Below are 57671 nucleotides of genomic sequence, written 5' to 3'. Positions count from 1 at the left end.
CCAGAAAGGTTCGCTCTACGTGACCCGTCCTTCTCTACAGGGTTACATCACCAATCACCGAGAATTAACCGAAGCCAGCAATGAGCTTTTCTCGCTGATTGCCAGCGGAGTGATCAAAGTGGATGTCGCGCCTGGTCAAACGTTCGCACTGCACGATGCACAGCGTGCTCATGAAGTACTGGAAAGCCGCGCCACGCAGGGATCGAGTTTGCTAATTCCTTAAGATGACGGGGAAAGAAAGAATTAGGGCTTCCCGCAGGAAGCCCTTTCTTTTTTTAGTTCGGCTGTATGTAGGGTACAGCTCGATGAATTCGTTAACCTGGCAATAGTGACAGATTTGATAATCAATTCCTATTTGGTTCTAAAGGCAATGTTGCAGGTTGTGACGTACCGCTCAATACCTTAGTAAAACCGGCGGTTATTGCGCTGATACTGTGGGACTTTTGGCGCTTTTATCGCCTTGATCACCCACACCACGGCAACAGCCAGTAGCAGCCAGGGCAACAGTTTAATCATCAAGGCAAATAGTCCGCCCAGAAACATCACGGCGGTGGCTACGACCAATGCAGCCAGAACGCCCAGCAAAGATACGCCGGTGACCATCAGCATGATAAAAAATCCAATCACAAAAAGTAGTTCCAGCATGGCTCTCTCCCGAAATGAAATTCTCTCCATTGCTTTACAAGAAACATGCCAAAAATAATGCGTTGATTTATAAAGAAAACGCCCCGCGACAAAGCGCAGGGCGTGGTGAAATTAACTAACTTTTGGTGAAAACTTAACGCTTGTCTGCCACCAGCTTCAGCGCATGCTCCAGAACGTTAATATCTGCCCCGGCTTTATGTGCATTCTCGCTCAGATAGCGACGCCACTGACGGGCACCAGGGATGCCCTGAAACAGCCCCAACATATGGCGTGTCACATGTCCCAAATAGGTTCCCTTACTCAGTTCACGCTCAATATACGGGTACATGGCACGCACCACGGCGACTGGATCGGTATCTTCGGTGGTAGCTGCAAAAATCTCGCGGTCAACGGACGCCAGAATGCCTGGGTTTTGATACGCCTCACGCCCCACCATCACGCCATCCATATGTTGCAGATGAATTTTCGCTTCTTCCAACGATTTAATGCCGCCGTTGATCGACATCGTCAGATGCGGAAAATCACGCTTTAACTGATAAACACGGTCATAATCCAGCGGTGGAATTTCGCGGTTTTCTTTCGGGCTTAACCCGGACAGCCAGGCCTTGCGGGCGTGAATGATAAACATCTCACATTCGCCTTTGCCAGATACCGTGTTGATGAAATCGCAGAGGAATTCGTAGCTGTCCTGGTCATCAATGCCGATACGAGTTTTCACCGTTACCGGAATTGACACCACGTCGCGCATTGCTTTGATGCAATCGGCGACCAGTTGCGCATTCCCCATCAGGCAGGCGCCAAACATGCCATTCTGTACGCGGTCGGAAGGACAACCCACGTTGAGGTTAATTTCGTCATAGCCCCGCTGTTCAGCGAGCTTAGCACACTGCGCCAGCGCAGCCGGATCGCTCCCGCCCAGTTGCAATGCGACCGGATGTTCTTCTTCGCTATACGCCAGATAATCGCCTTTACCATGAATGATTGCCCCAGTGGTTACCATCTCCGTATAGAGCAGCGTCTGGCTGGACAGTAAGCGCAAAAAGTAGCGGCAGTGTCTGTCCGTCCAGTCGAGCATCGGCGCGATAGAAAAACGATGAGCGGGAAAAGCGGTAGACTGAGATTCAGGCAGCATGGCGAATATTCAAGCATCCGGTTAAAAAAGGGGCGCTACTATAGCATAGACCGTTACGATAGTGAGCCACATCCTCGCGGCTCACTCCCCCTGACCCTAAACAAAAGCTATTTACGCCCCGGTTTTCCGTCGTGAGATCCAAAAAACTGCGGCGGATGGTCGACCCAGCGATCCTCACGTGTAGCGGCATAGACCGGGTTAAGCGGATAATAAATGCGGTTGTATTTTTTGTTCGCCTCACCCACGACTAACAGGCGCACCTCTTCACTGGTGTTATTGATAAAGGTATGGCACACGCCTGTACCTGCCGGGAAACCGACGCTGTCGCCCGGTTCCAGCTTCCATAAATACCCGTTAATCCAGGCCTCAGGATAACCTTCCAGCACGTAGATAAATTCTTCCTCATCGCTTTCGGCGTGCGGGTACGAGGTACGCCGACCCGGCGGCAGGCGTTCATGATGAATGCCGAGTCGTCCTAACCCCAACTTGCGGGCAAGCGGCGCGCCAATAGCAAATAGCTCATCGCTGTCAGGATAAGTGGAGTCATCAGCCCCCTCAACCTCACGCCAGTGGCGAATACAATCGGGTCTTTTCATGGTTATTTTCCAGTATTGCGATGCGTCAGGTATAGCACACCGCGGTGGATCTCGGTGTTTTAAGCAGAACATGTTAAAGTAAGGGATTAACCTTCCATGCAAATCGAGGCGCCAAATGGACAAAACCACTACGCAAGAGTTATTGGCTCAAGCTGAAAAACTCTGCGCGCAACGCAACGTGCGGCTTACGCCACAACGCCTCGAAGTACTGCGCCTGATGAGCCTGCAGGAAGGTGCGATCAGCGCCTATGACCTGCTCGACCTGTTGCGGGAAACTGAGCCGCAGGCTAAGCCACCTACCGTATATCGTGCGCTCGATTTTCTGCTGGAACAAGGTTTCGTGCACAAGGTGGAATCCACCAACAGCTATGTGCTTTGTCATCTGTTCGATCAGCCAACCCACAGTTCAGCAATGTTCATTTGCGACCGCTGTGGCGTGGTAAAAGAAGAGTGTGCGGAAGGCGTGGAAGACATCATGCATACACTAGCAGCAAAAATGGGCTTTGCACTGCGGCATAACGTTATTGAAGCCCACGGGCTGTGTCCGGCCTGTGTGGAAGTTGAATCTTGCCGCCATCCTGGCGAGTGCCAGCATGACCATACGATTCAGGTGAAGAAGAAAGTTGGGCGCTAGGTAAGCGGGAGAGCGTACATCCTTGTACTCTCAGGAGGGAAGGGTTAATTACCAGCGGTAATCATTACGTTTTTCCCAATCGTTAACTTCTTTCTCCGCCTGATCTTTCGCGTAACCGTAACGCTCCTGGACTTTACCGACCAGTTGGTCACGTTTACCTTCAATGACCGTCATATCATCATCGGTCAGTTTGCCCCATTGCTCTTTCACTTTACCTTTAAACTGCTTCCAGTTGCCTCCGACTTCGTCTTTATTCATCATCAAGTCCTCATCGTTAGGTTGTGAATAGCGAGAGTGCCATGTCCAGACACATGCTGTTTTTGCTGGACGTGAGAATAAGTGTAGTCAGTGATTCTGGGTTTTATTTACTATTCGGAATTTTTAACCATCCCGCTCAGGCAAACCAGGTTCCATTACGCCAGTGACGTCGCCAGATAAAGGCCAGTGAAAGCCCGCGCAACGCCAGGAAAACGGTTAACGCCAACCACAAGCCATGGTTTCCCAGCCACGGCAAAGTCAGCAGCGTTAATGCGAATCCTGTGGCAGCAACGGCCATACTGTTGCGCATTTCTGCCGCGCGCGTCGCGCCAATAAACATTCCGTCGAGCAGATAACACCAGACACCCACCAGCGGTAACACCACCTGCCAGAAAAGATAGCGATCGGCCAGCTGTTGGATCTGCGGCAGCGAGGTCAGCAGCGCAACAATCTGCTCGCCAAACAGGGCATAAACCAGCGAAAACAAAATAGCCACAATACCGGACTGTCGGCAGGCCGCCCGCCAGACGTCCAGCAACTGGCTACCGTCTCGCGCCCCATAGGCCTGGCCCGAATGCGCTTCCACGGCATAGGCAAATCCATCCAGCGCGTAGGCGGTAAAGGTTAACAGGGTCATCAGAACGGCATTAACCGCAATGATATCGCCTCCCAGACGCGCACCCAGCACCGTGATTGCGCCAAAACAGAGCTGCAGCAGTAGCGAGCGCAACATGATGTCACGGTTAAGCGCCAGCAAACGGCGGAAGTTGCCACGCCACGCCTGCTTCAGCATTGCCAGCGAAATTCCGCGCATATGCAGGACTTTGCGCACCATCATCAGGCCGATCAGCAAGGTGGCATATTCAGCAATCACCGTTGCCAGTGCCGCACCTTGCACGTTCATATGCAGGCCCATCACCAGCCATATATCGAGCACAATGTTGAGAATATTACCGACAATCAACAAAATAACCGGCGCACGCGCATACTGAACGCCAAGCAGCCAGCCGAGCAGCACCAGATTCGCCAGCGAGGCGGGTGCGCTTAACCAGCGAATTTCGAGGAAACGTCGGGCCTGCTCCAGTACCGCTTCACTTCCGCCAACAATGTGCAGAGCCAGATCGATAATCGGCGTACGAAAAAGTGCGATAAGCAACCCTGCTCCCAGCGCCAGCATGAGCGGCTGCACCAGTGCGCGCGCCAGCGCCTGCGGATTTTTCGCACCAAATGCCTGGGCGGTAAGACCGGTGGTGCTCATGCGCAAAAAAAGCAGCAGCATAAAAAGAAAACTGGTTGCCGTAGCACCAACCGCAACACCGCCAAGATAGACCGGACTATCCAGATGACCAATCACCGCGGTATCCACCAGTCCCAGCAGGGGAACGGTGATATTGGAAAAGATCATGGGTAAGGCGAGGTGCCAGAGTGCTTTATCAGAAGAGGTAAAGAAAGGCATACAGGAGGGCCTGAGAAGAAGTTAGACGTACTGGATAATGTGATGCAGGCCCGGCAAGCGCAGCGCTACCGGGCACGTTGCCGGATGGCGACGTCATCGTCTTATCCGGCCTACAGGGATTCAACAGAAAATTACAGCCATTCACCGTTACGGATGACGCCTACTGCCAGCCCTTCAATAGTGAAGTTTTGTTCGCGCAGGTCGACAACGATAGGTTTGAATTCGCTGTTTTCTGGCAGGAGTTCAACCTTGTTTCCCTGCTTTTTCAGACGCTTAACCGTAACTTCATCATCAATACGGGCAACAACAACCTGGCCGTTACGCACGTCCTGGGTTTTATGCACAGCGAGTAAGTCACCGTCCATAATCCCGATATCTTTCATCGACATACCGCTAACGCGCAGCAGAAAATCGGCGTTCGGTTTGAACAGTGAAGGATCGACCTGATAGTGGCCTTCAATGTGCTGCTGCGCCAGAAGTGGCTCACCGGCTGCCACGCGACCAACAAGCGGTAACCCTTCTTCTTCTTCCTGCAACAGTCGAATACCGCGCGATGCACCGGATACAATTTCCAGCACACCTTTACGCGCCAGCGCTTTCAGGTGTTCTTCAGCTGCGTTTGGGGAACGGAACCCCAAACGCTGCGCGATCTCCGCACGCGTCGGTGGCATACCTGTCTGGCTGATGTGATCTCTAATGAGATCAAACACCTCTTGTTGCCTGGCCGTTAACGCTTTCATTCCGCCCCCTGGGTGTATATACAGTTATGCTGTGAGTATATACAGCTAAAGGCGAATTTGGAACCGCAAACTGCACAAAAAACAGGAGATTTATGCAGTTGTGGAAGCCTTATCGCAAATGCGACCACAACAGGATGCCCCAGGTGATTAGAGCGACAAAAATAGACAGCAATACCGCCGCCGACCCCATATCTTTCGCCCGACCGGAAAGTTCGTGGTACTCAGAACCAATACGATCAACCACCGCTTCAATCGCACTGTTGAGGATTTCAACGATCATCACCAGCATCACAGAACCAATCAACAACACGCGGGTAATTGCATCAACATCCAGCCAGCAGGCGATGGCGACGCCCAGCAGGACGGCAACACTTTCCTGACGGAATGCCGCCTCATTAATCCATGCGGCGCGAAAACCTTTCCAGGAATAACCTGCAGCTTTGATAATTCGGGTGAATCCAGTGGTATTATTGGCCATCAAAAAGAACCTTTTTACATTATTAGCGTCAATGTCATTGTAACGTTACCCCGTTTGTTCAGGGTGTGGCAAAGCAGCGCGAAGTATGACCGGATACCACAGAAATTCACTAAACTTTCTGATATCCTTGCAGCGCATTTGCATTATTAACCAGAGGCTTTACATCGTTTATGTCCGGCTGGCCACGAATTTACTACAAATTACTGAATTTACCATTAAGCGTCCTGGTAAAAAGCAAGTCTATTCCAGCAGAACCTGCTCCGGAATTGGGACTCGATACTTCGCGTCCCATTATGTACGTCCTACCGTACAATTCGAAAGCAGACTTGCTGACGCTGCGTGCCCAATGTCTGGTGCACGACCTCCCCGATCCCCTGGAACCACTAGAGATAGACGGAACGCTGTTACCGCGCTACGTGTTTATTCACGGCGGTCCGCGTGTATTCACCTATTACACGCCGAAAGAAGAGTCCATCAAGCTGTTCCACAACTATCTCGACTTGCATCGCAGCAATCCGGATCTGGATGTGCAGATGGTGCCAGTTTCGGTGATGTTTGGCCGTGCGCCAGGGCGTGAAAAAGGCGAGGTCAATCCGCCGTTACGTATGCTAAACGGCGTACAGAAATTCTTTGCGGTGTCCTGGTTGGGTCGCGACAGTTTTGTCCGCTTCTCCCCGTCGGTCTCTCTGCGCCGTATGGCGGATGAACACGGTACGGATAAGATCATCGCTCAGAAGCTGGCACGCGTGGCGCGTATGCACTTTGCTCGCCAGCGCCTGGCCGCTGTCGGCCCGCGCCTCCCTGCCCGCCAGGATCTGTTTAATAAGCTGTTAGCTTCAAAAGCGATCGCTCGTGCGGTAGAAGATGAAGCGCGCAGTAAAAAAATCTCCCACGAAAAAGCGCAGCAAAATGCCATTGCGCTGATGGAAGAGATTGCCGCCAACTTCTCCTACGAAATGATTCGTCTGACGGACCGTATTCTGGGCTTTACCTGGAACCGTCTGTATCAGGGGATTAACGTTCATAATGCTGAACGTGTACGCCAGTTGGCGCACGATGGGCATGAAATCGTGTACGTTCCGTGCCACCGCAGCCATATGGACTATATGCTGCTGTCGTACGTTCTGTACCATCAGGGTCTGGTGCCGCCGCACATCGCAGCCGGTATCAACCTGAACTTCTGGCCCGCGGGTCCGATTTTCCGCCGTCTGGGCGCGTTCTTTATTCGTCGTACCTTCAAGGGCAACAAGCTCTATTCCACCGTATTCCGTGAATACCTGGGCGAGCTGTTCAGCCGCGGTTACTCGGTTGAGTACTTTGTCGAAGGGGGCCGTTCACGTACCGGTCGTCTGCTCGACCCGAAAACCGGCACGCTGTCGATGACTATTCAGGCGATGCTGCGCGGCGGTACACGTCCGATTACTCTCGTTCCTATTTACATCGGCTATGAGCACGTAATGGAAGTGGGCACCTACGCAAAAGAGCTGCGTGGCGCGACGAAAGAGAAAGAAAGTCTGCCGCAAATGCTGCGTGGCTTAAGCAAGCTGCGTAACCTGGGTCAGGGCTACGTCAACTTTGGTGAACCAATGCCATTGATGACTTACCTCAACCAGCATGTGCCGGAGTGGCGTGAATCTATTGACCCTATCGAGTCTATCCGCCCGGCCTGGCTGACGCCGACGGTGAATAACATTGCCGCCGATTTGATGGTGCGCATTAACAACGCAGGCGCGGCCAACGCCATGAACCTGTGCTGTACTGCTTTACTGGCCTCCCGCCAGCGCTCTCTGACCCGTGAACAGCTGACCGAACAACTCGACTGCTACCTGAGCCTGCTGCGCAACGTGCCGTATGCTGCGGATTCGACGGTGCCGGCACAGAGTGCCAGTGAACTGATCGACCACGCCTTGCAGATGAACAAGTTTGAGGTCGAGAAAGACACCATCGGTGACATCATTATTCTGCCGCGCGAGCAGGCGGTCTTGATGACTTACTACCGCAATAACATTGCGCATATGCTGGTTCTGCCTTCGTTGATGGCAGCCATTGTGACTCAGCATCGTCGTATTTCACGCGCCGCGTTGCAGCAGCATATTGATGCGCTGTACCCGATGTTAAAAGCGGAGCTGTTCTTACGCTGGGAGCGTGATGAGCTTGCCGGGGTGATTGACGAACTGGCCAGCGAAATGCAGCGCCAGGGACTCATCACCCTGACCGATGACGAACTGCATATCAATCCAGCCCGCTCCCGCACGCTACAGCTGCTGGCGGCAGGTGCTCGCGAGACGTTGCAGCGCTACGCCATTACCTTCTGGCTGCTGAGCGCGAACCCGTCCATCAACCGTGGCACGCTGGAGAAAGAAAGCCGCACCGTGGCGCAACGCCTCTCAGTGCTGCACGGCATTAACGCGCCGGAATTCTTCGATAAAGCCGTGTTCAGCTCTCTGGTGCTGACGCTGCGTGACGAGGGATTCATCAGCGATACCGGAGATGCCGAACCGGAAGAAACGATGAAGATCTATCAGATGCTGGCCGAACTGGTCACGTCAGATGTGCGTCTGACCATCGAGAGCGCCACTCAGGGCGAGTAAGCATAAAAAAACCGGTCGGAATGACCGGTTTTTTATTTTGCAGGCTAAGCCAAAATCAAAAATGCCAGTAGCTCATTGCCAGACCTAAGAACAGCACCAGACCAACGTAGTTATTGTTCATAAACGCTTTAAAGCAGGCATCACGTTCACGGTTGACGATCAGTTTCTGCTGATAGACAAACAGTGCGCCCGCCACCAGCAGAGACCAGTAATAGCCCAGTCCCAACCCGTTTAGCCAGCCCACCAGCGCCATCAGCACCAGCACGCCTACCTGCAAAATACCAATAATCAGCTTGTCGTTCTGACCGAACAGGATCGCGGTCGATTTAATGCCGATCTTCAGGTCATCATCCCGGTCAACCATGGCATACTGCGTATCATAAGCCACCGCCCAGAGAATATTCGCAAGGAACATCAGCCAGCAGCTCAGCGGTACGGATTCACTCACGGCGGCGAACGCCATCGGGATCGACCAGCCAAACGCAGCCCCCAGCACCACCTGCGGCAGATGCGTATAGCGCTTCATAAACGGGTAAACCCACGCTAATGCTAATGCCGCAACGGACAACAAAATGGTCATCGTGTTGAGGGTCAAAACCAGCAGGAAGGCCAGCAGCACCAGTACCACAAACAGCGTTCGGGCTTCTTTCTCGGTGACAGCCCCGCTCGGCAGCGGTCGATTCGCGGTGCGTTTGACGTGCCCGTCAAATTTCCTGTCGGCATAATCATTCACCACGCATCCGGCGGCGCGCATTAACCAAACGCCAGCGACAAAAACCGCCAGGATCCACAGTTGCGGCATGCCTGGGGTCGCCACCCACAGAGCCCACAGCGTAGGCCAGAGCAGCAGTAAGGCGCCGATTGGCTTATCCGTACGCATCAAGCGGTGAAACGCCAGCAGCTTATTCTGCGTCAGACTCCACTCCATCTTTATCTTCCTCTCAGTACAACGGCGACGCAGGCAGAAAAAGCTCGGTAAGCATCAGTGGCTTACCGCTCAGCCGCAGGCGGGAACGACGCCCCCACAGCGCTGCATCGCGGCCAATCTCAATAAAATCTCGGGTCAATGTCGATGACGTAAACAGGTAGCGTCCGAGCGGGGTTTTCCCCAGGTTCTGTAAGGCCAGTTCAGGGCCGCACAAGGTTGATTCAGGCACCACAGTCCGTCCGGCAAGCCAGGGGTCACCATCCGCGCATAACAGGATTTCACGTAACCAATAACGAGACTCTTTAGGCAGCAGCGTAAGTTCTTCAGCCACCTCATTTTGCCCAACGAATTCTTCGCGAATCAACGTTACGGTGACCTTTTTCCCCTGCTGCTCAAAACGTTTGGTCATGGAATCTTCCAATAACAACCAGTCGAGCAGTTGGGCGTCCAGCGCCGGGATCGCATCAAAATAACGCAGCGCACGCAGTTGCGTTAACGCAGGGTGTGGCATGCCTTACTCTCCGATTTATAACCTGAAGGCATTGTATCGCAGAAAAGGCATTACGGGGTGAGCAAACACGATTAAGTGATCGGCAGGGCAACATAAGTGTAACAATTAGCACCGAAGGATAAAAAAAGGTGCGCCAGGAGACGCACCAGTTGTTGCAAAATCAACAATGTGGGGAGATGTTTACCCCTTGCCTTTTACACTGCTGATAAAGGTGGATCGGGCAGATTTGGATCCCAGACGTTCCGCTTCATCAAGCAGCTTCAGCGCTTTATCAACATCGCCTTTTGCAACTGCATCCTTAATCGCCTGATTAAAATAGCTTTCCGTGTCGTTCAGCATTGGCTCGCTTTTCTTCACGGGTTGTGGTGCCGGAGCAGCAACGGCTGCCGCCGGAGCAGCAACGGCCACTGCAGGCGCTGCGGTATTACCAACCGTAACAGGGCCAGGACCGGAAGAACCAAACAGCGGCCCGACCAGCACGCTGGAGGAGGAGCTGGTTTTAACTTTCAGATGCAGCAGACCGTCGGTGGTGTGGCGGGCAATCGGGTCCGGAATATCCGGAACAGCGTTACCTACACCCTTGGCGTAGGCTTTTGCCGGGTCAAGCAGGGTCGTGGTCTGCTGGAGATCTTTATCTGTGGTAAAGACCAGAACATACAGTTTTTGCTGGCCCAGCGCTGGCGTCAGACGCATTACGCCTTCCAGACGATCGGCACTCATCACGCCGGGCTCCTGGTAGGTGAAATAGCTGCTGGGGAAGAACGCAGATGGCGTCATATTCTGATCGAGAATTAAGACGTTTGGCGCAAATACGCTGGTTTGTTTGTTGACTTCACTGGACAGCGTCAGGGTCAGTTCGCCAATATTCGCCGGTACGCTATAGGCCGCTACAGGGCCAGTAATACCAGCAACATCTAAACGCTGACCTGCATTGGCAAGCTGTGTGGACTGAGTTTTAGATTGATCAACCGGCGTCCAGGTTAACTGTTGCAGCGCAGCAGTGGGGATTGTTGGGGCCGCGGTGGTGTTCTGCGGAACAATATTTACATCGGCCAGGCTGATGCCAGGCGCGCTGGCAAATAACCCTGCAGATAAACAAAGGGCAACGAGACTTTTCTTCATTTTCATTGTTATCACCTCAGATAGCATGGGTTCAGCGGTGGCCAGGCAATAGCGCGCTAAACCGTAATCAAGAGGGGCTTGCGCCCCTCTTTCGGTCTTTACGTCAGGTTAGTGCTGAATTACCACCAGATTTCCATCTGAGCACCGAAGGACCACTCATCGCTGTCGCCACGGCTGGTTGTGCTGATACCAGAGTTCGTTGCAGCTGCGTATTTAGATACGTTGTTACCATTTTTAACGTAGCCCCATTCTTCATCCCATTTGGCATAGGTTGCAAAGACGCGGATTGCCGGACGAGACCAGATGCTGTCGCCTGCCTGCCACTGTTGCGCCAGGGTGATTTTGTATTGGCTGTTGCGATCGCCAGTCTGTTGAGATTTGACGTTGTCGTAGCCGACTTCCATCAGGGTGCTCATGATTGGTGTCCATTTGTACATCGGACGAATACCCACGGTGTACCATTCAGTACCCAGGTCGTTATCCATGTCGATATTCTGATACATACCGACGTACATCAGGTCCCACTTGTCGCCCAGAGAGATAGCACCGTGGTCAAGTACGCGCACCAGGCTACCGTTGTTATTGATGTTGTTGTTTACATGATGGATAACGGGATCATTTGGTGTTGCCTGGGTATCGAAGGTTGAACCGTAAGTACCCTGCGAGCCACCTTTACCCTGCGTGGTCATCGCATCAGTTGCATACTGAACCACGAACTTGTTATAGCCCTTCAGCATGCTCTGAGTATGTTCTGCAGTGAACATCCAGCCATCTTTAGAAGCGCTATCCGCGTAGCTATAACCGTCAGTTTTATTCGCACGACCGTAGTCAACACCCAGTTCCAGCATGCCGTCCGGGTTAATGGCCATCTGCGCTAAACGCATGTCGAATACGTCGTTCGCGGTATCTTTGGATGTGTCGTAGATATTCTGGCTACTGAAGGTGTAAGAACCACCCGCTTCCTGAGAACGGGTTGCGGCCAGAGACAGTTTACCGAAGCCCAGATCGATGTTTTCAATACCGGCACCAGGACCTGAAATATCCCAGTAGTAGAAGTCGATCATGTGGACGTCATGACGCTGATAGAAACGTTTACCGGCCCAGATGGTGGAACCCGGCAGCCATTCAATCAGGTTTTTACCCTGCACGTTGGCTTCGCGGAAAGCAGGATCGGTCGCTTCCCAGTCATTTTGCTGTGCAACGGAGTAGGCAACGTTAGTGTCGAAGTAGAAGCTCTTATCGCCCTCTTTCCACACTTCCTGACCTAATTTAATTTCCGCATAGGTTTCACATTCGTTACCAAGACGGTATTTACTTTGTGCACCTGTTGCCTGGAAACATTGTTGTTCACCGCCGCTACCTGTCCAGCCAATGCCGGAACGAGCATAACCATGGAAATCCACAGCCATTGCCTGAACAGACATAATGCCTGCTGCTACAGCAACCGCCAGAGGGAGTTTGCGCAGAGTAATCATCGTTCTATCTCCTGAGATCATTGCTTTTCTTTGAACGCTTCACCTTGACGGATTTGCGTTTTTTTAATGGGACACCTTAAACGCCCGGCTCTTGGTGCAACCGACGACATGCAGTGCCATCCTCACGGAACAGATGGCAACGCTCTGGCGGCAGGCCGATAGCGAATGTGGCACCCTCTTCTACCAACACCACGTCGTTCTGGCGGTAAACCAGGTTTTGACGGATGGCGGGGATCTGGATATGAATTTGTGTTTCGTGACCAAGCTGTTCGACCACCTGCACTTCACCTTCAAGGGTGACATCGGCGATATCGCTGGGCAGCAGATGTTCCGGGCGGATACCTAAAGACATGTTGGCGCCAACCTGTACCGCATGGCTGTCTACCGGGAGCCATATTTGCTGGCGGTTGGGCAGTTCAACCTGCACCTGATCGATAGCCGTTGCCGTGACTTTCACCGGCAGGAAGTTCATTTTTGGCGAACCGATAAAGCCCGCGACAAAGCGGTCAGCCGGGTAGTGATACAGTTCCAGAGGCTTACCAACCTGCGCGACGCGACCGGCATCCAGCACCACAATTTTGTCGGCCAGCGTCATCGCTTCGACCTGATCGTGGGTGACGTAAATCATCGTGCGGCCGAGACGTTTATGCAGGCGGGAGATTTCAATACGCATCTGCACGCGCAGAGCAGCGTCGAGGTTCGACAGTGGTTCGTCCAGCAGGAATACGCGCGGTTCGGCGACCAGCGTACGGCCAATCGCCACACGCTGACGTTGTCCGCCGGAAAGCGCTTTCGGTTTACGCTCCAGCAGGTGCGCCAATTGCAGAACTTCCGCAACCTGATTCACACGCTGGTTCATCACCTCTTTTTTCGCCCCGGCCAGTTTGAGGCCGAACGACATGTTCTCCGCGACAGACAAATGGGGATACAACGCGTAGGACTGAAAGACCATGCCCACACCGCGTTCGGCGGGCGGAATGTCGTTCATCCGGGTCTCCCCGATAAACAGGTCACCACTGGTGATGGTTTCAAGTCCGGCGATCATACGCAGCAAGGTCGACTTACCGCAGCCTGACGGTCCGACAAACACCACGAATTCCCCTTCGTGAATGTCGAGATTGATATCTTTCGATACCACCACGTCACCCCAGGCTTTCGTTACATTTCGTAGCTGTACGCTCGCCATGCCCTTCTCCCTTCGTTACAACCTGTCATCGACAGCAACATTCATGATGGGCTGACTATGCGCGATCCCTTGACTGCGTGAATCCTCCACCCCCCGGCTTTTTTATGGGGGAGGAGGCGGGAGGATGAGAGAGCAGCGTCTGAGACCCGGGCCACCAGCCTCAGAGGAATTTCGTGATGCAGCCTGCAAAAATCGGTGGGTTTTTATGTGCGCCAGTACGCAATACTCACATTTATGTAACACAGATCACATAAAGAGCGGGTGGGGCGTAGGGGTAAGGAGGATGGAAAGAGGTTGTCGTATAAAGAAACTAGTAACCGTTAAGCCACCTCTGCAAAATCACCAAACAGGATGGGAACTATGAAAATCAAAACTGGCGCACGCATCCTCGCATTGTCTGCATTAACGACGATGATGTTTTCCGCCTCGGCTCTCGCCAAGATTGAAGAAGGTAAGCTGGTTATCTGGATTAACGGCGACAAAGGCTATAACGGCCTCGCTGAAGTGGGCAAAAAATTCGAGAAAGACACCGGGATCAAAGTCACTATTGAGCACCCTGACAAACTGGAAGAGAAATTCCCGCAGGTTGCCGCGACTGGCGACGGTCCGGACATCATCTTCTGGGCACATGACCGTTTTGGCGGCTACGCTCAGTCTGGCCTGCTGGCTGAAATCACGCCTGACAAAGCGTTCCAGGACAAGCTTTATCCGTTCACCTGGGATGCCGTACGCTATAACGGCAAACTGATTGCCTACCCGATCGCGGTTGAAGCGCTGTCGCTGATTTACAACAAAGACCTCGTTCCAAATCCACCGAAAACCTGGGAAGAAATTCCTGCACTGGATAAAGAGCTGAAGGCGAAAGGTAAATCCGCGCTGATGTTCAACCTGCAAGAACCGTACTTCACCTGGCCGCTGATTGCCGCCGACGGTGGTTACGCGTTCAAGTTTGAAAACGGCAAGTACGACGTGAAAGATGTTGGCGTGGATAGCGCTGGCGCGAAAGCGGGTCTGACCTTCCTGGTTGATCTGATCAAGAACAAACACATGAACGCGGATACCGATTACTCCATCGCCGAAGCGGCCTTTAACAAAGGCGATACCGCGATGACCATCAACGGTCCGTGGGCGTGGTCCAACATCGATAAGAGCAAAATCAACTACGGCGTCACGCTACTGCCAACCTTCAAAGGCAAAGCGTCTAAACCGTTTGTTGGCGTTCTGAGCGCCGGTATCAACGCCGCCAGCCCGAACAAAGAACTGGCGAAAGAGTTCCTCGAAAACTACCTGCTGACCGATCAGGGTCTGGATGAAGTGAACAAGGACAAACCGCTGGGTGCCGTTGCGCTGAAATCCTTCCAGGATCAGTTAGCGAAAGACCCACGTATCGCCGCCACCATGGATAACGCCCAGAAAGGCGAAATCATGCCGAACATCCCACAGATGTCCGCATTCTGGTATGCCGTTCGTACCGCAGTGATCAACGCAGCCAGCGGCCGTCAGACCGTCGATGCCGCACTGAAGGACGCGCAGGGTCGTATCACCAAGTAATGCAGTTGTGAACGTGCCGGATGGCGGCATAAATGCCTTATCCGGCCTACAGGGTATGTAGGCCTGATAAGCGCAGCGCCATCAGGCACGCTGACCAACAGGTTTTCATTGTTGTTGAGGATTGAACCCCATGGATGTCATTAAAAAGAAACACTGGTGGCAAAGCGACACGCTGAAATGGTCAGTGATGGGTCTGCTTGGGCTGCTGGTCGGTTACCTTGTTGTTTTGATGTACGCTCAGGGGGAGTACCTGTTTGCCATCATGACGCTGATTTTAAGCTCTGCTGGCCTGTATATTTTCGCTAACCGTAAAGCCTATGCCTGGCGCTATGTTTACCCGGGCGTTGCTGGTATGGGGCTGTTTGTCCTGTTTCCGCTGGTTTGTACGATCGCCATTGCTTTTACCAACTACAGCAGTACCAACCAGCTGACATTTGAACGTGCTCAGGAAGTCCTGATGGATCGTTCGTACCAGGCTGGGAAAACCTACAACTTTGGTCTGTATCCGGCGGGTGATGAGTGGCAACTGGCCCTCACCGACGGTGAAACCGGCAAGAATTACCTTTCTGACGCCTTTAAATTTGGCGGCGAGCAGAAACTGCAACTGAAAGAAGCCGAGGCGCTACCGGCAGGCGAACGTGCAACGCTGCGTATCATCACGCAGAATCGCCAGGCGCTTACCCAATTGACCGCCATCCTGCCGGATGAAAGCAAAGTTACCATGAGTTCGCTGCGCCAGTTTTCCGGCACGCAGCCACTTTATACGCTCACTGAAGACGGCACACTCACCAACAGCCAGAGCGGCGTAAAATACCGCGCCAACAACGATATTGGTTATTATCAGGCGATTAACGCTGACAGTAGCTGGGGTAGCGAAAAACTCAGCCCGGGCTACACCGTTGCCATCGGCTGGGATAACTTCACCCGCGTGTTTACCGACGAAGGCATCCAGAAACCGTTCTTCGCCATCTTCGTCTGGACGGTGGTCTTCTCGGTACTGACCGTTATTTTGACCGTTGCCGTGGGCATGGTGCTGGCCTGTCTCGTACAGTGGGAGTCTCTCAAAGGCAAAGCGATTTACCGCGTCCTGCTGATTCTTCCGTATGCCGTACCGTCGTTTATCTCGATTCTGATTTTCAAGGGCTTATTCAACCAGAGCTTTGGTGAAATCAACATGATGCTGAGCGCGCTGTTTGGCATCAAACCGGCCTGGTTCAGCGACCCAACCACCGCGCGTTCGATGATTATTATCGTCAACACCTGGCTCGGTTATCCATACATGATGATCCTGTGCATGGGTCTGCTGAAAGCGATTCCTGACGACCTGTATGAAGCCTCGGCGATGGATGGCGCAGGTCCGTTCCAGAACTTCTTTAAGATAACGCTACCGCTGTTGATTAAGCCGCTGACGCCGCTGATGATCGCCAGCTTCGCCTTTAACTTTAACAACTTCGTGCTGATTCAGCTGTTGACCAACGGTGGCCCGGACCGTCTTGGTACCACCACACCAGCCGGTTATACCGACCTGCTCGTAAGCTACACCTACCGTATCGCCTTTGAAGGCGGCGGTGGTCAGGACTTCGGTCTGGCGGCGGCGATTGCCACGCTGATCTTCCTGCTGGTTGGTGCGCTGGCGATTGTGAACCTGAAAGCCACACGTATGAAGTTTGATTAAGGGAGATAACGACAATGGCTATGGTCCAACCGAAATCACAAAAGTTACGTTTATTCGCAACGCACTTAGGGCTGCTGATTTTTATCGCGGCGATCATGTTCCCGCTGCTGATGGTTATCGCTATCTCGCTGCGCGAAGGTAACTTTGCCACCGGCAGCCTGATCCCGGAAAACATCTCCTGGGAACACTGGAAACTGGCGCTGGGCTTTAGCGTTGAACACGCGGATGGCCGCGTGACGCCACCGCCGTTCCCGGTACTGTTATGGCTGTGGAACTCGGTGAAAGTGGCCAGCATTACCGCGATCGGTATCGTGACGCTTTCCACTACCTGTGCTTACGCCTTTGCTCGTATGCGTTTCCCGGGCAAAGCAACCCTGCTGAAAGGGATGCTGATTTTCCAGATGTTCCCGGCGGTGCTGTCTCTGGTCGCGTTGTATGCTTTGTTTGATCGCCTGGGCCAGTACATTCCGTTTATCGGCCTGAACACGCACGGCGGCGTGATCTTCGCCTATCTTGGCGGTATCGCGCTGCACGTGTGGACGATTAAGGGCTATTTCGAAACTATCGACGGCTCACTGGAAGAAGCGGCCGCGCTGGATGGCGCTACGCCGTGGCAGGCATTCCGCCTGGTGCTACTGCCGCTTTCCGTTCCGATTCTGGCGGTCGTGTTTATTCTGTCTTTCATTGCCGCTATTACCGAAGTACCGGTCGCGTCACTGCTGCTGCGTGATGTGAACAGCTATACCCTTGCGGTAGGTATGCAGCAGTACCTCAACCCACAGAACTATTTGTGGGGCGACTTTGCCGCCGCGGCTGTACTTTCAGCCATTCCGATCACTCTGGTGTTCTTGCTGGCACAGCGCTGGCTAGTCAACGGTCTGACCGCGGGTGGTGTGAAAGGTTAAGTTTTACCGAAGTACCTGCCCGGCAACGGGCAATGCCACTGCAACCCTCAACTTATGTTATCCCAACCTGTGACTGTTATTCGGCGCTCTACGGAGCGCCCTTTTTTTATGTTATTTTGCATCACTGTTACGATTATTTCCTTTCGTGCTCCCCATCACTGCAATTCTATTTTCCGTCTGAATATAGATAAATTAAACAGAATTAAGATCACAGAAAAGACAAAACGTAATTGCAATGTAAAAAATGATAATTGTCTTCCCTGCCTGTTAAATTCAACATCATGGCACTGATCAAAAGAGCTGTATCCTCTAAGGCAGGTCTGAATGAACTCTCAATATAATTCCAGTTATATTTTTTCGATTACATTAGTGGCAACGTTAGGAGGGCTATTATTCGGCTACGACACTGCGGTCATATCCGGAACGGTAGAATCCCTGAATACCGTGTTTGTCGCACCACAACATTTAAGTGAATCCGCCGCCAACTCGCTGTTGGGCTTTTGCGTCGCCAGTGCGTTGATAGGCTGCATCATCGGCGGTGCACTGGGCGGCTATTGCAGTAACCGGTTTGGCCGCCGGGACTCGCTGAAAATCGCGGCTCTGCTGTTCTTTATTTCCGGTATTGGTTCTGCCTGGCCGGAATTAGGCTTTACGACGATTAATCCTGATAATTCCGTACCTGTTTATTTGGCCGGATACGTTCCCGAATTTGTTATTTATCGTATCATTGGTGGTATTGGCGTAGGTTTAGCCTCAATGCTCTCACCAATGTATATTGCTGAACTGGCACCCGCACATATTCGTGGAAAACTGGTGTCATTTAACCAATTCGCCATTATTTTTGGTCAATTGTTGGTGTATTGCGTTAACTATTTTATCGCCCGTTCTGGCGACGCTAACTGGTTGAATACCGATGGCTGGCGCTATATGTTTGCGTCCGAAAGTATTCCCGCCCTACTGTTTTTACTGCTGCTGTACACCGTACCAGAAAGCCCGCGCTGGCTGATGGCGCGTGGCAGACACGAGCAGGCGGAAAGTATTCTGCGCAAAATTATGGGCAGCACCCTCGCCACCCAGGCCATGCAGGAGATCAATCAGTCTCTGGACCATGGTCGTAAAACTGGTGGTCGCCTGCTGATGTTTGGCGCAGGCGTTATCGTCATCGGCGTAATGCTGTCTATCTTCCAGCAATTCGTCGGTATTAACGTCGTGCTCTACTACGCCCCAGAGGTGTTTAAAACGCTGGGAGCCAGCACCGATGTGGCGCTGTTACAGACCATCATTGTTGGCGTGATCAACCTGAGCTTTACCGTGCTGGCGATCATGACGGTGGATAAATTTGGTCGCAAACCGCTGCAGATTATTGGCGCTCTGGGCATGGCCATTGGTATGTTCAGCCTCGGTACCGCGTTTTATACCCAGGCTTCCGGGCTGGTTGCTCTGCTGTCGATGCTATTTTACGTCGCCGCATTCGCCATGTCCTGGGGACCGGTTTGCTGGGTGCTGCTGGCAGAAATCTTCCCCAATGCGATTCGCGGCAAAGCGCTCGCCATTGCGGTGGCCGCACAATGGCTGGCGAACTATTTCGTCTCCTGGACCTTCCCGATGATGGACAAAAATTCGTGGCTGGTTTCCCATTTCCACAACGGTTTCTCCTACTGGATTTACGGTTGTATGGGTATTCTGGCGGCGCTGTTTATGTGGAAGTTTGTACCGGAAACCAAAGGCAAAACGCTGGAAGAACTTGAAGAACTGTGGGAACCCGCCGCAGAGAAAACCCAGCCAGCCTCTGCGCAGTAACCCTGACCTGCAACACGCCGCAGCCCGATTGCGGCGTGTTGTCTGTTACTCTCGCTTCAGCCGTTTTGAATTACACAGCCACAAGGTGATCACCAGCAGCAGGATCGCCGCGGAATAGATCAGCACATCCATCGGTGCTTTATGATCGACAATGATCAACCGCACAATCGCGGTGATCCCGATATAGACAAAATAGCGCAACGGAAAGTGAAAGCCCGACTGAAAGTACTTAACAATCAGCGCGATAAATTCAAAATAGAGGAAGTAAACCACCAGCCCTTCCACCAGCTCATACTTGCTGGTTTGTTCCGGCGCGAACAGCACATCCGCCAGATGCAGCGTTTCTTTCCCGAGGAATACAACCAGGATCAGGCCCAGACTCAGCAGTCCCAGATTCAACACAGTCTGTAAGATGGTGGAGATAAACTCCACGCGCGGACGAGATAGCGACGTCATAACAGCACCTCTTACTCAGTGGCGAGGTTCCTGTATAACGCAAAAATGTGACAGAGATCTACATTTTTTGTTTATGTTTTGTGCAAGAAAGGTCAGCGGGGAATGATGAATGTCACGACACATTTCACAGGATGAAGTATGCAGCTAAGACAATCCGCTGTCCGCAACGTTACCTGCGGTGAGAACGTGGTGATTTATGAACCCGCAAATCTCTACAACTGCACATTGGGTGACAACGTTTTTGTCGGGCCATTTGTTGAAATCCAGGGTAATACGCAAATTGGCGCAGACAGCAAAATTCAGTCGCACACTTTCATCTGCGAATATGTCACCCTGGGCGCCCGCTGTTTTATCGGTCATGGCGTGATGTTCGCCAACGATATGTTTCGCGAAGGAAAACCCAACGCCGACCGCAACAGTTGGGGAAGAATTTCGATTGGCAACGATGTCTCAATCGGCAGTGGAGCGACCATTCTGGCGGTCACCATCTGCGATGGCGCGGTCATCGGTGCGGGGAGCGTGGTGACCAAATCGATCACCGAGAAAGGCGTGTATGCAGGAAACCCGGCAAAATTATTGCGTCGCCTGTAACTTGCCTGCTGACGGCGCAAATGCCTTATCCGGCCTGCAGTACAGGCAGTTTGTAGGCCGGATAAGCGTAGCGCCATCCGGCTGGCAAACGGCTCGATTACCGGAAGTTCTCACTTCTGTCGCTGGTCATGTCGTACAGACCAAACTTACGTCCAAGCTGCTGGCCGCCATCACGCGTTAACGGCGTCCAGCCAATCGCCGCACGGCTGCGGGTCGGGCCTGACGAGAACAGATCCAGCGGCACGGATACGTACACCCCTTTGGTAAAATCACCCTCTCCGTACTCATCCGGCGAGGCGTCGGTGATGGTCGCATAGCCGCCTACCACAACGCCACTGTCAAAGCGCTTCGCCACTTCCAGCGTTCCGCCCTTATCTCCCGCCAGATACTGGCCCACGCTGGCTTTCACCAGTACATCCTGAGCGAATGACGGATTCCAGTACGCCGTCAAATGCCCGGTCTTCACGCTGTAGTCGGTGAATTTCATCATGTCCTGCGCGCTACGCCAGTCACGCTGTTTCACGTAGTTGGCATCAACACCAAACGCCCAGTTGCTGTCCAGCGGACGATACAGCACTTCTGCCCCCGCTCCGCCGTACATGGTTTCCAGATAGCCACCGTAAACCTGTCCGTAGAACCCGTTTCCGAGTGACTGGAAGTAGTTGGCCTGTAGGTTATTCACGTAGACATCGTTTTGCACATACTCGCGCACATGGGTACGCACTCGTGGCAAATGCGAATCCTGCGGCGGGTTGGTGTAGTTAAATTTGTCATAGTTATTGGCGAGGTTGGCGAACAAACTCCCGGTGGTCAGCAGGTGATCGGTAACCCACCAATCCGCCGTTCCCATCACGCCCAATTGATACATATAGAAGTTTTCCGGGCCGCCCACCGACTGGTTAAGCACCGGATCGATGTGGAAATCGAAGCGTGACTTATCGATATACCAGCCCTGCTCGGTCGTTTTCGGCACCACGGGCTCAACGCGTTTTTGCGCCAGCTGGGTTTCATGGCCCAACGGTTCGCCTTCCAGATGACGCTTGAGGCTGGAAACCTCCGTTTCGGTCGTCACCTGCGGCAAGTTAAGACGATTTTCCGTAATACGGATCGTGCGGATCCCATCGGGAAGATCGTTCATCACGATCCGGTTGGCACGTTCGATCCCTTCGCGCGAATCACGGTATTTCACCTGTTCACCGGTCACATACAGCGTATCGCCCTGCACCTGAATTTTAGGCTCGGCCAGTCCGGCGTTATATTTCAGCAGCGTTAGCTGATTCGCCACCACCGAGTGTTGCAGGATGGCATCCTGCGGCTGTGGCTGATATTTCGGGCGGGCATTGTCGTTATAGTTTGGCCGCAGATCGTTGAAGTTTGTCCGCAGCGTGACCCCAAACATAAAGGTGTTCCCGCGCTCATAGCTGAGGTTAACGTCGGCCCAATCGGTGACGCGATAAATAGCGCCGACGTTAAACTTGCTCTTCTGATCCAGCTTGCCCGCAAAATCCTGCTGGTAATTGTTTCCCTCATACTCCAGTTTCAGACGCAACGGCTGCCAGGGCGTCTGATACTCGACGCCGCCAAACAGCGATGCCGGGCCGTGGAACATCTGGCTGCCGTCAATAGAACCGGCCTGCTTGTAGCTGTTATCGCGATAGCAGAATTTATCGCTGTATGAGCAAAACGGATTGCTGACGTTACCGCTGGTCCCGAGATATCCCCAGCCCAGGCCAAGCGAGAAATCAAACGGCCCCCAGGCTTTATTCGCCACAATATACTCCGCATCGAACAGGCCAGTTCCGCCAATATCTCGCGCGCCAACCGCCACCTGCGGCATCCAGTAGCTCTCTTCCCACAGCCGTAGTTTGAGATCAAAAGCTTTATCCTTGTAAGTCTGATCGCCAGAAAACGACTCCACGCTACTGTATTTTTTGGTACGCACATCGGTATAACGCAGCGTGGTTTCCAGCCACGGGAAGAGCTGCACCGACGCAGAGTAGTAGCGGTACTGATCGTTATCGCGGTAATTGAGGCTCATTTCGCCCTCACGTGCCATGCGTGCGGTTGGGGTTTGCAGCAGTCCCACGCCGCCAAAATCGGACTGCGAAGGTCCAATGGGCGCGGGCCAGGTTTCACCGTGGCAGGCAACGCTTACGCCCAGCGCCAGTAAGCTGAGCAGGTAAGTTTTTCTCATTATTCGGGTATCCGCTGGGTCAGGGTGCGAAGAATGTCGGCATTAATTTCATCCGGGGTGCTGCTCCAGACAGCATCAGAGAGTCCGACATAAATGATGCTGCCGGGCATCGGCTCAACGTGACGTTTGTTCCAGTAAGCGACCGGTACTTTTTGCGTGCGCCCGTCAGGATAGATAACCCAGGCGAAGCTACGATCCGCGCCGCTGAGCCGACTTTGCCCATCGAGATAACTGGCAACATCGCGCCCGGGCATAAACGGTTGTTTACCCGGATGGCTTAGCAGGCCAAACAGCGTGATATGCGTTGGCTGCGCTCCGACCCACAGCGTGTAATTGCCCTGCAACGGCGGGTTGCCTCGCTCGCTGACGCGCACAACATCCGGGTCAAGATTAATCATCTGCCTGCCAGTCACCTTCAACGCCTGAATCTGCTGGCGTAATGTGTTGATAGCGGCAGCATCGTCACCGCTTTCTTCAGCGCCCAGCGTCGCCAGGCGAGCCAGTAATGCCTGCTGCTGACGTTCCGCCTCCGTCGTTGCCCGCTCTTCGCTGATAACCGCGCCTGGCCACCAGCTATTGCTCAACCGCGGCTGTCCAACCAGGTCGAGCAGATGTTCGGCCCCGGTCAGCGTTTTTGGCTCTTCGCTGGCGGAGGTAAAGACCTTAACGCTGCCCGCAGCAAAAACAGACGCTGCGCTCAGGTTCAACAGCAGCGCCATAACGACTCGTTTGATCATGATTTTGCCGCCTTAATCAGCGTGGTTTTCACCGGGAAGTAATGCGCGCCTAGATACTGTTCCGACTGGCGAATCTGCCCTTCACTGTCTATCCAGTAGCGGTTATGCCAGCGCGTTTGATCGGTCGTTATCTCTTCATCGAGGATCCGTACCGGCGTGTCATCGCTGCCGACCTTGATGGTGTCTGCGCCATCCCATTTGAAAACCGATCGCGCGGTGGCATAGCGTACCTGCTGATGTTCAGTCCAGCCCATTGTGCGGGTCCACGTTGCGCCATCGACTATCTGATTGGGTTTGATGAGTGGGTCTGCCGCCAGATTATTCACCTCAATTAGGTTGTCCCCGCCGAGATGCGTTTTCACAATGCGCCCATGCTGCGTGACGAGAATAGCCCGATCCTGAGTCACCCATTTCTGCTGTCCGTTTTCCGCAAACGCGAGTACCACAAACAGTTGGGGACCGCCGTTTAGCTGCATATACTGGCTGGCGTAGGGCATATTTTGGATTTCATCGTCCGTCATCTGTACGCCGGGAGTACCAAACACGCTATCCCACAGCGAATGCCCCAACCCTTCGGTGGTGGCTGAGCACGCCTGCAGTAACAGGCAAACCATTATGAGCGCTGGTCGCTTCACGACGTTTCTCCGCATTATTGCCGGGTGGCGCGACGCTTATCCGGCCTACAAATCCCACATACTTTTGGCAATTCAAAATAACCACACCGAAGTGTGGTTAGAATTAAACGTACCTCTATTACTGGGTACTGGTGGTTGTGGTGGTTGTAGTTCCGGTATTAGAACCATCGCCGCCACCGGTCGCCGCCAGGGCGACCCCCACTGCAGAACTTACGGTGCTCACGCTGGTTGCGGAGGAACTTCCTGCCGAAACCGACGCGGCAGCCGACCCTGCTGCCTCACCCACCTGAACGGGGGCGGCATAGACAGAAGTCGCCGCAAGCGCAGATATAGCCCACAGGCCATACAGAACTTTTTTCATCACAAATTCCCTTCATTGTATGAATGGAGATTTACCCAAAAGAATTTCGGGCGAGATCGAGTATACACAAGCCAAAGTGTGCAAATTACGCCACGCGGGAATTTAGGATAATTAGATAACGAAAGGAAAAATGATTAAAAAAATACAACAAAAACAATTAAATCAATAAATTAAAATATAAAAATTAAAATGCAATATCCGGTAAATCCGAAAACATCAGAAATTGAATAACATTAAGAAAATTATTTTAGGATTAAGCTCAATTAAGGTATGAAGTTAGAACGTAGATATCCTGGAGCATTCTTATAAAAAAGCCGATATTAATATCGGCTTTTTATTTCATTAATGCCGGATGCGGCTAAACGCCTTATCCGGCCTACAAGTGTGTGCTATCAGGCACGCCAGGACTTATAACGGTTAATCAAACCGTTGGTAGAACTGTCGTGGCTGCTCACTTCGGAACCATCTTTCAGCTCTGGCAGAATGCGGTTCGCCAGCTGTTTGCCCAGCTCAACGCCCCACTGGTCAAAGGTGAAGATGTTCAGGATAGCGCCCTGAGTGAAGATTTTGTGTTCGTACAGTGCAATCAGCGCACCCAGGCTGAACGGCGTGATTTCGCGCAGCAGGATGGAGTTCGTTGGGCGGTTACCTTCGAACACTTTGAACGGTACAACGTGGTCCAACGTTGCCGGATCTTTACCCTGGTCGCGGTATTCCTGCTCAACCACTTCACGAGATTTACCGAATGCCAGCGCTTCGGTTTGCGCGAAGAAGTTAGACAGCAGTTTCGGATGGTGATCCGACAGCGGGTTGTGGGTGATGGCCGGCGCGATGAAATCGCATGGAACCATTTTGGTGCCCTGGTGGATCAGCTGGTAGAACGCATGCTGGCCGTTAGTACCCGGCTCACCCCAGATGATTGGGCCAGTCTGGTAATCCACCGCATTGCCGTTACGGTCAACGTATTTACCGTTGGATTCCATGTTGCCCTGCTGGAAGTAAGCCGCGAAACGGTGCATATACTGGTCATACGGCAGAATCGCTTCGGTTTCGGCACCGAAGAAGTTGTTGTACCAGATACCGATCAGCGCCAGCAGCACCGGCAGGTTTTTCTCAGCCGGAGTGGTGGAGAAGTGTTTGTCCATCGCATGCGCGCCGGAGAGCAGCTCAACAAAGTTGTCGAAGCCTACGGACAGGATGATGGACAGACCGATTGCAGACCACAGGGAGTAACGACCGCCAACCCAGTCCCAGAACTCGAACATATTGGCAGTATCAATACCAAACTCGCCAACCGCTTTACCGTTAGTGGAGAGCGCTGCGAAGTGTTTGGCAACGTGCTTGTTGTCGCCTGCGGTCGCCAGGAACCAGTCGCGCGCGCTGTGGGCATTGGTCATGGTTTCCTGGGTGGTGAAGGTTTTGGAAGCGACCAGGAACAGCGTGGTTTCCGGGTTCACTTTCTTCAGCACTTCGGCAATGTGCGTACCATCGACGTTAGACACAAAGTGCATGTTCAGGTGATTTTTGTACGGACGCAGCGCTTCGGTCACCATGAACGGGCCGAGGTCAGAACCGCCGATACCGATGTTTACTACATCAGTGATGGCTTTACCGGTATAGCCTTTCCAGCTTCCGGAGATGATCGCTTCAGAGAAGGATTTCATCTTCTCCAGCACAGCATTCACTTCCGGCATGACATCTTTGCCGTCAACGATGATAGGCGTATTGCTACGGTTGCGTAGCGCCACGTGCAGCACGGCACGGTCTTCAGTGCGGTTGATTTTCTCACCGGAGAACATGGACTTGATGGCACCCGCCAAATCGGTTTCTTTCGCCAGATCCTGCAGTTTAGCCAGCGTCTCTTCAGTGATGCGGTTTTTGGAGAAATCCACCAGCATCAAATCGTCAAACGTCGCGGAAAACTTAGTGAAACGATCGCTATCTTTCGCGAAAAGATCCGCGATAGTAACGTCTTTCATTTCTTCAAAGTGTTTTTGTAGTGCCTGCCAGGCTGAGGTCTGCGTTGGATTGATGTTTTTCATTAGCAATACTCTTCTGATTTTGAGAATTGTGACTGAGATCGATTGTAACGCCAGTCACAGAAAAGTGTGATTGTTTTAATGCCATTGCCAAGGCATCCGCCAAACGTGGCTAAAAAGTATAGCGGTTATTAGCGTTGTTATTAGTACCGTTACTCAACGCAGTTGCAGCATGAAAAATCCGCATAATCCCAGCGTTGACAGTGCAAGCTACACATTTTATTTATAAATACGGTATTTGCATTTGCGCCTGCACCGGTTTCTGTTCTGCCTTATGTGCCATGGTCGCTCTATTCATTCCCTGACACGAGGTAGTTATGACTGATGTAGTTGTCTCCAAATTTGGCGGTACCAGCGTGGCGGATTTTGATGCCATGAATCGCAGCGCTGATGTAGTACTTTCTGATGCTAACGTCCGTGTAGTGGTACTTTCCGCTTCTGCGGGAATCACCAACCTGCTGGTCGCACTGGCTGAAGGGCTGGAGCCAACCGCGCGCTTCGAAAAACTCGATGCCATTCGTCAAATTCAGTTCAATATTCTGGAACGCCTGCGTTATCCAAACGTGATACGTGAAGAGATCGACCGTCTGCTGGAAAACATCACCACGCTGGCAGAAGCAGCGTCACTGGCGACCTCAACCGCGCTGACCGACGAACTGGTTAGCCACGGTGAACTGATGTCTACCCTGCTGTTCGTCGAGATCCTGCGTGAACGCAACGTGCAGGCGCAGTGGTTTGACGTACGTAAAGTGATGCGCACCAACGATCGTTTTGGCCGCGCAGAACCTGACGTCGCGGCGCTGGCCGAACTGGCAACGCTCCAGCTGGCCCCGCGTCTGAGCGAAGGTCTGGTGATTACTCAGGGCTTTATCGGCAGTGAAGGTAAAGGCCGCACCACCACGTTGGGGCGCGGCGGGAGCGATTATACGGCTGCCCTGCTGGCCGAAGCGCTGCACGCCACGCGCGTCGATATCTGGACCGATGTTCCTGGCATTTACACGACCGATCCGCGCGTTGTTCCGGCGGCGCAGCGTATTGATGAAATCGCCTTTGAAGAGGCCGCAGAAATGGCGACCTTTGGCGCGAAAGTGCTACACCCGGCAACGTTGTTACCTGCCGTACGTAGCGATATCCCGGTGTTTGTTGGCTCGAGTAAGGATCCAAAAGCAGGCGGTACGCTGGTATGCAATAAAACCGCGAATCCACCGCTGTTCCGGGCGCTGGCACTGCGTCGTAAGCAAACGCTGCTGACGCTGCATAGCCTGAATATGCTGCACTCTCGCGGCTTTTTGGCGGAAGTGTTCGGCATCCTCGCACGCCATAACATTTCGGTCGATTTAATTACCACATCCGAAGTCAGCGTGGCGCTGACGCTGGATACCACCGGTTCGACCTCCACCGGCGATACACTGTTAACACAGTCTCTGCTGATGGAACTGTCTGCCCTGTGTCGGGTTGAAGTGGAAGAAGGCCTGGCGCTGGTGGCACTGATTGGCAACGACCTGTCCAAAGCCTGTGGCGTGGGTAAAGAGGTGTTCGGCGTACTGGAGCCATTCAACATCCGCATGATTTGCTACGGCGCATCCAGCCATAACCTGTGCTTCCTGGTGCCCGGTACTGAAGCCGAACAGGTGGTACAGAAGCTGCACCATAATTTGTTTGAGTGAGTAGATGCCAACGCCCGATGGCTCTTGTCCCATCGGGCATTTTCACCGCATCACCGTTTCATATAACAATCTGTCCAACTCCCTGACATCGCCTTCCCGACTATCCGGTAACGTCGGCGGAATCTCTCCTCTTTCCAGCTCGGCGCGGATAAACGCATGCAACAGTGGACGACGCGGGCCGTATTCCGCTTCACCCGCACACTGCTTGCGCTCCAGCAGCTCATCAATTTCCTGACGCAATGGCGCATCCAGTTCACTTCCCGCCAGCAGATCGGCAAAACGCATCGGTGGCACGCCTTTCCCCTCCTCCACCCAACGCACCGCCAGCAGCGGGCGAATGACGTAAAAGTACTTTTTCAATCGCACGTCGTCACCTTGCAGATAGCCACGGAAGTTTTTCCGCGCCATCGAGTAGTAGTGCCAGCGGGCACGTAGCGGGGAAAACCATTTGGGCACCAACGCTTTCAGCGCCGACACGGTCACTTCATCCTGTTGATAGACCACTGGCGAATCCAGCCACTCAATAAGCGTAGGGTTTGCGCCTTTCAGTAACCCCAGCGCCTTGCGCCATTCCCAGCCGCAGACGTCCAGCTCATCATCTATCGGCAACTCGATAACATCTCGTGGCGCTTCAACCCGCAGATACCACTCAGGCGGATGAACATAGAGAAATCGCACGTCGTAGTCGCTGTCCGGCGAGGCAAATCCCCAGCCACGACTGCCGGATTCACAGGCATACAGCACCCTGACGCCATAGCGCTGCTCTACCTCTTTTAGCTGGCGCAATACCCTTTCGCGCATCGCGCCGTCCACTGTGTTGTAGCTCATTATTCTTATCCTTTTATGTTCACAAGGCCGTGCAGCACCTGGTCCAGGCCCCCGAACACCGAGATTTTATCGATACGTTCAGCGACTCTTTCAAGGGTTTCCAGCTCTTTTAAGCGCAGCGCCACCGGGTTGTTTTCCATCACTTTCGCGGTATTCAACAGCGATCGCGTCGCGGCAGTCTCTTCACGACGGCGGATCACGTTGGCCTGGGCGGATTTCTCAGCTTCAACCAGTTGGGACAGGATGGCCTTCATATCACCCGGCAGGACAATATCTTTCACGCCGAGCGAAGCGACCTCGATACCAAACGGCGTCATTCGGGCTTTCACCTGTGCGCTCACCACCTCATCGATCACCTGCTTATCTTCCAGCAGCTCGTCCAGCGTGCGCGTTCCCACCGCTTCCCGCAGGGCAAACTGCAATTCGCGGTAAAGGTGATCCAGCGGTTTGGTTAGTTGGCCAAAAGCCAGCAACACATCGCCATAACGCCAGTTTGCGGCCAGATTTAAACGCAGGTTGACCTTATCCTTGGTCAGGATCTCTTGTCCACCGACCTCCAGTACCTGTAAACGAGTATCAACAACTTCGGCTTCAATCAGATGGTTTACCTTCCAGTATGCGGTCAACCCCGGCGGCAACAGCGTCTGGGTTTCGCCATCAATTTTCAGCACACCAACATGCCACGCAGGAACCTGTACCGTTAAGATAGCTTCACGACCTTTCACCGTACCGTTACGTCGTGGCTGTAACACTGCATTCATCACCTCAACCGGTACCGAAACCTGACGCGTATCCATACGCACCAGCTTCAGTGCTTCCTCTGCGCGCCAATACAGACGGCGCGTTCCCGGTGGCAAAATTTCCTGCAAGACGCCGTTCACATACAGCGCACCCGCTTCGGTATCGGTTAAATCGGCCACCACACAGTACTGCTCCACCCATGCAGGCTGGAAGCGACGTAAATACTCCGCCAGAGCTTCCGGAATTTCGCTGCCATCGGTATTGATCACCAGAACATCCGGTGTGTTAAACCATGGCAAACGGTGTTCACCTGCATCCAGTACCTGATAGTAATCACCCTGTCGGGATAACAGGCCAAGCTGGCCTTTACGAATAGTGATTTTTTTCTTCATTTTTTATTCCTTATTGTGAGTCAGGCGCGGGTGCAGGGGCGAAGCGGCAGGGGAATTCCCTTTTGCCTGTCGCACGGCATCTTTACCGGCAGCCTGTTCTGGAGCGTGCTAACTGCGCATCGCTCCGTTTTATTTCTATGATTAACAACCAGTTTTCATTCGGAGGATGAAATTGGGAATCGAACCCACTGTGTGTCAGCGGCTGACGGAACACTCCCGGAAAACAGCCTGTGCCGTTCCTGACGTGCCGGCGGGGTTTAACCCCCTGCGTTTTCAGCGTGATTGACGTAAGAGTTATTGCCAGAAGCGTGCCAGAAATGAAAATCGTCAGAATTTATTTTTAATGAATTGATTTATATAAATTTAATTGTTGTCGCCAATATTGGCAGTTGTCTCACTCGGTTAATTTTTTTATCTTTTAATCTCTTAACTTATCTTTTTGGATAAACCATGAAAAAGCGGCGGGTTGTAATTGGCGTACTGGGTACGGTGCTGGACAAACGCGGTAAACGCGCCAATCGGTTTAAAAAGTGGCGCCCCACGGTTGGATTGTGCCAACAGCCTGATTTCCCTGTCGACAGACTGGAACTGCTCCACCAGCCACGCGATGAAGGCATGGCGCAAAGGTTGATTGAAGACGTCGCGCTGCTCTCACCTGACACCGAAGTACGCCCGCATGCCGTGACTATTAACGACCCCTGGGATTTTGAAGAGGTCTACGCCGCCTTTCTCGACTTCGCCACCCACTACAGCTTTGATACGGAAAACGAAGAGTATCTGGTGCACATCACCACCGGGACGCACGTCGCGCAGATCTGCTGGTTTCTGCTAACGGAAGCCCGCTACCTGCCCGCCAGCCTGCTGCAAACCAGTCCGGCACCTGCCGGTTCATCGGATGAGGCCGTTGCCGCCGGCGTTTGCTCGGTAATCGATCTCGATTTAAGCCGCTACGCCACGCTCACCAGTCGTTTTCAGCGCGAACAGCAGCAGTCAGTCTCTTTTCTGAAGGCCGGGATTGATACGCGCAACGCCACCTTCAATAAACTGATCGAGCGCATTGAGCGTGTGGCTCTACGTTCGACCGACCCGATCCTGCTCACCGGTCCCACCGGTGCGGGTAAATCCTTTCTGGCGAAACGTATTTTTCAGCTACGCCAGTCGCGGCATCTGGTGGCGGGAAAACTGGTCGCCGTCAACTGCGCAACCCTGCGTGGCGACAACGCGATGTCTACGTTGTTCGGTCACGTGAAAGGGGCGTTTACTGGCGCACTCACGGCGCGCAGCGGACTGCTGCGAGAAGCGGATGGCGGCGTGCTGTTTCTCGATGAGATAGCCGAACTGGGGTTAGACGAACAGGCCATGCTGCTAAAAGCGATTGAAGAAAAAACCTTTTTCCCGTTTGGCTCGGACAAAGAAGTACAGAGCGATTTTCAGCTGATTGCCGGAACCCATCGTGATATGCAGCAATGGGTCGCCGAGGGCCGTTTTCGCGAAGATCTCTACGCGCGTATCAATATGTGGAACTTCGCCCTGCCCGGTCTGGCGCAGCGGCGGGAAGATATCGCTCCGAACGTCGAGTATGAGCTACACCGTTTTTCCAGCAGTAAACAGATGCAGATCCGTTTCGACAAAGAGGCACGTGCTTGTTATCTGGCATTTGCCAGCTCCCCACAGGCGCAGTGGCGCGGCAATTTTCGCGAGCTAAGTTCATCCATCGCGCGAATGGCGACGCTTGCCGAACAGGGACGCATCACCTTATCCCTTGTCGAAGAAGAAATTGCGCTGTTAAAAGAGAGTTGGCAGATTACCGCTTCGCAACCGGAACTGAACATGGACATTGACCTTTTCGATCGCCGCCAGTTAGAAACGGTGCTGGAAGTGTGTCGCCGCAGCGCGTCGCTGTCGGAAGCCGGACGCGAACTGTTTGCCGTCTCACGGCAGAAAAAAGCCAATCCTAACGATGCAGACCGATTGCGAAAATATCTCGCCCGCTTCGGGCTGAGCTGGGAAAGCGTTCGCAGCGATCAGATACAATAAGCAATATCTAATATTACCCAATCTGAACTGTTACTGGTTTTCCTAACTTCACCAGCATCATGACCAGCGCATCAAGGGTAAATTTGTTGGTTTTCTGATTAACAACATCTGAAACACGGGGCCGGGAAATATTCAGTTTCACAGCAGCTTCCGCTTGTTTCAGATGGTTTTCATCAATCCATCCGGAAATTTCTTGCATCAACTGCTGCTTCAGGCGAATGAGTTGTTCGACCTCGCATTCAGCATCATGCTTTAAGCTCTTCGCTTCCGCTTCTGCAAACCCCAGTTCGGCAAAAATATTGACATCCGGAGAGGTTACATGGCGAACCTTATTATCAACGGTATTGTTCATTTCTGATTCCTGTCTTCTTGCAAAGCGGTTCGATATCTAACTTTAGCAATGTGTTTATCGTGCTCAGAAGTACGTTTCGTCTTTTTATTGAAGCAATGCAGTACATAGACCGCGTTAGCATAGCGAGCAATGTAGATGATTCGGTACGCGCCAGATTCATACCTGAGCCTTACCTCCTCAACACCTCGACCTATCTCTGGCATCGGCTTCCAGTCAGCAGCTTCTAATCCAGCCTGTAGACGATGTAGCTGAAAACCAGCGGTTTTACGTATATCTTCAGGAAAGCTTCGTAAATCATCAAATGAACTGCCAATCCAGACAATGGGCTTTAAGGCCCGCTTTATTGAAAGCATAACACATCCTTGTATAAAATTTTATACAAACAATAAAATGTGTAACCCACACGTTTTCCTGTCATTACGCTAAATCAGAATAGAAATTCCGTCACTTCAACAAGCTATATTTTGCGAGGCTCTTTCAGGATTAGTTTTATTCTGCACGAATTACCGTACACTGAGGATATCGGCTAACAGAGGGCACCCTTATGGCACTCCCCCGCATTACCCAAAAAGAGATGACCGAGCGCGAACAGCGTGAACTGAAAACGCTGCTCGACCGCGCGCGCATTGCACATGGTCGTCTGCTGACCAACGCAGAGACCAACAGCATCAAGAAAGAGTACATCGATAAACTGATGGCCTTGCGCGAAGCAGAAGCAAAAAAAGCCCGCCAGTTGAAGAAAAAGCAGGCCTATAAACCGGATGCGGAAGCATCGTTTTCCTGGTCAGCAAATACGCCGACGCGCGGCAGACGTTAACGTCCCTTCTTCTTACGTCCCGGCGAAGTAAAACGCTTACCGTTTGCCGCCGGGCGCGATTTCTCTTTCTCCGCTGATTTTTCGATTTTCACCACCGGACGCTTAATGCCTGCGGTTTTTGGCTTCGCTTTCGCCTTCGGTTTGGCTTCTGAGGACGAGTTCTCAATCAGCTTGAACAGATCGATCAGTTCGTCATCTGTCAGGTCGCGCCATTCACCAAGCGGCAGACCAGACAAACCAACGTTCATGATACGCGTACGCTCAAGCTTGGTAACTTCATAGCCAAAGTGTTCGCACATACGACGGATCTGACGGTTAAGCCCCTGAATCAGCGTAATACGAAACACAAACGGCGCTTCTTTCTTCACCTTACATTTTTTGGTGACGGTACCGAGAATGGGCACACCGGCCCCCATCCCACGGATAAAGTCATCAGTGACCGGCTTATCGACCGTCACCAGATACTCTTTTTCGTGATCGTTACCGGCACGCAGGATTTTATTCACCAGGTCGCCGTGGTTGGTCAGAAAGATAAGTCCCTGAGAATCTTTGTCCAGACGACCAATTGGAAACACGCGCTTGCTGTGATTCACGAAATCAACAATGTTGTCGCGTTCGCTGTCTTCGGTGGTGCTGACAATCCCTACCGGCTTATTCAGCGCGATAAAAACCAGATCTTCCGCTTCACGCGGCTCAATCAACCGACCATTTACTTTTACGACGTCGCCAGGCATCACCTGATCGCCGATGGTGGCGCGTTTACCATTCAGGAAGACATTCCCTTGTTCGATAAAGCGATCCGCCTCGCGGCGCGAGCAGATTCCGCTTTCACTGATGTATTTATTTAATCGGATAGATGAGTCGGGCAGCATAGTTTCTCCTGTATACACTTCATCCTTCAAGCTGTCTCTGCGTTGGCTGCCCTCACTCACCCAGGTCACATAGCAATCTATGCTCCCGGGGATTCGCTCCCTTGCCGCCTTGATACAACTTGAATGACTTTGTGTATTAAAAGCGAAATATACCCTACCTTGCGGACGATAAAAAATAATCGTGTTCGACTGTCCACGCGCTATTTGTGATCCGTCACACCTTTTGACACAAAAGTGTCAGCGATCCATCCCTGCAATTTTGTTGAGTGAAAACAAGCAGAATCAATACATTAGAGAGGCATGCACATCTGTGCCGACAACGCGCCATCACCACATCAAATGTGCAACACAATCGGTCATTTCAGGGCGCTGAAATAAGTGAAAATAGCTTTGAGATGGAGAACAGATGGGGTTATATCAGATCAAGAAGGCAATTTCGTGATTTGCACAAATGTGCAGGAGTCCAAAAATGGCGACGGAAAACAGCGATGATATCCGCCTGATCGTAAAAATAGCGCAGCTGTATTACGAACAGGATATGACACAAGCGCAAATCGCCCGCGAGCTGGGTATTTATCGCACCACGATCAGCCGGTTACTAAAACGTGGACGCGAGCAGGGTATCGTCACCATCGCCATTAATTACGACTACAACGAAAATCTGTGGCTGGAACAGCAGCTAAAACAGAAATTTGGCCTGAAAGAGGCGGTCGTAGTCTCCTGCGATAGCGAGCAGGAAGATGAACAACTTAATATGATGGGCGTACATGGCGCACAGTTGCTGGAACGCTTACTGGAACCTGGGGACATTATCGGGTTCTCATGGGGCCGCGCGGTACGGGGACTGGTGGAAGGATTATCTCCTGCCAGCCAGTCGCGCCAGCTGATCTGCGTACCGATTATCGGCGGACCATCCGGCAAACTTGAAAGCCGCTACCATGTCAATACGCTGACCTACGGCGCTGCAGCAAAGCTCAAAGGGGAATCACACCTGGCAGATTTCCCGGCACTGCTGGAAAACCCGCTGATCCGTAACGGGATCATGCAGTCACGACATTTTAAATCGATTTCTGCGTACTGGGATAATCTGGACATCGCGCTGGTCGGGATTGGATCTCCGGCGATACGTGATGGCGCCAACTGGCACGCTTTTTACGGCAGTGAAGAGAGTGATGACCTGCATGCCCGCCAGGTTGCCGGAGACATTTGCTCGCGCTTTTACGATATCAACGGTGTAACCGTAGAGACCAATATGAGTGAAAAGACGCTCTCCATCGAAACCAATAAATTAAAACAGGCGCGTTACTCCATTGGCATTGCAATGGGTGAAGAAAAATACAGTGGGATATTAGGCGCATTACGTGGGAATTATATTAACTGTTTAGTTACCAACAGCCATACCGCTGAATTATTGTTGAAGTAAATAAATTCTAATTGGTCCTGCCATAATTAATTTTATGTGGGATCCCCTTATCTGAATCGGGAGTTTATTATGCAAACGTGGTTAAACTTGCAGGGCAAAGTCATTATTGTTACCGGTGGCGCATCTGGAATTGGTCTGGCGATTGTCGAAGAGTTATTAGCGCAAGGCGCTAATGTACAAATGGCAGATATTCATGGCGGAGAAGGTAAATACGATAGCCATGACGGGTATCATTTCTGGCCAACGGATATTTCCAGTGCCAAAGAGGTTAATCATACTGTCGCTGAAATTATCCAACGCTACGGACGTATTGATGGGCTGGTAAATAATGCTGGCGTTAATTTCCCGCGTCTGCTGGTCGATGAAAAAGCACCCGCCGGGCAATACGAACTCAACGAAGCTGCTTTCGAAAAAATGGTTAATATCAACCAGAAAGGTGTGTTCTTAATGTCGCAGGCAGCGGCACGCCAAATGGTAAAACAGCGTAACGGCGTGATTGTGAATGTCTCTTCCGAAAGCGGACTGGAAGGTTCTGAAGGTCAAAGCTGTTACGCCGCGACCAAAGCCGCATTGAATAGTTTCACCCGTTCCTGGTCGAAAGAGTTGGGTAAACACGGCATCCGTGTAGTTGGCATTGCACCTGGCATTCTGGAAAAAACCGGACTGCGGACCCCCGAGTATGAAGAAGCGCTGGCCTGGACCCGCAACATCACCGTCGAACAGCTGAGCGAGGGCTACACCAAGAATGCGATCCCGATTGGTCGTTCAGGGCGCTTAAGCGAAGTTGCTGATTTTGTTTGTTATCTTTTATCTGAGCGCGCCAGTTACATCACCGGAGTAACCACTAACATTGCGGGCGGAAAAACGCGCGGCTAAGGAGGTTTTATGGTCAATGCAATCTTCTGTGCTCACGGCAAACTGGCCTGCGCCATGCTGGAATCGGTACAGATGGTCTACGGTGATGCCAACGTTGAAGCCGTGGCATTTGTCCCCGGAGAGAACGCCAGCGACATTGTGGAAAAGCTAAAAAAGTTAGTAAGTATTCACACTGGCGATGAATGGCTGATTGCCGTCGATTTACAGTGTGGCAGTCCCTGGAATGCTGCCGCGACGCTGGCGATGCACAATCCGGCGATACAGGTCATTAGCGGGTTATCACTGCCGTTGGCGCTGGAGCTGGTAGACAACCAAAGCAATATGAATGTGGATGAACTGTGCGAACACCTGACGACCATTGCTCAACAAACCTGTGTCGTCTGGAAGCATCTGGAAACGGCCGAAGAGGATTTCTGATGAACATTACCCTTGCTCGTATTGATGACCGCCTGATCCACGGTCAGGTCACCACCGTCTGGTCGAAGGTGGCGAATGCCCAACGGATTATTATCTGTAATGACGACGTTTATAACGATGAAGTACGTCGCACATTATTACGTCAGGCTGCCCCACCGGGAATGAAAGTGAACGTCGTTAATATCGAAAAGGCGGTCGCGGTTTACCATAATCCGCAATACCAGAACGAAACCGTTTTTTATCTATTTACCCGCCCACAGGATGCATTAGCAATGGTAAAACAAGGCGTGAAAATCGCCACGTTAAATATTGGTGGCATGGCCTGGCGGCCTGGTAAAAAACAATTAACCAAAGCCGTTTCTTTAGATAACGACGATATTCATGCGTTTCGTGAGTTAGATAAACTGGGTGTTACGCTGGATTTACGCGTTGTCGCATCCGATCCATCTATTAATATTCTCGAAAAAATAGAAGAACAATCGTTCGCTGAATAAATAAAAATGCCTGTGTACTTATGCTTTAACAGGCAGGGATGATCACATTCACAAGGTGACATATTATGGAAATAAGTACCCTACAAATTATCGCCATATTCCTATTTTCCTGTATTGCCGGAATGGGCAGCGTGCTGGATGAGTTCCAGACCCACCGTCCGCTAATTGCTTGTACCGTTATCGGCCTAATCCTTGGTGATTTAAAAACCGGGATTATGCTCGGCGGCACGCTGGAGTTAATCGCTCTTGGCTGGATGAACGTCGGCGCAGCGCAGTCTCCCGATTCGGCGCTCGCCAGTATTATCTCCGCCATTCTGGTTATCGTCGGTCAGCAAAGCATTGCTACCGGTATCGCCATCGCCCTGCCAGTCGCGGCGGCAGGTCAGGTGCTGACGGTATTCGCCCGTACCATCACCGTGGTGTTCCAGCACGCGGCGGATAAAGCAGCCGAAGACGCCCGCTTTCGCACCATCGACATGCTGCACGTTTCCGCTCTCGGCGTACAGGCGCTGCGCGTTGCCATCCCTGCATTAATCGTCTCGCTGTTTGTCAGCGCCGATATGGTCAGCAATATGCTCAACGCCATTCCGGAATTCGTCACCCGCGGATTGCAGATTGCCGGTGGCTTTATCGTGGTGGTCGGCTACGCCATGGTGCTGCGCATGATGGGCGTGAAGTACCTGATGCCCTTCTTCTTCCTCGGGTTTATCGCTGGGGGTTATCTCGATTTGAGCCTGCTGGCTTTCGGTGGGGTTGGCGTGATTATCGCGCTGGTCTACATCCAGTTGAACCCACAGTGGCGTAAAGCCGAACCGCAGGCGCAACCCGCCTCTTCTCAAGCTCTCGATCAGCTTGATGACTAATGGAGCCAGCCATGGAACAGAAAAAACTGACCAAATCCGACCTGTTTAGCATGTTTGTTCGCTCCAACCTGCAACAGGCGTCATTCAACTTTGAACGCATTCATGGACTGGGCTTTTGCTACGACATGATCCCTGCCATCAAGCGCCTGTATCCGCTGAAAGAGGACCAGGTTGCAGCACTCAAACGCCACCTGGTGTTTTTCAACACCACGCCTGCCGTGTGCGGCCCGGTGATTGGCGTGACCGCCGCGATGGAAGAAGCTCGCGCTAATGGTGCGGAAATTGACGACGGGGCCATCAACGGCATCAAAGTTGGGCTGATGGGCCCGCTGGCCGGTGTTGGCGACCCGTTGGTCTGGGGAACATTGCGCCCGATTACCGCCGCACTCGGCGCATCGCTGGCGCTGTCCGGAAACATTCTCGGCCCACTATTGTTCTTCTTTATTTTCAATGCAGTACGTCTTGCCATGAAGTGGTACGGCTTACAGCTTGGCTTTCGTAAAGGGGTCAATATCGTCAGCGACATGGGCGGCAACCTGCTGCAGAAACTGACCGAAGGCGCATCGATTCTCGGCCTGTTTGTCATGGGGGTGTTGGTCACTAAATGGACCAGCATCAACGTGCCGCTGGTGGTATCGCAAACGCCTGGCGCAGACGGCACCACCGTCACCATGACCGTGCAGAACATTCTCGACCAACTCTGCCCCGGCCTGCTGGCGCTGGGTCTGACGCTGCTGATGGTGCGTCTGCTCAACAAGAAAATTAACCCGGTATGGCTGATCTTCGCCCTGTTTGCGCTGGGAATTATCGGTAACGCGCTGGGCTTCCTGTCCTGATTTTTTCGCCCCGGCGATGCCGGGGCTACTTCAACAAATAGTCCTCGAAAGAGGAAGAGGTGGTAACAATGCAAACAACAACAGCTTTACGCCTTTATGGTAAACGCGATCTGCGCCTGGAAACCTTCGATCTTCCTGAAATGCAGGACAATGAAATTCTGGCCTCAGTCGTAACCGACAGCCTGTGCCTTTCTTCCTGGAAAGAGGCTAACCAGGGCGAGAACCACAAAAAGGTGCCGGACGATGTGGCTACAAACCCGATCATCATCGGCCACGAGTTTTGCGGCGATATTATTGCCGTAGGGAAAAAATGGCAGCATAAGTTTCAGCCCGGCCAGCGCTATGTCATTCAGGCTAACCTGCAACTGCCGGATCGCCCGGACTGCCCCGGCTACTCCTTCCCGTGGGTGGGCGGTGAAGCCACGCACGTCATCATTCCTGATGAAGTCATGGAGCAGGACTGCCTGTTAGCCTACGAAGGTGAAACCTATTTTGAAGGCTCGTTGGTTGAGCCGCTGTCCTGCGTGATTGGCGCATTCAACGCCAACTATCACCTACAGGAAGGCACTTATAACCACAATATGGGCATTCGTCCGCAGGGGCGTACACTGATACTCGGCGGCACCGGGCCGATGGGACTACTGGCGATCGACTACGCGCTGCATGGTCCGGTTAACCCGGCGCTGCTGGTGGTGACCGACACCAATAACGACAAGCTGAGCTACGCCCGCAAGCACTATCCATCAGAACCACAAACGTTGATCCATTATCTCCACGCCCAGGATGCAGGTGATGACACCTTGATGGCGCTGAGCGGCGGGCACGGGTTTGATGACATCTTTGTGTTTGTGCCCAACGAACAGTTGGTTACGCTGGCCTCTTCTTTGCTGGCTGCCGATGGTTGCATGAACTTCTTTGCCGGTCCGCAGGATAAGCAGTTTAGCGCGCCGATTAACTTCTACGACGTGCACTATGCCTTCACCCATTATGTTGGGACATCTGGCGGCAATACCGACGACATGCGCACGGCGGTAAAACTGATCGAAGAGAAGAAAGTTCAGGCGGCAAAAGTGGTGACGCACATTCTGGGATTGAATGCGGCAGGTGAAACAACGCTGGAACTGCCGCAGGTCGGTGGAGGTAAAAAACTGGTTTACACCGGAAAAGCATTGCCGTTAACTGCGCTCACCCAGATTGACGATCCGGCCTTGCGCGATATCCTGGAGCGTCATCAGGGGATCTGGTCGCAGGAAGCCGAACAGTACATATTGTCTCACGCCGAGGAAATTTAACATGATTAACCGCGACACCCAGTTGTGCATGTCGCTTGCCGGTCGCCCCGGCAACTTTGGCACACGCTTTCATAACTATCTGTATGAAAAATTAGGGTTAAATTTTATCTACAAAGCCTTTACTACGCAGGATATTGAGGCCGCAGTGAAAGGCGTTCGCGCACTCGGGATTCGCGGTTGTGCGGTCTCTATGCCGTTTAAAGAGAGTTGCATGCCGTTTCTGGATGCCATCGATCCTTCCGCAAAAGTCATTGATTCCGTCAACACCATCGTCAATGACAACGGTACGCTGACAGGATTTAACACCGACTACATTGCGGTAAAAAGCCTGATTGCCAGCCACCAGCTTGATAACCACGCGCGCGTCATGATCCGCGGCAGCGGTGGAATGGGTAAAGCGGTTATCGCCGCATTTCGCGATGCCGGTTTTCACGATGTGATCGTCGCTGCCCGTAACCGGGAGAGCGGCCCGGCGCTGGCAAAACAGTACGGTTTCCAGTGGCAACCGCAGCCGGAAGGGATTACCTGCGATATTCTGGTCAACGTGACGCCAGTCGGCATGGCTGGCGGTAAAGAGAGCGATGAACTGGCCTACAGCGAAGCAATGGTCGCTGCCGCCAGCGTGGTGTTTGACGTCGTCGCCCTGCCGCCGGAAACACCGGTAATCAAACTGGCACAGCAATTAGGTAAAAAGACCATCAGCGGTGCAGAGGTGATTGCCTTACAGGCCGTAGAGCAGTTCGTCATGTACACCGGCGTACGCCCGGATGACGCGCTAATCGCCGAAGCGGCAGAATTTGCGCGGGCGGGGTAACGAAGCAGGAACAGAGCGCCAGGGGTGGGCGCTCTGTCTATTTTAGGTACTATGCAACAGCGAACAGTTGCTGGTCAGCTTTCGCTTCTAACTGCACCAGTGCGGGAATCAACTGGCTGATGTTGACCAGACTGTGTCCTAACTGGCATATGCTCTCATACGCAAAATTTTCCTGACCTTCACCCGCCATGGTCAGCAGGCTTTCGCCCATAAAATTCAGCGTCTGGTACAACCCTGCCAGCGCCTCTTCACAGCCAAACGATAGCGCCAGATTTTCTTCAGTAGTGAGATGGCTACAATCAAGATGGCGGAACGCCTCGGCGAGTGAGAAATAAAGTAGATCGGCCTGTGAAATGAGAGAATAGCGGACATTAAAATGGGGATAAAACGTAGTTAGTCATGCCATCAGCAGGTAATATGACGATACGCAAAAGTACGCCATCAATTGCTAAATCATCGCGTCCAAGAAGGTTTGGGAGAGTTCAATGTCTTCAGCGTTTCAGCATCGATTCATTCTGACTGGTGGCCCAGGGTCAGGCAAAAGCACGATAATTGATACGATTATAAAACGAGGGTGTTGGTGTTCTAAAGAAGCTGGAAGAGGTGTGATCCAAGACCAGGTTAACATCGGCGGCGATGCATTACCGTGGGCCAACCAGACTGCATTTGCAGATCTGATGCTATCCTGGGAAATGCGTTCGTGGCATGAAGCGGAAGGGCATACACAACCCTGCTTCTTTGATCGTGGTGTTCCTGATGTGTAGGTTATTTACGTCTTTCTGAACTTACCATACCGAGGCATCTGGAAAACGCCATCGAGAAATTTCGCTATAACCGAATCGTATTTATTGCACCACCCTGGCGTGAAATATATGTACAGGACACAGAGCGCAAACAATCTTTCGATGTTGCCATCGCGACATATCACGCAATGGTAAAAACATACCGTATGTATGACTATCAGTTGATTGAATTACCATGTGTTTCTGTAGAAGAGCGAGTGGATTTTATTCTTTCCAGGATAAAACCCTGCTAAGACGGCAACTACGTGTAGTGGTGAATCACCATGCATGAATCTGTCATATTCTAGTGGACATATAGCTTCCGCTCCTGGCACAAAGCCCTCCCAATCCCCTATCATCGATTCTCGTATCAACCGCAGCATCCTGAAAAACTACGTATTATTGCGAGACACTTTCCTGTTTCCTCCAGCAAGCATTTCCCCTTACTCCCCATTTTTTTACTCTCTAGTCTCAACTTGTCAATTCATAATGTAGTTTATAAAATACATGGAACGTCATCATGGAAATTCTTCAGACAATGGTTTTCCGGCGTTGGGAGCAAAACCTACGGGACAGGAGAGCTAAAACGCTCATTGCCACACGCCTTTTTCGTCTGGCTAATGGTTTAGCTGGTGATGTTAAACCTGTTGGGGAAGGCGTCAGCGAAATGCGCATTTCTTACGGTCCTGGCTACAGGATTTACTTTAAACAGCAAGGTTGCCGCATCATCATTTTGTTATGTGGGGGCGATAAAAGCTCACAAGCCAACGATATTACTCTTGCAAAAATGCTCGCCCGTACACTGGATTCACAGGAGATCTTCTGCCATGAATAAACTTACTCACTACGATCCCGCGACTGCGCTGGTTGATGATGAAGAAATTGCCGTGTTTATGGCCGATGCCCTCGAAACAGGCGATGCAGCATACATTGCAAAAGCACTGGGCGTGGTAGCTCGCGCTAAGGGAATGGCGAACATTGCGGCAGAAACGGGATTATCCCGCGAGCAGCTTTATCGCTCTTTTAGTGAGAAAGGTAACCCGACGCTGAAAACCACCCTTGCAGTGATGAAGGTACTCGGCATTGAATTGACACTTAAAAAATAGCCTCAGCTTCTATCTCCCCCTTCCAACATCGTGAGCCATATCAGTAAGGCGTTAGCCTGATAGTGGTAGCATTAGCGCGGTTTGTAATTTTCTGATTACATGGAGAAATGATGGAACTGCTTTTATTGAGTAACTCGACGCTGCTGGGCAAAGGCTGGATGGAACATGCGCTGCCGCTGATTGCTGAACAACTGAATGGTCGCCGTACGGCGGTGTTTATTCCGTTCGCTGGCGTGACGCAAACCTGGGATGAGTACACGGCGAAAACGGCAGCCATCTTTGCGCCAATGGGCGTCAACGTTACGGGTATTCATACCGTTGCCGATCCGATTGCCGCTATTGAAAACGCAGAGCTGGTGATTGTCGGCGGGGGTAATACCTTCCAGTTACTGAAAGAAAGCCGCGAGCGCGGTCTGTTGGCCCCGATTGTGGATGTCGTCAAACGCGGTGCGCTGTACATCGGCTGGAGCGCAGGTTCCAACCTTGCCTGCCAGACCATCCGCACTACCAACGACATGCCGATTGTCGATCCAAAAGGTTTTGATGCGCTGGGTCTGTTCCCGCTGCAGATTAACCCACACTTCACCAACGCGCTGCCGGAAGGCCATAAAGGCGAAACGCGTGAACAGCGTATCCGCGAGCTGCTGGTTGTGGCACCGGAGCTGACGGTGATTGGCCTGCCGGAAGGGAACTGGATTAAGGTAAGTAACGGTCAATCCGTGCTCGGCGGCCCGAACACCACGTATATCTTTAAAGCGGGTGAAGAAGCGGTTGCTGTTGAAGCGGGCCACTGCTTTTAGTTGATTTGTTGCCTGATGCCGGATGGCGCCTTCACCTTATCCGGGCTACAACTGTAGGACTGATAAGCGCAGCGCCATCAGGCAGTTCAGCGCACATTGCCGGATGCGGCTTCGCCTTATCCGGCCTACCGGACTGCGCCATCGGGCAATATTTCACCTGTCCTCATTAGTAATCATCCCGCTCATCGTCTTCATCCGGCTGTTCCAGCACGCTGTAAGCCACGGAACAAAACAGCGAGTTCAGACGCTGCATATCGCCCAACAGCGCCAGGTGCAAGGAGCTGGTCTCGATGCTCTGCACGTTCTGCTGATGCAGACGGTCAACGTGCGCATGCGAATAACGACGATTGAGAATACGGAAGCGGTGCTTGCTGCGGCGCAGACGACGGGCACTGGTCACATCTCCTGAGAAGAACACCGACATCGCCAGCTGCAGATTGCTGAGCAACTGATCGTAGAGCGCATCCAGTTCTTTCAGCCCTTCGACAGAGAATGCCCGGCGAGCGGCCAGCGACTTATCGGCTATCTCGCTGCCCATACGTTCGACAATATCGGAAGCCTGCTCAAGGTTGAGCGACATTTCGATAATCTCCGCCCAACGGCGCGATTCCTCTTCCGCCAGCTCATCCTTTGGCATCCGCGCCAGATAGAGCTTAATTGCCGTGTACAGCACGTTAATATCATCCGCCATCCTGCGCAGCTCTTTCTCTTCACGCGGTTCGCCGTGCATTACTTTCTTCAGCCCGTCCATCATCTGCTCCATCGCGTCACCGATACGCAGGGCTTCACGGGCGGCATTGGCCAGAGCGAGCGTCGGCGTATCCAGCGCGCTGACGTCCAGATGCTTGGGTTTCAGATGTGCATCCAGCTCCGGCTCATCGCGGATGATGCGCTTACAAAAACGCGCCATCGGTTCGGCGAACGGCACCATCGCCACGCAGCGCACCAGGTTGTAGAAGACGTGGAAGTAGATAACCAGTTCAGATTTCGGCAGCGGCAGTTCATCCATCAGATTGGCCAGCGGATGAACAAACGGCAGGATAATCAGGCTCCCCACCAGCTTAAATAGCAGGCTACCGAGCGCCACACGGCGTGCTGCGGCGTTAGCGGCGCTGTTATTCAACATCGCCAGCAGACCGGACCCGAGGTTAGCACCAATCACCAGACACAACGCCACCGGGAACGAGATAATACCTGCCGCGGTCAGCGTGGCCGTCAGCAGCACCGCCGCCAGGCTGGAGTAACTGATAATCGCAAACATGGCGCCAATCAGCGCATCGAGCATAATATCGCCGGTGAGCGAGGCAAAAATAACCTGTACACCATTAGCCTGGGTGATCGGCGTTACCGCCTGCACAATCAGCTCCAGCGCCAGCAAAATCAACCCCAGCCCAATACCGACCCGCCCCAGTTGCCCCACGCGGGACTGCTTACGGCCGAGAAAGAAGATCACGCCGATAAAAATCAGCAGTGGTGACAGCCAGGAGAGATCGAAGGTCAGGATACGCGCCATCAGCGCGGTCCCCACGTCGGCGCCGAGCACTATGACCAGCGCAGGGGTAAGCGCCACGAGATCTTGTGCAACAAACGAGGTCACCAGCATGGTGGTGGCGTTGCTGCTTTGCACCAGCGCCGTTACGCCGATACCCGCACAAAAGGCGAGCGGCTTCTTTTCAACACTACGGCTGAGCACGGTACGCAAACGGGCGCCGAAGACGCGCATCACGCCGGTACGCACAATATGCGTACCCCAAACCAGCATAGATACAGCAGAAAGCAGGTGTAACAGAGTTAACACGGAATCAGGTTCTCCTTATTTTTATGGTTTTTTGAGGCTCATTTGCCTGATGGCGCTGCGCTTATCAGGCCTACAAATCATCCCTATGTAGGCCGGATAAGGCGTTTACGCCGCCATCCGGCAACGGCTCCCTTTCAGTATAAGGGTTTAAACGTAATAAAGAGACAGGGCACTCATTGAGCGCCCTGTTTGTTGTAAAGAAAGATGACAGTTTTGTGAATCAGTCGGCGTCATAGCCGAGGTTCGGCGCTAACCAGCGCTCCACTTCCGCCACGCTCATCCCTTTACGGAAGGCATAATCTTCAACCTGATCGCGCTGGATTTGCGCCACGGCGTAGTACTTGCTGTCCGGATGACTGAAATACCAGCCGGAAACCGACGCGCCTGGCCACATGGCGAAGGATTCGGTGAGCTTCATCCCGGTGTGCGCTTCCACATCCAGCAGTTCCCAGATGGTGGCTTTTTCGGTGTGTTCCGGGCACGCCGGATAGCCTGGTGCCGGGCGAATCCCCTGGTAGTTTTCGCGGATCAGCTCCTCGTTACTGAGGTTCTCATTCGCCGCATAGCCCCAGTAGACTTTACGCACGCGCTCATGCAGATATTCTGCGAACGCTTCCGCCAGACGGTCAGCGATCGCTTTCACCATGATCTTATTGTAGTCGTCATGCTGGGCTTCAAAGGCGTCCGCCAGCGCATCTTCCTCAAGACCACCAGTAACCGCGAAAGCACCGATGTAATCCGCTTTGCCGCTCAGTTTCGGCGCAACAAAGTCAGACAGGCAGTAGTTGGCGAAACCGACTTTTTCCGTCTGCTGGCGCAGATGATGGCTCACGTTGATGACGTGCGTACGCGTCTCGTCACGGTAAATCTCGATGTCGTCACCCACGCGGTTGGCCGGGAATAACCCCACCACGCCGCGCGGATTCAGGGTCTTCTCGGTGCTGAGTTTATCCAGCATGTCGTTAGCGTCTTTGAACAGGCGCTTCGCCTCTTCTCCTACTACCTCATCTTCGAGAATGCGCGGGTATTTCCCGGCCAGCGACCAGGTCATAAAGAACGGCGTCCAGTCGATGTAATTGCGCAGAGTTTCGATGCTGGCTTCCACTTCCTGCACGCCCAGACGGTGCGCCACCGGCGGGGTGTAGTTTTCCCAGTCGAAGGCCAGATCGTTGTCGCGGGCAGCCTGTAACGTTACTGGCGGGGTACGCGGTTTCTTACGCGCATGCTGGACACGCACGGTTTCGTACTCTTTACGCGTACGGGCGACAAAGTCATCGCGCTGGGTGTCAGAGAGCAGCGCAGCCACCACGCCAACGGTACGCGAGGCGTTCTGCACGTACACCGTCGGGCCGCTGTAGTTCTGCTCGATTTTCACCGCCGTGTGCGCTTTTGAGGTGGTCGCGCCGCCAATCAGCAGCGGAATAGTGAATCCCTGACGCTCCATCTCTTTCGCCACGTTGACCATTTCGTCCAGCGATGGGGTAATCAGCCCGGAAAGGCCAATCAGATCGGCATTCACTTCACGCGCCGTTCTGAGGATTTTCTCCGCGGGCACCATCACGCCAAGATCGACGATTTCGTAGTTGTTACATTGCAGCACCACGCCGACAATGTTTTTGCCGATATCGTGCACATCGCCCTTCACGGTCGCGATGACCATTTTGCCGTTGCTGGAGCCTTTCTCTTTGCTGGCCTCAATGTACGGTTCGAGGTACGCCACCGCCTGCTTCATCACGCGGGCGGATTTCACCACCTGCGGCAGGAACATTTTGCCCTCGCCGAACAGATCGCCAACGACGTTCATGCCGTCCATCAGCGGTCCTTCAATAACTTCGATCGGACGCGCAGCCTGCTGGCGCGCTTCCTCGGTATCCAGCTCAATAAACTCGGTAATGCCTTTCACCAGCGAGTATTCGAGGCGCTTTTTCACGTCCCAGGTGCGCCACTCCGCCATCTGGGCATTCGCCGTGTCGTCGGTTTTACTGCCGCGATATTTCTCTGCCAGCTCCAGCAGTCGTTCGGTGCCATCGTCACGACGGTTGAGGATCACATCTTCAACAGCATCGCGCAGCTCGGCGGGCAAGTCGTCGTAAATAGCCAGCTGTCCGGCGTTGACGATCCCCATGTCCATGCCGTTGCGAATGGCGTAGTAGAGGAATACCGCGTGAATGGCTTCACGTACCGGGTCGTTGCCACGGAACGAGAATGAAACGTTAGAAACGCCGCCGGAGATCAGCGCGTGCGGCAGTTCGCGTTTGATGTCTTCACACGCGCCGATAAAGTCCTGCGCGTAGTTGTTGTGCTCATCAATACCGGTCGCGACAGCAAAGATGTTCGGGTCGAAGATGATATCTTCCGGCGGGAAGCCCACCTCTTCGGTAAGAATTTTGTACGCCCGACGGCAGATTTCGATTTTACGTGCGCGGGTGTCGGCCTGCCCTTGCTCGTCAAAGGCCATCACCACCACCGCGGCACCGTAGCGACGCAGCAGCTTCGCGTGATGGATAAAGGTCTCAACCCCCTCTTTCATCGAGATGGAGTTAACGATGCCTTTACCCTGAATGCACTTCAGCCCTTTCTCGATAACGTCCCATTTCGAGGAGTCGATCATAATCGGCACGCGGGCGATATCCGGCTCACCGGCGATCAGGTTGAGAAAACGCACCATTGCCGCTTCGGCGTCGAGCATCCCCTCATCCATGTTGATATCGATGATCTGCGCGCCGCTTTCCACCTGCTGACGGGCGACGTCCAGCGCTTCGCTGTATTTCTCTTCTTTGATCAGGCGTTTAAACTTCGCCGAACCGGTGACGTTGGTACGCTCGCCAACGTTCACAAACAGGCTGTCGTCGCCGATGTTCAGCGGCTCAAGGCCGGAAAGGCGGCAGGCAACCGGGATTTCCGGCAAGCGGCGCGGCGGTAAGCCATCCACTGCGCGGCTCATGGCGGCGATATGTTCCGGCGTGGTGCCGCAGCAGCCGCCGACGATATTCAGGAAACCGGCCTCAGCCCACTCGCGAATCTGCGCCGCCATTGTGTCGGCGTCGAGATCGTATTCACCAAAGGCGTTCGGCAGACCGGCGTTCGGGTGCGCGGTGACGTAGCATTCAGCAATGCGCGACAGTTCCTGCACGTACTGACGCAATTCGTCCGGACCTAAGGCACAGTTCAGACCGAAGGTCAGCGCATCGGCGTGGCGCAGGGAGTTGTAGAATGCTTCGGTAGTCTGGCCGGAGAGCGTACGCCCGGAAGCATCGGTGATGGTGCCGGAGAGCATAATCGGCAGCTCAACGCCCAGCGCTTCAAATTCGGTTTTAACCGCGAAAATAGCGGCTTTGGCGTTCAGAGTATCGAAGACGGTTTCAATCAGGATCAGGTCACTGCCGCCTTCCACCAGCGCTTTGGTGGATTCACGGTAGGCGGCCACCAGCTGATCAAAGGTAATGTTGCGGTAAGCCGGGTCGTTAACATCAGGCGAGATAGACGCCGTACGGTTCGTTGGGCCGAGCACGCCCGCGACGTAGCGCGGTTTTTCCGGCGTGCGCGCCGTCCATTCGTCAGCCGCCGCACGCGCCAGTTTGGCTGCCGCAAAGTTGATTTCCGCCGACAGGGATTCCATCTGGTAATCCGCCATGGCGATAGTCGTCGAGTTAAAGGTGTTGGTTTCGATGATATCCGCGCCCGCCTCAAAGTAGGCGTTATGGATGGCGGCGATGACCTCCGGTTTGCTGAGCACCAACAAGTCGTTGTTACCTTTCAGATCGCACGGCCAGTCGGCAAAGCGTTCGCCGCGGAAATCCTCTTCGCTCAGACGATATCCCTGGATCATGGTGCCCATACCGCCGTCCAGCACCAGAATACGTTCATTTAACTGCTGACGTAATTGTTCTACTTTGCTGCTCACACTCGCTCCCGACAACGCTCAACCAGACCGAAAAAAACTCAACAGGTCATACTGGCACAAACCTGAGAGGCGGAAAAGAGAACAACGGCCAACATGAGACATGTTCAGCTTCACTCATCCGATCAGTACAGGAATTCTTGCATTATAATTGAATAAAACGAAAATGATTTCCACGATACAGAAAAGGAGTCTGCCATGGTAGCCACTGTCCCCGCGAAACGCGGTAGAAAACCCGCCGCCGCTACTGCGCCTGCAACCGGGCAGGTTCAGTCTCTGACCCGCGGTCTGAAGCTGCTGGAGTGGATTGCGGAATCCAACGGCAGCGTGGCGTTGACCGAGCTGGCGCAGCAGGCTGGCCTGCCAAACTCCACGACTCACCGTTTGCTGACCACCATGCAGCAGCAGGGTTTTGTCCGTCAGGTGGGTGAATTAGGCCACTGGGCCGTAGGTGCGCATGCGTTCATCGTCGGCAGCAGCTTTTTGCAAAGCCGTAATCTGCTGGCGATTGTCCATCCGATCCTGCGCAAGCTGATGGAAGATTCCGGTGAGACGGTAAACCTGGCCGTGCTGGATCAAAGCGATCATCAGGCCATTATTATCGACCAGGTGCAGTGCACCCAACTGATGCGCATGTCCGCGCCTATCGGCGGCAAGCTGCCGATGCACGCCTCCGGTGCGGGTAAGGCGTTTTTATCCCAACTGAGCGAAGAACAAGTGACTGGCCTGCTGCACCGTAAAGGCCTGCATGCTTATACACACGCCACGCTGGTGTCGCCAGTGCATCTGAAAGAGGATTTGGCCCAGACGCGCAAGCGCGGCTATTCCTTTGATGATGAGGAACATGCGCTGGGTCTGCGCTGCGTGGCGTCGTGCATTTATGACGAGCACCGCGAGCCGTTCGCTGCGATTTCCATTTCCGGACCCATTTCGCGTATTACCGACGATCGCGTGACCGAGTTTGGCGCCATGGCGATCAAAGCGGCGAAAGAAGTGACTCTGGCATACGGCGGATTTCGCTAGGATGGGGTTGCCGGGTGGCGGCTACGCCTTACCCGGCCTGCTATCTAAGGTTAGGGCAGATTTGTAGGCCTGATAAGCGTAGCGCATCAGGCACGGCGCACATTGCCGGATGGCGGCGCAAGTACCTTATCCGGCCTACGGTCGGTTTCATAACGCACGCTGAACCGCTGCCGACGTCGGTAGGCGTAAACATCTTCCACGTGACCGTTTTTGATGCGCGTCTGTAGGCCGCGCCAGTAGTCAGCGCTGAACAGGTCAGCGTGCATCTCTTCAAATAGCGGCCCTATACGCGGGTCGGCACATAGCCAGTGACGAAATTCTTCCGGGAAGACATCTCCCGGCGATACGCTGTACCACGGCTCAGCGCTCATCTCATCTTCCGGGTAGCGTGGCGGCGGGATATGGCGGAAATTCACCTCCGTCATGTAGCAGATTTCATCGTAATCGTAGAACACCACACGCCCGTGACGGGTCACGCCGAAGTTCTTAAACAGCATATCGCCGGGGAAAATATTGGCGGCGGCCAGCTGACGAATGGCGTTGCCGTACTCTTCAATGGCATCGCGCAGTTGCTGACCTTCGACCTGCTCCAGCCAGATATTCAGCGGCACCATCCGTCGTTCAATATACAGATGGCGAATGACGATCTGATCGCCGAGATCGGTAATTTTTTCCGGGGCTTCCTGCAATAACAGCGCCATCAACGCCGGATCGATTTGCCGTTTCTCCAGCACAAAATTCTCGAATTCCTGGGTGTCAGCCATCCGCCCAACACGATCGTGTTCTTTAACCAGTTGATAGCAGGCGCGGACGTGGGCGGCAGACATCTCTTTTTGCGGGGCAAATTTGTCTTTGATGATTTTAAACACCCGGTCAAAACCCGGCAGCGTAAACACCAACATCACCATGCCGCGGATCCCTGGCGCTTCAATAAATTGCTCATCGCAATGGGCAAGATAGAGCAGATATTCGCGGTAACTTTCGGTCTTCGCGTGTTTCTGACAGCCAATCGCCATGTACAGTTCGGCGGTGGTTTTACCGGGCAGGATCTCGCGCAGCCACTCCACCAGCGCCGCGGGCAAAGGGGCGTAAACCATAAAATAGGAGCGGGCGAAGCCAAACACAATGCTCGCCTCCGCCGTCGTGGTCAGACAGGTATCGACAAACAATTCGCCTTCATCAGTCCGGTGGATTGGCAGTAAAAACGGTAGCGTCCCCGAAGGAGTAATCAGCTTACCGACCAGCCAGGCGGCCTTGTTGCGATAAAACAGTTCGTTCGCCACCTGTAAATGGCAGCCCGACAAAACATCCGCTCCCAGGGTTTCGGTCAGGTGTTCGATGATGTAGTGGATATCACGATGTTTGTTCTGCCACGGCAGACGCAGGGGCAGATCGCTAAGGACGCGCGTCAGCAGCCACTCCCAGCCGGTATCCGGAAAAAAGTCTTTCGCCAGCGGACGTGGGATCGTGCGAAAACGGCGCTCTGGCTGAGAACTGAAAATAAACAGCCGCTCGGGAGTCAGCGAGCGGTGGTCAAATAACCGACAGTAAACGGAGTTAAAGAAACTCTCCGCAATCTCGAAGCGCGGGTAATCCGGCAGTAGCCGGGTGTAATGCTCTTTCACGCGAAGTAAAAAATCCGCGTCGGTACTTTTGCCGTCAGTAATGCAGCGCAACTGCTCCACCACCAGACCCACGTGATGATCGTAAAGGTGAATACGGCTTTTCATCGCCTGCTGAACCGCATGCCAGTCGGCATGTTCAAAACGCTGCTGCGCGCCGGAGGTAACTTCCAGAAAACGCCCGTACTGGGCGTCGAAACCTTGCAAAATAGTCTGAGCAATCAGTAATTCCAGGCCACGCGTCATCAATGTCTCCCATCCGGCACAACGTCATGCCGGATGGCGCGTTCGCTTATCCGGCCTACATCCCTTCGTAGGCCCGGTAAGCGCAGCGCCACCGGGCATTAATCAAAACTGCGATTCTTCGGTCGAGCCGGTCAGCGCGGTCACCGAGGAAGCTCCGCCCTGAATGATGGTGGTGACTTTGTCGAAGTAACCTGTGCCCACTTCCTGCTGATGGGAGACGAAGGTGTAACCGTCTTTAGCTGCCGCAAATTCTGGCTGCTGAACCTTCTCAACATAGTGGCGCATGCCTTCACCCTGCGCATAGGAGTGCGCGAGGTCGAACATGTTGAACCACATGCTGTGGATACCCGCCAGGGTAATGAACTGGTATTTGTAACCCATATCCGACAGCTGCTGCTGGAAGCTGGCGATAGTTTTGTCATCCAGGTTTTTCTGCCAGTTAAACGACGGCGAACAGTTGTAAGCCAGCAGTTTGCCAGGGTATTTCGCGTGGATCGCATCGGCAAAGCGCTTCGCCAGCTCAAGGTCCGGCGTGGAGGTTTCACACCACACCAGATCCGCATACGGTGCGTAGGCCAGACCACGGCTGATCGCCTGCTCAATACCCGCATGCGTACGGTAGAACCCTTCGCTGGTACGTTCGCCAGTGATGAACTCGCTGTCGTATGGGTCGCAATCAGACGTAATCAGATCGGCTGCGTCAGCATCGGTGCGTGCAATCACCAGCGTCGGCACACCCATGACGTCGGCTGCCAGACGGGCGGCCACCAGTTTCTGGATAGCTTCCTGCGTCGGAACCAGCACTTTGCCGCCCATGTGACCACATTTTTTCACCGATGCGAGCTGATCTTCGAAGTGAACGGCCGCTGCACCAGCCTCAATCATCGATTTCATCAGTTCAAACGCGTTCAGTACGCCGCCAAACCCTGCTTCCGCATCGGCAACGATCGGCAGGAAGTAATCGACATAGCGAGGATCGTTCGGCTCAATACCGGTTGACCATTGGATCTGATCGGCGCGACGGAATGTGTTGTTGATCCGATCAACCACCGCCGGGACGGAGTTCGCCGGATACAGCGATTGGTCCGGGTACATGCTGGATGCCAGGTTGGCATCTGCCGCCACCTGCCAGCCTGAAAGGTAGACCGCTTCAATACCGGCTTTCGCCTGCTGCAGCGCCTGACCGCCGGTCAGCGCGCCGAGGCTGTTGATATAACCTTTCTTCGATTCGCCGTGCAGCAGACGCCACATTTTCGCCGCGCCAAGCTGCGCCAGCGTGCATTCCGGGTTGACCGAGCCACGTAATTTCACCACTTCCTCCGCGCTATATGGACGGGTGATGCCTTCCCAGCGCGGTTGAGTCCATTCTTTCTGTAATTCTTCGATTTGTTGAGTACGGGTTTTCATGTGCAGATGCTCCATATTGTTATGTGGTGGATTACGCCAGCAGGCGGTAGCCTGGCAGGGTCAAGAAATCGATCAGTTCATCAGAGGTAGTGATTTGCTCCATCAGGCGCGCGGCATCGTCAAAACGCCCGCTGCTGTAGCGGTGTTCGCCCAGCTCGTCCTGAATCACCAGCATCTCTTCGGCCAGCATCTGACGGAACAGCGGTTTGGTAACCGGCTTGCCGTTGCTGAGCGTCTTCTCGTGGTGGATCCACTGCCAGATGGAGGTACGGGAGATTTCGGCGGTGGCCGCGTCTTCCATCAGACCGTAAATCGGTACGCAGCCGTTACCGGAGATCCACGCTTCGATGTACTGCACCGCGACACGGATATTGGCGCGCATGCCTTCTTCGGTACGCTCACCTTCACAAGGTGCCAGCAGTTGCTCTGCGGTAATCGGGGCATCTTCTTCACGGGTCACGAACAGCTGATTTTTGTTTTCACCGAGTACGTCGTTGAACACCGCCATGGCGGTATCTGCCAGTCCCGGATGGGCAATCCATGTGCCGTCATGACCGTTATTTGCTTCCAGTGCTTTGTCCGCTTTTACCTTGGTCAGAACCTGGTTGTTACGTTCCGCATCTTTGCTGGGAATGAACGCTGCCATGCCGCCCATCGCGAATGCGCCACGTTTATGACAGGTTTTAATCAGCAGACGCGAATAGGCGCTGAGGAATGGTTTATCCATCGTCACCACCTGACGGTCCGGCAGCACGCGATCCGGGTGGTTCTTCAGCGTTTTGATATAGCTAAAAATGTAGTCCCAACGACCGCAGTTCAGACCCACAATGTGGTCACGCAGGGCGTGCAGAATTTCGTCCATCTGGAAGACGGCAGGCAGCGTTTCAATCAGCAGGGTCGCTTTAATGGTGCCGCGCGGCAGGTTAAAGCGGTCCTCTGCATAGCTGAACACTTCGCTCCACCATGCCGCTTCTTGCCAGGCCTGCGTTTTTGGCAGATAGAAATAAGGGCCGCTGCCTTTCGCCAGCAACGTTTTGTAGTTGTGGAAGAAATAGAGGGCAAAGTCGAACAGGCTGCCCGGGATAGATTCGCCACGCCAGGTGACGTGTTTTTCCGGCAGATGCAGACCACGAACGCGACATACCAACAGAGCCGGATTAGGCTTGAGCTGATAAATTTTACCCGCTTCGTTGGTGTAGCTAATGGTGCCATTGACCGCATCGCGCAGGTTGATCTGCCCGTCGATAACTTTGCTCCACTCAGGAGCCAGTGAATCTTCGAAGTCAGCCATAAAGACTTTGACGTTCGCGTTCAGCGCGTTGATGACCATCTTGCGCTCAACGGGTCCGGTGATCTCTACGCGGCGATCCAGTAAATCATCAGGAATTCCGCGAATTTTCCAGTTACCTTCACGAATGGAAGCTGTTTCCGAAATAAAATCAGGCAACTTACCGTCATCAATATCCTGCTGCTGCTGGATACGTGCAGCCAGAAGTTTATTCCGCTTTGGCGTAAATCTTGTCACCAGTTCAGTCAGAAACTCCACTGCTTCAGCGGTCAGAATTTGCTGTTCCTGTTCGCCACGCGGCCTGGTGAAGACCAGTTCATCGGTTGTCGTTGCCTGTTGATTCATTGCGTAGTTCCTCGTCATTGATCCAAACACATCCCCAATGCGAACGAAGGATCGTTGTGCGCTTTTCGTTCAGCACAACTAAGACTACTCATTTAAATTTCAAAATCAAAAACAATTTCCATTTTTAATTTAATTATCAATTAACCTATTGATAACAATATAAATAAAATTTAATTACACGATGAGGTGCGTTTCGGAAATAAAAAAGGCACCCGAAGGTGCCTGATTCAATATGCTGAAACGCTTAAGGATCGTCTGCTACAGAAGATTAATCCAGCGTTGGATTCATGTGACGCAGATCATATGGCGTGATCTGGTAGACGTAATAGTTGAGCCAGTTGGTAAACAACAAATTACCGTGGCTACGCCAGGTTGCCCGCGGTTTGTTTTGCGGGTCATCTTTCGGGAAATAGTTATAGGGTACTTCCGGCGATAAGCCCGCTTCGACGTCACGAAAATATTCGCTGCCGAGTGTATGGTCGTCATACTCAGGATGACCCGTCACGAAGGCGATACGTTTATCTTTGCTGGCAAACAGGTAAGCATCTCCCTCTTCGGTTTCAGCAAAAATCTCGAGATCGGTGTAGTCGCGGATAAGCGCTGCAGGGAAATCAGCATAGCGCGAATGCGGGGCCAGGAACGCATCATCGAATCCACGCGTCAGTAGCGCATGAGGGTGCAGAATATGGTGCTCATAGACGCCTGAGAGTTTATCCATGCGGGTTTGCTTAGGAATTCCGTACAGGATATTCAACGCGGCCTGCACCGCCCAACAGACAAATAACGTCGAGGTAACGTGATCTTTGGCCCATTCAAGCACTTGCTTAATCTGCGGCCAGTAAGCCACATCATTAAATTCAACCAGGCCCAACGGTGCGCCGGTCACGATCAATCCGTCAAAGTTCTGATCGCAGATATCCTCGAAATTACAGTAGAAGTTATTCAGATGCTCCGTTGGGGTGTTGCGTGACTCGCGGGCATCGATGCGCAATAGCTGAACATCTACCTGCAGCGGTGAGTTAGACAGTAAGCGCAGGAACTGGTTTTCCGTTTCAATCTTCTTGGGCATCAGGTTAAGGATGAGCACCTTCAGTGGACGAATTTCCTGACCGGAAGCGCGGGATGTCGTCATCACGAAGACGTTTTCCTCACGCAAAAAATTGACGGCGGGTAGCTCGTCCTGCACGCGAATTGGCATAACCTGATAACCTCACAACATACGTTTAAACGTTTAGACATCCAGATAGCTGAAGATACCCAGGAATCATGCGAATGTCGAGCCTGCATCCTCAAGTTGAGAAAGTTTCACGGCTCCTTGCTGTAGAATAGTGCAGTAAAGAAAAAAAGGAGAATGCTATGAACCTTACCATTCGTCGTTCGCGTCAGGACGAAGGAGATAAGTTAGTTTCTATTTGGTGTCGCTCAGTAGATGCCACGCACCATTTCCTCTCTGCGGATTATCGGATTGAGCTGGAGGAGCTGGTACGTTCATTTTTACCAGAAGCCCCTCTGTGGGTTGCAGTGACAGAACAGGATGAGCCCGTCGCTTTTATGCTCCTGACCGACCAGCATATTGATGCTTTGTTTGTCGATCCGGATGTGCGTGGTAGTGGTGTTGGTAAACTGCTGATTGAACATGCTTTATCAATGAGTTCAACGCTAACAACCAACGTTAACGAGCAGAATGAGCAGGCGGTTGGATTCTATAAGAAGATGGGATTTAGCGTGACGGGACGTACAGAGGTGGACGATCTCGGACGACCGTACCCGTTACTCAACCTCGTACGCGGGTAGCAGGACTAGCTTTTGTAGGCCGGATAAGGCGATACGCCGCATCCGGCAGTATGCAGACGTGTTGCCTGATGCGCTGCGCTTATCAGGCCTACAAAATACGTTCAGCCCGGCCCCTGCAGGCCGGATAAGGCGGCACGCCACA

General features: G+C 53.0%; 54 protein-coding genes and 1 pseudogene (1 of these 55 running past the window's edge). 25 read left to right on the top strand and 30 right to left on the bottom strand.

Annotated elements, in window-relative coordinates:
• Positions 1-223, top strand: partial view of a quinone oxidoreductase gene (locus OGY67_RS15405; protein ID WP_008786924.1) — the end only. The gene continues 761 nt to the left of window position 1, outside the view; 223 of the gene's 984 nt are visible here — the last part of the coding sequence; its start codon lies beyond the left edge, outside the window; the stop codon is at positions 221-223.
• 179 nt (positions 224-402) lie between these two features.
• On the opposite strand, the gene pspG is transcribed toward OGY67_RS15405, so the two are convergent.
• The 3 genes from pspG to OGY67_RS15390 all read right to left on the bottom strand — a co-directional run bounded on the left by pspG (position 403) and on the right by OGY67_RS15390 (position 2373).
• Positions 403-645: an envelope stress response protein PspG gene (pspG, locus tag OGY67_RS15400; RefSeq protein WP_003031713.1), complete on the bottom strand. Its 243-nt coding sequence runs from the start codon at positions 643-645 to the stop codon at positions 403-405.
• A gap of 133 nt (positions 646-778) precedes the next feature.
• Positions 779-1777 carry a tRNA dihydrouridine(20/20a) synthase DusA gene (gene dusA, locus OGY67_RS15395; RefSeq protein ID WP_048236349.1) on the bottom strand — a complete coding sequence of 333 codons (999 nt, stop codon included), beginning with the start codon at positions 1775-1777 and terminating at the stop codon, positions 779-781.
• 107 nt (positions 1778-1884) lie between these two features.
• Entirely contained in the window at positions 1885-2373 is a 489-nt protein-coding gene (locus OGY67_RS15390; RefSeq protein ID WP_003031710.1) for a cupin domain-containing protein, read from the bottom strand.
• 115 nt (positions 2374-2488) lie between these two features.
• Between OGY67_RS15390 and zur the strand changes: the two genes are divergently transcribed.
• A complete protein-coding gene (gene zur / locus OGY67_RS15385; RefSeq protein WP_003031709.1) occupies positions 2489-3007 on the top strand; it encodes a zinc uptake transcriptional repressor Zur in 519 nt (172 codons plus the stop codon).
• A gap of 48 nt (positions 3008-3055) precedes the next feature.
• On the opposite strand, the gene OGY67_RS15380 is transcribed toward zur, so the two are convergent.
• The 4 genes from OGY67_RS15380 to OGY67_RS15365 all read right to left on the bottom strand — a co-directional run bounded on the left by OGY67_RS15380 (position 3056) and on the right by OGY67_RS15365 (position 5939).
• On the bottom strand, positions 3056-3265 hold the full coding sequence (locus OGY67_RS15380) for a CsbD family protein (RefSeq protein WP_003031706.1): 210 nt from the start codon (positions 3263-3265) through the stop codon (positions 3056-3058).
• A 136-nt stretch (positions 3266-3401) separates the two neighbouring features.
• Positions 3402-4721 carry an MATE family efflux transporter DinF gene (dinF, locus tag OGY67_RS15375; RefSeq protein WP_079935026.1) on the bottom strand — a complete coding sequence of 440 codons (1320 nt, stop codon included), beginning with the start codon at positions 4719-4721 and terminating at the stop codon, positions 3402-3404.
• A gap of 131 nt (positions 4722-4852) precedes the next feature.
• Entirely contained in the window at positions 4853-5461 is a 609-nt protein-coding gene (gene lexA / locus OGY67_RS15370) for a transcriptional repressor LexA (RefSeq protein ID WP_003826596.1), read from the bottom strand.
• A gap of 109 nt (positions 5462-5570) precedes the next feature.
• Complete coding sequence (locus tag OGY67_RS15365; protein WP_003826594.1) at positions 5571-5939, bottom strand: diacylglycerol kinase; 369 nt, start codon at positions 5937-5939, stop codon at positions 5571-5573.
• A 170-nt stretch (positions 5940-6109) separates the two neighbouring features.
• Here OGY67_RS15365 and plsB point away from each other — a divergent pair, with 170 nt between their 5' ends.
• Complete coding sequence (gene plsB, locus OGY67_RS15360; protein ID WP_008786919.1) at positions 6110-8530, top strand: glycerol-3-phosphate 1-O-acyltransferase PlsB; 2421 nt, start codon at positions 6110-6112, stop codon at positions 8528-8530.
• Positions 8531-8585: 55 nt separating this feature from the next.
• On the opposite strand, the gene ubiA is transcribed toward plsB, so the two are convergent.
• The 5 genes from ubiA to malK form a co-directional block, all read right to left on the bottom strand.
• The gene (gene ubiA, locus OGY67_RS15355) at positions 8586-9458 is read right to left on the bottom strand and encodes a 4-hydroxybenzoate octaprenyltransferase (RefSeq protein WP_003826589.1); all 873 of its coding nucleotides are present in this window, start codon (positions 9456-9458) and stop codon (positions 8586-8588) included.
• A gap of 13 nt (positions 9459-9471) precedes the next feature.
• Positions 9472-9969, bottom strand: coding sequence for a chorismate lyase (ubiC, locus tag OGY67_RS15350; protein ID WP_286574120.1), 498 nt, complete (start codon positions 9967-9969; stop codon positions 9472-9474).
• Positions 9970-10149: 180 nt separating this feature from the next.
• Complete coding sequence (malM, locus tag OGY67_RS15345) at positions 10150-11097, bottom strand: maltose operon protein MalM (protein WP_111466246.1); 948 nt, start codon at positions 11095-11097, stop codon at positions 10150-10152.
• A 113-nt stretch (positions 11098-11210) separates the two neighbouring features.
• Positions 11211-12566 (bottom strand): maltoporin, encoded by a 1356-nt coding sequence (locus OGY67_RS15340; RefSeq protein ID WP_003826583.1) that lies wholly within the window; start codon positions 12564-12566, stop codon positions 11211-11213.
• Positions 12567-12642: 76 nt separating this feature from the next.
• Complete coding sequence (gene malK / locus OGY67_RS15335) at positions 12643-13752, bottom strand: maltose/maltodextrin ABC transporter ATP-binding protein MalK (protein WP_048215134.1); 1110 nt, start codon at positions 13750-13752, stop codon at positions 12643-12645.
• A 360-nt stretch (positions 13753-14112) separates the two neighbouring features.
• Between malK and malE the strand changes: the two genes are divergently transcribed.
• From malE to xylE, 4 genes are all read left to right on the top strand, one after another.
• Positions 14113-15303: a maltose/maltodextrin ABC transporter substrate-binding protein MalE gene (gene malE, locus OGY67_RS15330; RefSeq protein ID WP_048215135.1), complete on the top strand. Its 1191-nt coding sequence runs from the start codon at positions 14113-14115 to the stop codon at positions 15301-15303.
• 130 nt (positions 15304-15433) lie between these two features.
• Positions 15434-16978, top strand: coding sequence for a maltose ABC transporter permease MalF (malF, locus tag OGY67_RS15325; protein WP_286574119.1), 1545 nt, complete (start codon positions 15434-15436; stop codon positions 16976-16978).
• Positions 16979-16992: 14 nt separating this feature from the next.
• A complete protein-coding gene (gene malG / locus OGY67_RS15320) occupies positions 16993-17883 on the top strand; it encodes a maltose ABC transporter permease MalG (protein ID WP_003826575.1) in 891 nt (296 codons plus the stop codon).
• Positions 17884-18207: 324 nt separating this feature from the next.
• The gene (gene xylE, locus OGY67_RS15315; RefSeq protein ID WP_219013498.1) at positions 18208-19683 is read left to right on the top strand and encodes a D-xylose transporter XylE; all 1476 of its coding nucleotides are present in this window, start codon (positions 18208-18210) and stop codon (positions 19681-19683) included.
• Between the two features lie 45 nt (positions 19684-19728).
• Here the strand turns inward: xylE and psiE are convergent, their stop codons facing one another.
• Positions 19729-20139 (bottom strand): phosphate-starvation-inducible protein PsiE, encoded by a 411-nt coding sequence (psiE, locus tag OGY67_RS15310; protein WP_003031674.1) that lies wholly within the window; start codon positions 20137-20139, stop codon positions 19729-19731.
• Positions 20140-20277: 138 nt separating this feature from the next.
• Between psiE and OGY67_RS15305 the strand changes: the two genes are divergently transcribed.
• A complete protein-coding gene (locus OGY67_RS15305) occupies positions 20278-20730 on the top strand; it encodes an acyltransferase (protein WP_008786912.1) in 453 nt (150 codons plus the stop codon).
• 97 nt (positions 20731-20827) lie between these two features.
• On the opposite strand, the gene OGY67_RS15300 is transcribed toward OGY67_RS15305, so the two are convergent.
• The 5 genes from OGY67_RS15300 to pgi form a co-directional block, all read right to left on the bottom strand.
• Entirely contained in the window at positions 20828-22924 is a 2097-nt protein-coding gene (locus tag OGY67_RS15300) for a YjbH domain-containing protein (protein WP_118263005.1), read from the bottom strand.
• Positions 22924-23661 (bottom strand): capsule biosynthesis GfcC family protein, encoded by a 738-nt coding sequence (locus OGY67_RS15295; protein WP_048236357.1) that lies wholly within the window; start codon positions 23659-23661, stop codon positions 22924-22926. Before OGY67_RS15295 ends, OGY67_RS15300 begins: the two co-directional genes overlap by 1 nt.
• On the bottom strand, positions 23658-24296 hold the full coding sequence (locus OGY67_RS15290; protein WP_057068678.1) for a YjbF family lipoprotein: 639 nt from the start codon (positions 24294-24296) through the stop codon (positions 23658-23660). The genes OGY67_RS15295 and OGY67_RS15290 overlap by 4 nt, the downstream gene beginning before the upstream one ends.
• 118 nt (positions 24297-24414) lie before the next feature.
• Positions 24415-24657 carry an exopolysaccharide production protein YjbE gene (gene yjbE / locus OGY67_RS15285; RefSeq protein WP_003826562.1) on the bottom strand — a complete coding sequence of 81 codons (243 nt, stop codon included), beginning with the start codon at positions 24655-24657 and terminating at the stop codon, positions 24415-24417.
• Between the two features lie 392 nt (positions 24658-25049).
• The gene (gene pgi, locus OGY67_RS15280) at positions 25050-26699 is read right to left on the bottom strand and encodes a glucose-6-phosphate isomerase (protein WP_003826559.1); all 1650 of its coding nucleotides are present in this window, start codon (positions 26697-26699) and stop codon (positions 25050-25052) included.
• 314 nt (positions 26700-27013) lie between these two features.
• Here pgi and lysC point away from each other — a divergent pair, with 314 nt between their 5' ends.
• The gene (gene lysC, locus OGY67_RS15275) at positions 27014-28363 is read left to right on the top strand and encodes a lysine-sensitive aspartokinase 3 (protein WP_032942084.1); all 1350 of its coding nucleotides are present in this window, start codon (positions 27014-27016) and stop codon (positions 28361-28363) included.
• A 42-nt stretch (positions 28364-28405) separates the two neighbouring features.
• On the opposite strand, the gene OGY67_RS15270 is transcribed toward lysC, so the two are convergent.
• Both OGY67_RS15270 and OGY67_RS15265 read right to left on the bottom strand, forming a co-directional pair.
• Positions 28406-29191 carry a nucleotidyltransferase domain-containing protein gene (locus OGY67_RS15270; protein WP_168978985.1) on the bottom strand — a complete coding sequence of 262 codons (786 nt, stop codon included), beginning with the start codon at positions 29189-29191 and terminating at the stop codon, positions 28406-28408.
• A gap of 5 nt (positions 29192-29196) precedes the next feature.
• Complete coding sequence (locus tag OGY67_RS15265; protein WP_048236364.1) at positions 29197-30324, bottom strand: slipin family protein; 1128 nt, start codon at positions 30322-30324, stop codon at positions 29197-29199.
• A gap of 450 nt (positions 30325-30774) precedes the next feature.
• Here OGY67_RS15265 and rtcR point away from each other — a divergent pair, with 450 nt between their 5' ends.
• Positions 30775-32361, top strand: coding sequence for an RNA repair transcriptional activator RtcR (rtcR, locus tag OGY67_RS15260; protein WP_048236366.1), 1587 nt, complete (start codon positions 30775-30777; stop codon positions 32359-32361).
• A gap of 13 nt (positions 32362-32374) precedes the next feature.
• Here rtcR and OGY67_RS15255 read toward each other — a convergent pair whose 3' ends face one another.
• Both OGY67_RS15255 and OGY67_RS15250 read right to left on the bottom strand, forming a co-directional pair.
• On the bottom strand, positions 32375-32713 hold the full coding sequence (locus tag OGY67_RS15255; protein WP_008786903.1) for a helix-turn-helix domain-containing protein: 339 nt from the start codon (positions 32711-32713) through the stop codon (positions 32375-32377).
• Positions 32710-33066 carry a type II toxin-antitoxin system RelE/ParE family toxin gene (locus tag OGY67_RS15250; protein ID WP_008786902.1) on the bottom strand — a complete coding sequence of 119 codons (357 nt, stop codon included), beginning with the start codon at positions 33064-33066 and terminating at the stop codon, positions 32710-32712. Before OGY67_RS15250 ends, OGY67_RS15255 begins: the two co-directional genes overlap by 4 nt.
• A 191-nt stretch (positions 33067-33257) precedes the next feature.
• Here OGY67_RS15250 and OGY67_RS15245 point away from each other — a divergent pair, with 191 nt between their 5' ends.
• Complete coding sequence (locus OGY67_RS15245; RefSeq protein WP_003826541.1) at positions 33258-33530, top strand: YjbD family protein; 273 nt, start codon at positions 33258-33260, stop codon at positions 33528-33530.
• Here the strand turns inward: OGY67_RS15245 and rluF are convergent.
• On the bottom strand, positions 33527-34402 hold the full coding sequence (gene rluF, locus OGY67_RS15240) for a 23S rRNA pseudouridine(2604) synthase RluF (RefSeq protein ID WP_008786901.1): 876 nt from the start codon (positions 34400-34402) through the stop codon (positions 33527-33529). The genes OGY67_RS15245 and rluF overlap by 4 nt on opposite strands.
• 469 nt (positions 34403-34871) lie before the next feature.
• Between rluF and OGY67_RS15235 the strand changes: the two genes are divergently transcribed.
• The 8 genes from OGY67_RS15235 to OGY67_RS15200 all read left to right on the top strand — a co-directional run bounded on the left by OGY67_RS15235 (position 34872) and on the right by OGY67_RS15200 (position 41417).
• Positions 34872-35825, top strand: a complete 954-nt coding sequence (locus OGY67_RS15235; protein ID WP_032942077.1) for a sugar-binding transcriptional regulator — start codon at positions 34872-34874, stop codon at positions 35823-35825.
• 69 nt (positions 35826-35894) lie between these two features.
• A complete protein-coding gene (locus OGY67_RS15230) occupies positions 35895-36701 on the top strand; it encodes an SDR family oxidoreductase (RefSeq protein ID WP_286574118.1) in 807 nt (268 codons plus the stop codon).
• Between the two features lie 9 nt (positions 36702-36710).
• The gene (locus OGY67_RS15225) at positions 36711-37118 is read left to right on the top strand and encodes a mannose/fructose/sorbose PTS transporter subunit IIA (RefSeq protein WP_234691923.1); all 408 of its coding nucleotides are present in this window, start codon (positions 36711-36713) and stop codon (positions 37116-37118) included.
• Positions 37118-37612: a PTS sugar transporter subunit IIB gene (locus OGY67_RS15220; RefSeq protein ID WP_048236368.1), complete on the top strand. Its 495-nt coding sequence runs from the start codon at positions 37118-37120 to the stop codon at positions 37610-37612. Before OGY67_RS15225 ends, OGY67_RS15220 begins: the two co-directional genes overlap by 1 nt.
• 65 nt (positions 37613-37677) lie before the next feature.
• Positions 37678-38475: a PTS mannose/fructose/sorbose transporter subunit IIC gene (locus tag OGY67_RS15215; protein WP_003826527.1), complete on the top strand. Its 798-nt coding sequence runs from the start codon at positions 37678-37680 to the stop codon at positions 38473-38475.
• An 11-nt stretch (positions 38476-38486) separates the two neighbouring features.
• Positions 38487-39311 (top strand): PTS system mannose/fructose/sorbose family transporter subunit IID, encoded by an 825-nt coding sequence (locus OGY67_RS15210; RefSeq protein ID WP_003031641.1) that lies wholly within the window; start codon positions 38487-38489, stop codon positions 39309-39311.
• Between the two features lie 68 nt (positions 39312-39379).
• Entirely contained in the window at positions 39380-40603 is a 1224-nt protein-coding gene (gene sorE, locus OGY67_RS15205; protein ID WP_286574117.1) for an L-sorbose 1-phosphate reductase, read from the top strand.
• 1 nt (position 40604) lies between these two features.
• A complete protein-coding gene (locus OGY67_RS15200) occupies positions 40605-41417 on the top strand; it encodes a shikimate 5-dehydrogenase (RefSeq protein WP_128612474.1) in 813 nt (270 codons plus the stop codon).
• Positions 41418-41466: 49 nt separating this feature from the next.
• Here OGY67_RS15200 and OGY67_RS15195 read toward each other — a convergent pair whose 3' ends face one another.
• Complete coding sequence (locus OGY67_RS15195; protein ID WP_234691920.1) at positions 41467-41628, bottom strand: hypothetical protein; 162 nt, start codon at positions 41626-41628, stop codon at positions 41467-41469.
• 274 nt (positions 41629-41902) lie between these two features.
• Here OGY67_RS15195 and OGY67_RS15190 point away from each other — a divergent pair.
• From OGY67_RS15190 to pepE, 4 genes and pseudogenes are all read left to right on the top strand, one after another.
• Positions 41903-42453: pseudogene (locus OGY67_RS15190) on the top strand (AAA family ATPase).
• Positions 42454-42716: 263 nt separating this feature from the next.
• Entirely contained in the window at positions 42717-43034 is a 318-nt protein-coding gene (locus OGY67_RS15185; protein ID WP_032942059.1) for a type II toxin-antitoxin system RelE/ParE family toxin, read from the top strand.
• A complete protein-coding gene (locus OGY67_RS15180) occupies positions 43027-43305 on the top strand; it encodes an addiction module antidote protein (RefSeq protein WP_032942057.1) in 279 nt (92 codons plus the stop codon). Before OGY67_RS15185 ends, OGY67_RS15180 begins: the two co-directional genes overlap by 8 nt.
• Positions 43306-43415: 110 nt before the next feature.
• Entirely contained in the window at positions 43416-44105 is a 690-nt protein-coding gene (pepE, locus tag OGY67_RS15175) for a dipeptidase PepE (protein ID WP_286574145.1), read from the top strand.
• A gap of 166 nt (positions 44106-44271) precedes the next feature.
• On the opposite strand, the gene OGY67_RS15170 is transcribed toward pepE, so the two are convergent.
• Both OGY67_RS15170 and metH read right to left on the bottom strand, forming a co-directional pair.
• On the bottom strand, positions 44272-45903 hold the full coding sequence (locus OGY67_RS15170) for a Na/Pi cotransporter family protein (RefSeq protein WP_048213962.1): 1632 nt from the start codon (positions 45901-45903) through the stop codon (positions 44272-44274).
• A 220-nt stretch (positions 45904-46123) separates the two neighbouring features.
• Positions 46124-49807: a methionine synthase gene (gene metH / locus OGY67_RS15165; RefSeq protein ID WP_234691919.1), complete on the bottom strand. Its 3684-nt coding sequence runs from the start codon at positions 49805-49807 to the stop codon at positions 46124-46126.
• A gap of 195 nt (positions 49808-50002) precedes the next feature.
• Here metH and iclR point away from each other — a divergent pair, with 195 nt between their 5' ends.
• Positions 50003-50827, top strand: a complete 825-nt coding sequence (gene iclR, locus OGY67_RS15160; RefSeq protein ID WP_003826510.1) for a glyoxylate bypass operon transcriptional repressor IclR — start codon at positions 50003-50005, stop codon at positions 50825-50827.
• An 86-nt stretch (positions 50828-50913) separates the two neighbouring features.
• Here the strand turns inward: iclR and aceK are convergent, their stop codons facing one another.
• The 4 genes from aceK to metA all read right to left on the bottom strand — a co-directional run bounded on the left by aceK (position 50914) and on the right by metA (position 56933).
• On the bottom strand, positions 50914-52695 hold the full coding sequence (gene aceK / locus OGY67_RS15155) for a bifunctional isocitrate dehydrogenase kinase/phosphatase (RefSeq protein WP_008786886.1): 1782 nt from the start codon (positions 52693-52695) through the stop codon (positions 50914-50916).
• Between the two features lie 102 nt (positions 52696-52797).
• Positions 52798-54102 carry an isocitrate lyase gene (gene aceA, locus OGY67_RS15150; protein ID WP_003826506.1) on the bottom strand — a complete coding sequence of 435 codons (1305 nt, stop codon included), beginning with the start codon at positions 54100-54102 and terminating at the stop codon, positions 52798-52800.
• Positions 54103-54133: 31 nt separating this feature from the next.
• On the bottom strand, positions 54134-55735 hold the full coding sequence (aceB, locus tag OGY67_RS15145) for a malate synthase A (RefSeq protein ID WP_032942053.1): 1602 nt from the start codon (positions 55733-55735) through the stop codon (positions 54134-54136).
• Between the two features lie 268 nt (positions 55736-56003).
• A complete protein-coding gene (gene metA / locus OGY67_RS15140; protein ID WP_234691918.1) occupies positions 56004-56933 on the bottom strand; it encodes a homoserine O-acetyltransferase MetA in 930 nt (309 codons plus the stop codon).
• 158 nt (positions 56934-57091) lie between these two features.
• Between metA and OGY67_RS15135 the strand changes: the two genes are divergently transcribed.
• The gene (locus OGY67_RS15135) at positions 57092-57529 is read left to right on the top strand and encodes an acetyltransferase (RefSeq protein ID WP_003826501.1); all 438 of its coding nucleotides are present in this window, start codon (positions 57092-57094) and stop codon (positions 57527-57529) included.
• The last annotated feature ends 142 nt before the right edge of the window (positions 57530-57671 follow it).

It is taken from the genome of Citrobacter sp. Cpo015, assembly GCF_030333035.1.
GTDB lineage: Bacteria > Pseudomonadota > Gammaproteobacteria > Enterobacterales > Enterobacteriaceae > Citrobacter > Citrobacter portucalensis.
This window is presented reverse-complemented; position numbering and strand designations above follow the sequence as displayed.

Excerpts from the sequence above, each read along its gene's own strand:
- pspG (WP_003031713.1), bottom strand. The coding sequence starts at position 645 with ATGCTGGAACTACTTTTTGTGATTGGATTTTTTATCATGCTGATGGTC.
- dusA (WP_048236349.1), bottom strand. The coding sequence starts at position 1,777 with ATGCTGCCTGAATCTCAGTCTACCGCTTTTCCCGCTCATCGTTTTTCT.
- OGY67_RS15390 (WP_003031710.1), bottom strand. The coding sequence starts at position 2,373 with ATGAAAAGACCCGATTGTATTCGCCACTGGCGTGAGGTTGAGGGGGCT.
- zur (WP_003031709.1), top strand. The coding sequence starts at position 2,489 with ATGGACAAAACCACTACGCAAGAGTTATTGGCTCAAGCTGAAAAACTC.
- OGY67_RS15380 (WP_003031706.1), bottom strand. The coding sequence starts at position 3,265 with ATGAATAAAGACGAAGTCGGAGGCAACTGGAAGCAGTTTAAAGGTAAA.
- dinF (WP_079935026.1), bottom strand. The coding sequence starts at position 4,721 with ATGCCTTTCTTTACCTCTTCTGATAAAGCACTCTGGCACCTCGCCTTA.
- lexA (WP_003826596.1), bottom strand. The coding sequence starts at position 5,461 with ATGAAAGCGTTAACGGCCAGGCAACAAGAGGTGTTTGATCTCATTAGA.
- OGY67_RS15365 (WP_003826594.1), bottom strand. The coding sequence starts at position 5,939 with ATGGCCAATAATACCACTGGATTCACCCGAATTATCAAAGCTGCAGGT.
- plsB (WP_008786919.1), top strand. The coding sequence starts at position 6,110 with ATGTCCGGCTGGCCACGAATTTACTACAAATTACTGAATTTACCATTA.
- ubiA (WP_003826589.1), bottom strand. The coding sequence starts at position 9,458 with ATGGAGTGGAGTCTGACGCAGAATAAGCTGCTGGCGTTTCACCGCTTG.
- ubiC (WP_286574120.1), bottom strand. The coding sequence starts at position 9,969 with ATGCCACACCCTGCGTTAACGCAACTGCGTGCGCTGCGTTATTTTGAT.
- malM (WP_111466246.1), bottom strand. The coding sequence starts at position 11,097 with ATGAAAATGAAGAAAAGTCTCGTTGCCCTTTGTTTATCTGCAGGGTTA.
- OGY67_RS15340 (WP_003826583.1), bottom strand. The coding sequence starts at position 12,566 with ATGATTACTCTGCGCAAACTCCCTCTGGCGGTTGCTGTAGCAGCAGGC.
- malK (WP_048215134.1), bottom strand. The coding sequence starts at position 13,752 with ATGGCGAGCGTACAGCTACGAAATGTAACGAAAGCCTGGGGTGACGTG.
- malE (WP_048215135.1), top strand. The coding sequence starts at position 14,113 with ATGAAAATCAAAACTGGCGCACGCATCCTCGCATTGTCTGCATTAACG.
- malF (WP_286574119.1), top strand. The coding sequence starts at position 15,434 with ATGGATGTCATTAAAAAGAAACACTGGTGGCAAAGCGACACGCTGAAA.
- malG (WP_003826575.1), top strand. The coding sequence starts at position 16,993 with ATGGCTATGGTCCAACCGAAATCACAAAAGTTACGTTTATTCGCAACG.
- xylE (WP_219013498.1), top strand. The coding sequence starts at position 18,208 with ATGAACTCTCAATATAATTCCAGTTATATTTTTTCGATTACATTAGTG.
- psiE (WP_003031674.1), bottom strand. The coding sequence starts at position 20,139 with ATGACGTCGCTATCTCGTCCGCGCGTGGAGTTTATCTCCACCATCTTA.
- OGY67_RS15305 (WP_008786912.1), top strand. The coding sequence starts at position 20,278 with ATGCAGCTAAGACAATCCGCTGTCCGCAACGTTACCTGCGGTGAGAAC.
- OGY67_RS15300 (WP_118263005.1), bottom strand. The coding sequence starts at position 22,924 with ATGAGAAAAACTTACCTGCTCAGCTTACTGGCGCTGGGCGTAAGCGTT.
- OGY67_RS15295 (WP_048236357.1), bottom strand. The coding sequence starts at position 23,661 with ATGATCAAACGAGTCGTTATGGCGCTGCTGTTGAACCTGAGCGCAGCG.
- yjbE (WP_003826562.1), bottom strand. The coding sequence starts at position 24,657 with ATGAAAAAAGTTCTGTATGGCCTGTGGGCTATATCTGCGCTTGCGGCG.
- pgi (WP_003826559.1), bottom strand. The coding sequence starts at position 26,699 with ATGAAAAACATCAATCCAACGCAGACCTCAGCCTGGCAGGCACTACAA.
- lysC (WP_032942084.1), top strand. The coding sequence starts at position 27,014 with ATGACTGATGTAGTTGTCTCCAAATTTGGCGGTACCAGCGTGGCGGAT.
- OGY67_RS15270 (WP_168978985.1), bottom strand. The coding sequence starts at position 29,191 with ATGAGCTACAACACAGTGGACGGCGCGATGCGCGAAAGGGTATTGCGC.
- OGY67_RS15265 (WP_048236364.1), bottom strand. The coding sequence starts at position 30,324 with ATGAAGAAAAAAATCACTATTCGTAAAGGCCAGCTTGGCCTGTTATCC.
- rtcR (WP_048236366.1), top strand. The coding sequence starts at position 30,775 with ATGAAAAAGCGGCGGGTTGTAATTGGCGTACTGGGTACGGTGCTGGAC.
- OGY67_RS15255 (WP_008786903.1), bottom strand. The coding sequence starts at position 32,713 with ATGAACAATACCGTTGATAATAAGGTTCGCCATGTAACCTCTCCGGAT.
- OGY67_RS15250 (WP_008786902.1), bottom strand. The coding sequence starts at position 33,066 with ATGCTTTCAATAAAGCGGGCCTTAAAGCCCATTGTCTGGATTGGCAGT.
- OGY67_RS15245 (WP_003826541.1), top strand. The coding sequence starts at position 33,258 with ATGGCACTCCCCCGCATTACCCAAAAAGAGATGACCGAGCGCGAACAG.
- rluF (WP_008786901.1), bottom strand. The coding sequence starts at position 34,402 with ATGCTGCCCGACTCATCTATCCGATTAAATAAATACATCAGTGAAAGC.
- OGY67_RS15235 (WP_032942077.1), top strand. The coding sequence starts at position 34,872 with ATGGCGACGGAAAACAGCGATGATATCCGCCTGATCGTAAAAATAGCG.
- OGY67_RS15230 (WP_286574118.1), top strand. The coding sequence starts at position 35,895 with ATGCAAACGTGGTTAAACTTGCAGGGCAAAGTCATTATTGTTACCGGT.
- OGY67_RS15225 (WP_234691923.1), top strand. The coding sequence starts at position 36,711 with ATGGTCAATGCAATCTTCTGTGCTCACGGCAAACTGGCCTGCGCCATG.
- OGY67_RS15220 (WP_048236368.1), top strand. The coding sequence starts at position 37,118 with ATGAACATTACCCTTGCTCGTATTGATGACCGCCTGATCCACGGTCAG.
- OGY67_RS15215 (WP_003826527.1), top strand. The coding sequence starts at position 37,678 with ATGGAAATAAGTACCCTACAAATTATCGCCATATTCCTATTTTCCTGT.
- OGY67_RS15210 (WP_003031641.1), top strand. The coding sequence starts at position 38,487 with ATGGAACAGAAAAAACTGACCAAATCCGACCTGTTTAGCATGTTTGTT.
- sorE (WP_286574117.1), top strand. The coding sequence starts at position 39,380 with ATGCAAACAACAACAGCTTTACGCCTTTATGGTAAACGCGATCTGCGC.
- OGY67_RS15200 (WP_128612474.1), top strand. The coding sequence starts at position 40,605 with ATGATTAACCGCGACACCCAGTTGTGCATGTCGCTTGCCGGTCGCCCC.
- OGY67_RS15195 (WP_234691920.1), bottom strand. The coding sequence starts at position 41,628 with ATGGGCGAAAGCCTGCTGACCATGGCGGGTGAAGGTCAGGAAAATTTT.
- OGY67_RS15180 (WP_032942057.1), top strand. The coding sequence starts at position 43,027 with ATGAATAAACTTACTCACTACGATCCCGCGACTGCGCTGGTTGATGAT.
- pepE (WP_286574145.1), top strand. The coding sequence starts at position 43,416 with ATGGAACTGCTTTTATTGAGTAACTCGACGCTGCTGGGCAAAGGCTGG.
- iclR (WP_003826510.1), top strand. The coding sequence starts at position 50,003 with ATGGTAGCCACTGTCCCCGCGAAACGCGGTAGAAAACCCGCCGCCGCT.
- aceK (WP_008786886.1), bottom strand. The coding sequence starts at position 52,695 with ATGACGCGTGGCCTGGAATTACTGATTGCTCAGACTATTTTGCAAGGT.
- aceA (WP_003826506.1), bottom strand. The coding sequence starts at position 54,102 with ATGAAAACCCGTACTCAACAAATCGAAGAATTACAGAAAGAATGGACT.
- aceB (WP_032942053.1), bottom strand. The coding sequence starts at position 55,735 with ATGAATCAACAGGCAACGACAACCGATGAACTGGTCTTCACCAGGCCG.
- metA (WP_234691918.1), bottom strand. The coding sequence starts at position 56,933 with ATGCCAATTCGCGTGCAGGACGAGCTACCCGCCGTCAATTTTTTGCGT.
- OGY67_RS15135 (WP_003826501.1), top strand. The coding sequence starts at position 57,092 with ATGAACCTTACCATTCGTCGTTCGCGTCAGGACGAAGGAGATAAGTTA.